This is a genomic window from Sporosarcina sp. SAFN-010, assembly GCF_059415065.1.
On record NZ_JBPFDS010000003.1, the window covers coordinates 288,357 to 342,557 of the forward strand.

Here is a 54,201-nt window from a genome sequence, read left to right on the forward strand (position 1 = left end):
GGAGTAAATATCTTAGCAAATAGTATAGGAGGCGTGTTAATTACAATTATTGGCGCTATTAATATATACTTTTTTGATGCCTTTTTGTTTTTAATAACTATATCTATCTTTTTGCTTTTTAGTTATTCAGAACCTACGGAACTCAAAATGAAATCTGAAAGTGGAACTTTAAAGGGTGTCACCAAAAGATATTTTAATGATTTACTTGACGGATACAAATTTGTTCGGGGATCCATCATATCTAAATTTTTTTACGGCTCAGTAGCTGCAAATTTTTCGTTCGGAATAGCCTTAGCTGTTCTTCCCGCATATTCAAGTTCTAGGGGAGGGGTTGAGCTTTACGGAATATTTATGGGTACATATTCCGCAGGTTACTTGTGTGGAGTCATATTATCATCGTATTTAAAAAGATTTAACTTCGGTAAAATGGTAATCACATCATTCTTTATTAGTTCATTATTTTGGTTTTCCTCGGTTTTTGTCCCATCAAATATATTATCAATCATTATATTTGGGATGGCGTTAATCCCTCTAGGTGCAGCTGAAGTAACAATGGCTGCTGCTGGACAACGAATTATCCCTCAAGAATATTTGGCTAGAACATTCTCACTTATTGCTAGTATTTCGTTTTCTGCAATGCCTTTAGGCTCATTATTTGGAGGTTATATTGGTACCGTCACCAATAGTCATTTAGCATTTGCGATAGGGAGTCTTGGTATGTTGTTTGTATCATTAGCTTGGGTTATCATCCCCCAGTTACGTAAGCTACCAAAAATTGATGAACTTGATCCTAAGAAGTATTTTGCTAACCAAAATGAGACCGTTTAATATTCATTAAGGGTCAATTAAAATTGGATAACAAATAGGGAGATTGTTGCATTATACTAAAGCTACACTTTCGTGCAATACGTGAATCAAATCTGCCACAGCAAAGCATAAATTGACAGGATAAGTTTTTTTAAAGTTGCTAAGATGACGATAAGGAGTTGAAAGCCATGGCATGGGTGGAGTCAATACAAAAGGTGATTGAATACATGGAAAAGAATATAATGGAAGACATTACGATTGACAGTATTGCTAAACAAGCCAATGTGTCACCTTTTCATTTCCAGCGAACATTTGCTGTTTTGACAGAAATTACGGTAGGTGACTATATAAGAAGACGACGATTAACATTGGCTGGAGAGGAACTACTGACAACGGATGCAAAGATTATTGACATTTCCTATAAATATGGCTATGAAACTCCCGAGGCTTTTTCTAAGGCTTTCCGAAGACAGCACAAGATTACTCCGAGTGAAGCGCGAAAGAATAAAGGGAAGCTGCAATCCTATAACCGCCTGATAATCCAGGTAACCTTGAAAGGGGCAGAACCAATGAAATATAGTGTAGTCGAGAAGAATGCGTTTCAAATTGTTGGGGTTAAACGGGAATTTTCTAGTGTGGCAGAGGAAGAAAACATAGTAGGAATTCCGGAACTTTGGGAAGAGGTCAATCAAAACGGGACAAGCGATTTGCTGTTTCAATTGAATGACAGGGTAGTAAAAGGAGTTTTAGGAATTTGTGGGGAAGTCAGCGAAGAGCAAAAAAAGGCTAATGTATTTGATTATTGGGTAGCAACCTCGTGCGCTGGGAAGGTTCCAGAAGGGATGCTAAGCTTAGAAATCCCTGCTTCCAAATGGGCGGTTTTTGAAGTGCATGGACCTATGCCTGCCGCGATGCAAAATGCGTGGAAACGAATTTTCTCCGAATGGTTCCCTTCCACTGGGTATGAGCATGCCGGTACACCAGAATTTGAATTATATACGGATGAAAATCCCAATAATCCAGATTTATACTCGGAGATCTGGATTCCAATTAAGTAAGTTCATTATTTGTATACTGTCATCAGCAAACAGTGTAATTCCATGACAATGGTTTGCACACTATTTCTATATCAAGAATAGGTCCCAGCTCCTTAAATAATTTAGAACTGTTTGCCCACCTAGTACCTTAATAATGATTAAGAAAGAGGAGCCCTCGGCGGTTCCTCTTTCTTTCGTGTAGGATGGTTCATCTAGTGAATAAAAATGATAAACTAGAGAGAGTAGCGCAAAAAGTGAGGTCAATTGGAAATAGTGTATCAAAATGTACATCGGAAGGTGAAAACTATGAAGTCAAAACCAATTTATGTAGAAATTCCAATAGATGTTCCGTTACAGCGGGTGTGGGAAGCTTCGCAAGAACCAGATTTACATGTGCAGTGGGACTTGCGCTTTTCTTCCATTCACTATTTACCTAAGGAAGACAATCAGCCGCAACGGTTTACTTATACACGAACTGTTGGTCCATTTATAACAGTAGAAGGGTGGGGGGAAAGTAGTGGCTCTGCTTATTTGGACGGTGGTTCGCGCAGTTCTTCCTTACACTTCGGCACGGATCAAAAAATCTCGCCGATACGTGAAGGTCGGGGCTATTGGAAGTATGAGCCGATGGAGGAAGGTACCAAGTTTTTGACGCAATATGATTATAAAACAAACTTCGGTAAAGCTGGACAATTGATTGATCAGTTGTTTCGACCGTTAATGGGGTATGCAACCGCACTGAGTTTTGATGTACTTAAACGGTGGATCGAACGCGGAGAAGCCCCGATATCTCAATATCGCCGTTTCTTCACAATGCAACTTCTCACGCTATATTTCGCCTTTCTATGGATGTATCAAGGTCTCGTACCTAAACTCCTTACCATGCATCCACAGGAAAAGGCCATGGTTGCAAGTGGTCTATCGCTTTCGGATGCTACAGCGACGAATGTTGTCTGGGCGATTGGTTTGGCTGAAGTTTTATTCGGAGGTGTTTGGTTGATATATCGCAAGAAACGACATCTCTTAATCTTGCAAATGGGCGCCTTTCCTTTGTTGACTATTGCAGCCTTCGTTGCTGCTCCGGAAACTGCCATTCATCCATTCAATCCCATCACGTTTAATCTATCATTACTTGTGCTGACAGGAATCGGCTTGCTCGGGAGCCGGGATCTTCCAACTGCTACATCTTGTAAAAGAAAGAGGTGAAATGTGAAGTGTCTATTTATCTAAAAGTGTTGGGGGACGATTTTTTTCGTCTTCATCCGATGCTTCAAAAAAGATATGCTTTTGAAGAGCCAGTCTTTCAAGCGGTAGGAACGATGAATCGCATATCGGGTGGCCCAAAATGGCTTTTTCCGCTCTTCCAATTGGGGGCGAGACGAAAATTCGTTTTTCCAGAAAACGGAACGAATATTTCGTTTACGATTGTCAATTCATGCTTTACTAATTCGGCAGGCGACGAACAAATTCACTGGGAACGAAAGTTTAGTTTTCCAAAAAAGATGCGCTATTTCAATGCTTTGATGAGTTTGGATGAACAACGAATGGTTGTGAAAGATTACCTCGGGGAACCGTCGATCTTTTATTCGGATTTGGGGTTTACCGTCGTGGATGGCCACGCATTGAAAATCGAATCATTGAATCAACGATTGATAATCGGGAAGATAGAGATTCCATTGCCGAAATTTCTGCAAGGATTAGCGACAGTTGTAGAGTCGTACGATGAGCTGCATGGTGTCTTTCGAATTCATGTCGATGTCAAGAACCCATTGATAGGTAAGGTATTGTCATATGAAGGAGAGTTTACAGCGGATGCGTAAGTTTGTCATGATTCATATACTGTTGTTTATGGTCGCAATCGTTTTCAGTGATGCGCCGTGGCCGTACGGCTTGTTGGTGGTTGCGCAACTTGTGTACATTCCAGTTCTATTACGAATGGTCTGTACGGAACGCGATTGGTTTTGGAAGTATTATCCGTATGTCGCCATTCCTGCTTATACCGCGGTATTGCTTGTACAAGTAGTCTCTACCAGATGGGATGGATGGATTGCTGCACTGTACTTATTGTTTACGGTATACATAGCTCTTTACGGAATCACCCGGTTTCTTCGTCGAGGATTTACGAATGTCGAGGAGTTTGCGATCGATCTTGGCCTCGTATACTTAGCTATGGGTGGTGGTTGGTATTTCGCTTTTGTTGCGGAAATCGATTTGGGGTTTAGTTCATTGCTTACGTGGTTGACCGCCATCCATTTTCATTATTCCGCTTTTATATTACCGATTTTCATAGGATGGATAGGGCGTTTGCATCAATCGGTTTTGTATCGGTGGGCGGTGGCAGCATTGCTTGCAGCCCCGATGATCGTAGCGGTCGGGATTACGTTTTCACGATGGATTGAAATGTTCTCTGTCCTGCTATATATCTATGGGTTTAGTGTGGTTATTTGGATCGTTTGGAAACTTTCTTTCGCTTCTAGTTTGCAGAAGTGGCTGTTGCGCATAGCGTTTAGCGCACTTGCGGTCACTATTACGTTTTCCATGCTGTATGTACTGAGTAATGGTTTTGGTCTATTTTCCGTTACGGTTGATTTCATGCTTCGTTTTCATGGGATGTGGAATTGCATCATATTTGCTTTAGCCGGCATAATTGGGTGGTCGTTGGATGTGCCACCATCTAGTTTTGTGCCGCTGACATTTCCGAGGAGCGGAATTCGCGGAAGACAAGTTGCGGAAGAAATCGGCCAGGTCGGTGGTCATCGCGGATTGTCTGATGAATTAACTGTTTACGGACTGTCGTCTGGCTCGGTCTCTCCTTTAATCATACGTTTCTACGAACACACGCTAGATTTCAGGCTGTACGCATCGACCCACTGGCATCACTGGTTTAAGCCGTTTGCATTTCTTTATTCGTTCATCAGCAAACGCACGCAGCAAATTAATTTACCGTTACATTCTGAAGTGGTCGAGATGACGGGGGATATCTTTACGTTGGATGAAGGACTCGATGAACGGGAACAAGTGCGCGTGTGGGAACGAAAAGTCGGTGAACAAACGATTTTCACTGCTCTTTATTCGCAGCATAAAACAAATGAACGTATGTACATGAATATTGCGTTGCCCTTACCTTATTCGACAATGACGGGAATTTTGGAGTTGCAGGCAGTTGATGGAGGATTGCAGCTTACAAGTAAACGGACGGATCCAGCTTCAGATACGGGAGTATATTTGTCATTCAACAATAGAGATTTATTCACTTTACCTCTGCAAGAAACATTTTTCATTCAGGAAACAGAGGACGGTAATTTAAAAGCTACACATGAAATGTGGATATTTTCGCTTCCTTTTCTAACGATTGATTATTCGATTGTTTACGAAGGGGCTGAGGAGAAATGAGCTGAAAAAGAGGTACCTTTGTAAAAGCATTCATCCGCAAATACGTAAAATATCCAATAGATATGTTTAAGTCGGTAAACAAAGATCAAAGGGGTGACTGAAATGGAAATTAAAAGTCTTGCAGTATTTTGTGGGTCAAGTACGGGGATAGATAGTGGTTTCATAGAGCATGCAGAAAAGTTTGGAGAAGAATTAGCTAACAATAATAAAACTTTAATTTACGGTGGAGCTCAGGTGGGATGTATGGGCGCATTGGCTGATGCCACCTTACACAGTAGGGGTAAGGTGATAGGTGTGATTCCTCGAAAACTAAAAGCTGTAGAGATTGCTCATGATCAATTAACGGAACTACATGTAGTTAATACAATGCACGAGCGTAAATCAAAAATGGCAGAATTAGCGGACGGATTTGTCGCTTTGCCTGGGGGTGCGGGAACATTAGAAGAGTGGTTTGAAGTATTTACTTGGTCACAGCTAGGTTATCATGCAAAGCCTTGTGGATTACTAAACGTAAATAACTTTTTTGATCCCTTAATTAGCATGATAGATCATACGATTGAACAGGGATTTATGAATAAAAATTATCGAGAAATGATAATTATCTCTTCAGACCCAAAAGAATTATTAGAAAAAATGGATTCTTATAGTCCGAGCTATGCTGTGAAATGGACTTAATTGATTTGTATCATATATCATATTGCAACATAAACAGCTACCTGAGAAAGAAACATTCGTGTTTGTTTAAACATTCACGTTTTCTTCATCCATAAGCGAAGAACTTATTCCTGTGCCCCCAACACGCTACATTGTAGTTTTTAATTGAAGGATTACCGTCTCGTTTATCGAAATGTAGAAAGAGGGAGGGAATGCTCATGACAAATGAAGACGTAAACAAACTATCGGATATGCTGTTACAAAGTCTTTATGACTATCACTTTGCTTATAACGGCGAACACTACACGCTACCAAAGGCAATGCTAAATGCCGACGTAAATAGCAAATTGGCTATTGAATATCTTATCGAAAAGGAATATGCCGCAGACAATGGGGGAGATACGGATAATCTAGTTTTATCCATAACAACAAAAGGATTGGAATATATTAAAAATAAGCACGTCCATTAAGCTGAAAAAAGGAAACGTGTGTAAGATAAGAACAATATTAAAATAGATACTATTAATAAAGGTGTGCATGAAACTTTCGTGTTTGTTTAAACATTCACGTTTGTTTTACGCACACCTTTCTTTACGCTGCCTTAACATAAGCATGTTGACTGAGAATTTCACACGGTTACTGTAACACAAAATAGACATGGAATTATCCATGCCTAACTACGAAATCTTTTATCAAGTAAGCTTAATAATATCTGTACCCAGGTTGGTAATTCTGGTAATACTGTTGATTATTATGCTGAGTCATATTATTTGTACCTCTATTGCAATCCGAGTATGGACCGATATATGTTGAAGGTTTTACAGGTTCTATAGCTTTTCTCCATTGATTTTCATCGAGACAATAGGTATGAGCCATGATATTTGCAGGAGTGAATTTTAAGATGTCTGAACCTAAGATCACCTCGGGAGTTGGTGCATTAAAAATTGCCAAAAGATGAGTGTTATCTGTAGTGGCCACTTCGTAATGCCACCACCCTTGAGGAACATTTGCGACTTTTCCAGGTGTAATAGGGAAATTGAGTAATTCTTTCGTAAATGGATTTAGTATCGAAACAGTAGCTGCACCCGAAATACAGTAGACTAGCTCAGCTGCATTTTGATGATAGTGAGGTTCCACCACATTATTAGTACTTAGGAAAATATCAAGCAGTGAGACATTCTCTAGTGTATTTAACTGTTGAATACCTAAAACATTAATAAAGTTTCTGCCGTCTTTTCTGAACAATGGACTTTCATTTACATCAAAAGTGAACTGGGTGGTTGGTGAAGTGTAATCAATATTTGAATTCATAAGCACATCCTTTTCTGATGATGTCAAATATGCATAGTTAGCACATATACAGGATATGTATGAATTTGTTTAAGTGTGATAAGCCCAGTATTTTTCTTGGGCTAGGATATAGTCATCACATAAAAAGCAGATACAGTATGTGGTGAGTAAGGAAGAATTAATATGTCGACATAAAGAGTAACGAGACGCTCCTTACAAATAAGAGACGCACGAGACAGAGAATATGTAACGAGAAAAGGAGAGAGTGATTATGGATTTAAGAGAAGCGACAGCAATTGTGCTGATGGATGCACTTGAAAATAATAATGGGAATATTGGCTTTGAACAACTTGATGATATGAGTAAAGCAAGAAAGAAGCGTCTTGTACTTCAAATGATGGAATCAGACGAAATGTTAGAAGAAGTTTCTACAGCTTTGGAAGAAGTTGTTGCCGAGCATTTAGATAATTACCCCGAAGAATACGGATTGGATTTTTAATACGCATCCCGAACAAAATACGTCTCTAACTAAAAAACCACTCATAATTTAAATGAGTGGAAAAAGAGAGTGTCTAAAAATTAGAGTCAATTACAAGGTTAGTCTTTAGGATTAATGATCGCCAACATCTGATGATCTTCCCAAGACCCATTAATTTTAACGTTTTTCAAAGCTATTCCTTCTTTATGGAAACCAGCTTTTTCTAATACTCGAATGGAACCTATGTTATTTGGCATTACTCCTGCTTCAATTCTATGTAACTTTAGAATTTCGAAAGCATAATCAACAACCAACTTGGTAGCTTCGGTAGTATAACCTTTACCATTATGTTCTTGGTCTAAGGAATAGCCCAAAAGCGCACTTTCACGAGGTCCACGGAAAACTTGAAACAAGCCGATAGTACCTATAAGAGTTTCCTCGCCAATTTTAAAAATCCCGAATCGATATTCTAATTCTTTTTTTGTATTTTGCTCCCATTTTTCGATTAATTCTTTTTGAGTTTCTAACGTCCAATAATTTTCAGGATGAGCTATGGAATAGCTTTCAAAAAAAGCTCGATTTCTCTTTTCTAAACTAAGTAATTCGACAGCATCCGAGAGGATAAGCGGTCGTATAAATACATTTGCTATTTTGGACATCTAATCTTCCTTTCTCTATGTATAGAACTTAAAAATTATATCATACAGAAGAAGTATATCGATGTCATGCCGATCTAAAAGTCACTCAAAATAGGTGAGAAAATGCTAGCTTTAACAGCACTAGAAAAAGAAGCAATCATTGCAGAAAGTATTTTGCTAGTGATAGTCATTTAGGGGATGGGGCGGCTGATTAAAGCAAAAAAGACGGCTGATCCTAATCGATCAGCCGTCTCTTTACAGTCACCTTTGCCTTTAGGCGAGTTAGGAGTATTTACAGGGATAGGACGAAGTATACATTTTGCAATAAATGGAGTGATGGCATGGCAATTCGATACAAGAAATTGCGGGAAATAGCACACCAGTTACCGTTGGTAGAGCTGATTGAGCAACAAATGATGTTTGCAAGAAATCTCATTAGAAAAAGATACCTACGTAAGAAGCTTCCATTTTCAAGTGAATATTCACGTACTTTTCACACACAGGTACCTTTCACTATTATACATATGGCTTACTAGTTATTAGCAATATGACTTAAAAACATTAAAATTAGTATGGATAGTCTTGCAATTTCGTAAAGATAATAGATTATTGAAATTTTCATGATAAGGTTATTTAATATACATAAATTTTTACTCATCTGGATATGTGGGCAATGAGTGGTTTTGTACGAACATGAATCACATGATGAATCCGTTTTACGTCTTTGCAATCTCGGGACAATTGTAAGACCATTTTCATGATGCAAAACATGAGTTTATAAATATGTATATAAAAATTATCTAAAAGGGGAATTCTTTCATGACAAACTTTAACGCAGTATCAGCAAAAAATACGGAGAATGCACCAAACGGTAACGGCCTATATTCACAAACTGTAGCTTTTTCTCATTACAATAATCTTTCCGCTCAATTACCGATTGAACCTAAAACTGGTAAATTAGTAGATGGTGGTATTAAAGCGCAGGCCGAACAGTGCTTCAAGAATATCGAAGCAATTGTAGACAGCATCGATCATGTAATGAGCGATATTGTTAGAATCTCTGTATTCGTTACGGATATCCAAGATGTTGACGCTGTAGACGAAGTTTATAAAACGTTCTTCCCAACATATGTTCCATCACGGACAACAGTTGCGGTTGCAGCTTTGCCTATGGATGCTTCGGTACAAATTGAAGCACTTGTCTCACACGGTGAAGGTACAATTCCTAACGCTCCACAAGCAGGCGATCTCATCAAGCTTACAAATAACACGGCAAATGCCCCAACAAGTCCTCTATCTACACAGACCGTGTCTTTCTCTCATTACAATAACCTTTCGGCTCAATTGCCGATCGATCCGAAAACTGGCAGATTGGTAGCTGGTGGTGCAAAAGAGCAGGCTGGACAGTGCTTAAAAAATGTCAAGGCAATTTTAGAAAGTATCGACGTTCCTTTTGACGACATCGTTAAGGTTAATGTGTTCCTTAAAGACCTATCGGATACGGAAGCGGTAAATGAAGTGTATAAAACATTCTTCCCAGACTCAGCGATTGCTCGAGCTGTAGCGTATGTACCTGCACGCACAACAGTTGAAGCTGCAGCATTACCTATGGGGGCTTTAGTGCAAATTGAAGTTGTAGTTTCCCACGGTGACGGTACACCTCCGCAAGCTATTGAAGACAGACACGGAATCGTAATCTGGGCAAACAACACGGAGAATGCACCTAAGAATTCTCTTTCTACGCAAACTGTAGCATTCTCTCATTACAACCACCTCTCCGCTCAATTACCGTTGGATCCAAAAACTGGTGAATTGGTAGCTGGTGGTGTAAAAGAGCAGGCTGAACAGTGTTTGAACAATATCAAAGCTATTGTAGAAAGTATCGACCACGTATTGGACGATGTCGTTAAAGTAAATATCTTCGTTAAAAACATTTCAGACATGGATGCAGTGGACGAAGCTTACAAAAAATTCTTCCCAGGTGGAGTACCTGCACGAAGAACAGTTGGCGTCTCTGCTTTACCAAATGATGCTCTAATCCAAATCGACGCAGTTGTGTCGAACGCTGAAGGAACACCACCAAAAGCATAATAATCATTTGTTCGTAAATACAGGAACGATTAAATTTACTTGTTAATGTCGCGGGTGAAAGAGTAAAAAGCAGGCCCTATTTTAAAAAACATTGAGATTTTTGCCGATTTTGGCTGAGATCTCGATGTTTTTTTAGATTCCAAGCTAACTAAATCAACAAATACTGATCAACTTCCAAGTGACAGGAGCCACCGCAAGAAATTTTCGTGTATGTTTCATGACCTGTTACCCCTAATCAGGACAAAAGATGTGCAGATTTCTTTATGTTGAAATTATGTTAAGTATTTTCATCAATCTTTACAAAAGCTTTACATCATAACGTAATACTATAGTCTATAATCTAAATTGACTATGAATAGTGGGAGGCCGAAAGGTATGAGATTGAGCGTCAGAAAAAGAATATGGTTTGGTTTTCTACTTTTACTAACAATTTTAGTGGTTGTCGGTGTATCAGGAATAGTGTCACTTTCAAAATTAAATAACGAATATCGATTTTTAATTGATGACAAAATAAAGAAAGTACTATTATTTGAACAGATTTTATCTGAACAAAACGAAGAAGCAAAAAATATTCGTGGATATATCATCTATAAGGATGAGTCACATGTTGAGCATCGGAAGGAAAACATGAACTCAATTAACGGGAAATTGAAAGAACTGAATAAAATTGTTCGAACACCATCGGCTCGTGAATTATTGAAGGAAGTAATAGAAGCCTCAAAAAGTTATGAGGAAATTAGTGCATTGACTATCCGGGATGTCAGTGAAGGAAATATTGATAGTGCTATGGCTTTAGCCGAGGAAGGTGCTTATTATCAAGATGCCATAACAGCAACTCTAAAAAAACTAATTGAACATCAAAAAAGCCAACAAGTGAAGACGGAACAGTCTTTGCTAGCTGTTTTAAATTGGATTAAAATTCTAATAGCTAGCTTGATGATCGTCGCTTTCATTGCAAGTGTTTTTGTTGCTCAAAGAATCAGTATAAGTATCGCCCGGCCAGTTGAAAAAATGACAGAAGCATTGAAGCAGATTGCTATGGGGGATTTTACTGCAGATGTCTTACTAATTCGAAACAAAGACGAAATCGGAGAAATGGCAAGTGCTTTCAATAAAATGACTAAAGACTTAAAAGGAATTTTATCGATTGTAAGAAACTCAGCCACTCAGCTTGCGGAACAAGCAGAAAACTTATCTGCAGGTTCTGAGGAAAGTCTTGCTTCTTCTAATACTATTTCGGAAATTACGGAAAGAAATAGGTTAGCGAGCAGTTCCCAAGTGACGACAGTCACCGAATCCAATTGTTACATAGAAGAGATGCTACAAGGTATGACTCAAATGAATGAGGACAACAATCAAATGCTACAGGCTTCCGAGTCGGTTTCTCAACTCGTATCGACTGGAAGGAGACAAATGGAAGACTTTACAGAACAAATGGAGAAAATTAGTTATAGCATTTCGCAATCTTCTCTAACAATAAGTGAAATGGCCATGTATTCAGAACGAATCAGGCAAGTGACAACACTGATTACAACAATTGCTGAACAAACAAACTTACTTGCATTGAATGCTGCCATTGAAGCTGCAAGAGCAGGTGATCATGGCAAAGGATTTGCAGTCGTTGCGGAAGAAGTAAGGCATCTTGCAGAACAATCGAAACGTTCCGCGAAAGAAATAGGCAAGATGATTGATGATATGGTTCACAAAGTGGAAAGTGCGGTAGGTAGTGTTGAAGAAGGATCAAACCAAATTACAAAAGGGCAATCGGTCTCAAAAGAGACGGAGAAAGTGTTTTATGGGATCGAAAATGCAACGCATAAGATGAATGATAAACTGTTAACTGTAAGCAGAACAATTGAAAAAGTACGCGCAAAGACAGATAAGGTTTTCGAGGGTTCAAAAAGAGTGGAACACCTTGCTATGAAAGCCTCATACGAATCGAACTCGGTAAGTGCTGCAACTGAAGAACAACTTTCTGTAAATGAAGAGATTTCTTCAAATGCACACAGTCTAGCTCTCGTTGCTGAAGAGCTTCAGAACGAAGTCAGGAAATTCAAAGTTTAAATTAGGTGTTACTGAATAACCCCTAATCAAGGTAATGATTATGCAGTTGTGCAAAATCCTGCTCCTGCTTACTAATTAGTAGGAATTGGCATTATCGTCACATAGAAAGCCCGCAACGCCGAGAAAAGGTATCCATGCAAGAAACTTTCCTGTTTGTTAAACAATTTTGTTTGTTTCATGCACACCTTTCACTAATACCCCTCCACTTGGATTGATCGATTCATTCGCAAGACAATCGAATTTCTGTGCTTCATAAAACTTTCAAACAACCACAAGTTGGATAGTTTTATTGCGCAGAGTTTTTACTAAATGGTAAAGTTGTAGCAGCACTACAGGGTTCCAACATAAATGGTCCCCGTTGCAATCTTATTAGAGCAGAGGATAGGACTCGAAAATAGATACCGGTATATTTAAATTAATTTCAATAACAAAGTGAGGGAAAATCATGAACATTTCGTATAAATTGATGTCTTCATTAAGTTTTGAAGACGCGCATGTCCTATTTAATAAAGGGTTTGAAGGCTATTTAGTACCGATGAATTTATCTTTTGATACGTTCGTTAGTCGTTTTGGTAATGCTGGATTATCTCCGGCATTATCTATCGTTGCATATAATGAAACAGAGCCAATCGGTTTTGTGCTACAAGGAATTAGGGAAGTGGATGGTCATAAGATTTCTTGGAATGGAGGAACAGGTATTATTCCAGAATACAGGGGAAGGAAACTGGGTTATTCCTTGATGGTGGAAGCCGAAAAACTCTTAAGAGGACTTAATGTAACTGTCGCAACTTTAGAGTCTCTTTCTGAAAATAAGGCAGCTATATCTTTATATGAGCGTTGTGGTTACAAAGTAGAGGACGATTTACTCTTTTTAAGTGCAAATGAAGTTTTAGATAGTACCTTACCAAACCTTGACGGTTATGAAGTTACAAGAATACCGGCTGCCCAATCTATTGGATCAGATTTATTTCCAACTCTCGTTCCTTGGCAAACGGATCCTAGTAACACGCCAATAATAGGTGGAGAAGCTGTGATGTTAACAAAAAACGGAGAGGTCCAGGCAGCTTGTCTAATTCGAAAGCAATGTGTGTTTGGCAATGAGACGGAAAGTATTACTTTATATCAGGTGAAGGAAAATGGGAATGAAGATGCTCTCAACAAACTCCTTGCTTACGCATTAGAATATGACCAACCTATCAATCGTACAACTTATAACTTCTTAAAAGGGAATGGTCGTGTAGTATCATCCTTACTGGCAAGTGGTTTTGAAAACACTTCAATATCCCAAGTTTTTATGACAAAAGTTTCCTGAAGTACCCGAATGATAGGACGATAATGCGTCGTTGCAATAACTTCTTTTAAGGGAGGTACCTGTGAGGGTCTTTCGTGTTTGTTCAAACATTTACGTTTATTTCTCAAACTGGTGCCATTCTCTTAAGAAAAACTTTATTATTCCCGTTGAATAGATCAGATATGATAGTTCCACCTAAACACTTCTTCATGTGTAGAAATCGTATGAATGTGGTAATATAAACATATGCTAAAAAAGACCGAGTGCACCAACACCCGGTCAATGTAGCTGGCATCCGCTTGAAGAGCGGTTGACCAGTTCAACGAAGGTGTTAAGAGTAATCACCCTGCTTACTGGTCAGTTAGCGGAGGGTGGTTACTTTTTTCTTTTGGTGTATAGAGCAATCATTGCAACAACAGCTGTTGCCATTGTTATGAGGAACATTCCAAATTGGAATAACAAGCTCATTGCATCGTAAGTCACCATTGTAACACCCCCTTTCTCAAGGGAGTGCCAACTGCCCATCCGCTATATGCTGCTACTTTATAAGTATATCATTCTTGATGGTTAAACGAAGTATTACAGAACACACATTCCCTTCTTTAACACTTTGATCTTTATCGACAATGGCCCAAGTGTGTACTACTAGTTTGAAGCTGATAATTCTTCCTATTTCTTGATCTAAAAAAGGTACCTATTGAAACCTTCATGTTTGTTTCACTCAATGGTACCTTTCACTAAAAAACTACCGTGCTTGACTCCTTCGGACATAGTTTACCGGAGGAGTATTTTTTATTGGTAAAAAACAACACATTTACGGGAATCGGAAAACATTGTATAGTTGTATACATGAGTATCCAACCATACAAATAATCAACTAGTAGCGTTAGTTTAGCAAGAAAGGAGGACTCCTATTGCAACCGATATTAGATGAATCTCAACCCATATTTCGGCAAATTGCACAGATTATTAGTAATGGCGTTGTAGAAGGTATATTCAAGGAAGGAGAAAAAGTACCATCCGAAAATGAATTGTCACGATTTTATAACATAAACCGAGCAACGGTGCGCAAAGGGCTTGAGTCCTTGGTCGACGGAAATATAATCTACAAACAGAGGGGAATTGGAATGTTTGTCAGGGTAGGAGCGAAAGCACAGTTGATAAAAGAAAGGCAAAAGCAGTATCGGGATGAGTACGTCATGCCTTTGCTGGCAGAAGCAAAGCGTTTGGACATAGGAGTGGAAGATGTAATAAAGATGATCAAAGAGGGGGAGATAATATGATACAAGTAGATAATCTCACGTTTACCTACGAGAAAGAGCCTGTACTTCATGAATTGTCTTTAGCGGAACAAAGCCCTGTTATAGCAGGTCTTTGGGGAAGAAACGGTAGCGGTAAAACGACATTGATGAAACTTCTGGCTGGATATGAGAAACCAAATCATGGAAAGGTTGAAATACAAGGGATGAGTCCATACAACAACGCTGAGGCGATTCAGCTTGTCTGTTATATGCAGGAGGAACATCCATTCAGTTCACTCTGGAATGTAGGTGATGCGTTACGATTTGGGGAATACTTTAATCCCAACTGGGATCAAAATATGGCAGAACGACTTTTAGGTACTTTCCGTTTGGATAAGAAGAAAAAAATCACGAAACTTTCAAAAGGGATGAAATCTGCCCTTCAGTTTATCATCGGCATTTGCAGTCATGCGGATGTCACCATATTTGATGAACCGGTTAATGGATTGGACGCTGGAATGAGGAAGAAAATGTATGAAGTTTTACGAGAAAGCCATGAAGACAACCCCCGATTCATATTGCTCTCAACGCATCACATCGAAGAAATTCAGGCAATTTGTGAAACACTTATTGTTATTAAAGACGGGGGAGTACTATTCAACGAACCGATGGATGAGATAAAAGAGAATGGGATTTGGTTATCGGGAAGCAAAAACATTCTGGAAAAAGTAATTTACGGAGAGAGGATAATTGAGAAAAGCGAAATGGATTCGGTGATGAAAGTAATGTTGGATGTTCCTTACTCGAAGGAGTGGAGAGAACTCGCGCATTCCAATGGTCTATCGATCGGGAAGGCAGAACTCCAGGATTATTTATTGAATATGACTGAAGAAGATAAGGAGATGGTCGAATGAGTTCTATGAAAGGTACAGTCCGGCTAGTCTACGAAGGTGCACTTTTTTTCTTAGGGAAATTCCTTTTTCTCTACCTGACAATCCCGTTGACGGTGGGTTGGATTCTAATCGGATTACTTTTTGGTGTACCTGATAATACCGTTGTAGCTATTTCCGGTCCAACTTATTTTTTTATACCTATGTTTGCTGTCACTGGTTTCAGGTCCCTTTTGCCAATAGCTATCGCATTTGGAGGGACGAGAATCCAACTTCTCAAAGTATTTTATGTAACAGGAATTGCTGCAGTATCAATTAGTATCTTGTTTTTAAATATACTTCAATATATTTTAATTACTGTTTACAACCAGTGGTCGAGTTCCGTTAACATTTTGCATCCAGGAGTATACGTGTTAGGGGATTATCATTTTCCCTCTTATTTATGGATAGATTTGATGGTTGGCTTGCTCTTATTCGGGATTGCCTTTTTGCTTTATTGCATTTTATATCGCTTAGGTATTAAAAGGACTATTATCATCACTACGGTACTGTCACTTATTGGAATGTTTCTCTATTATGGCAACATCTTAGACATTAACAGTTTTGAATGGATTTGGAATCATGATTTAAATCCTCTCAAGTTATTTACGTTAGCCGGTTTGCTTGGTCTTGGATCACTCTTTATCACGTATCCGATGATGCGTCATGCACCATTGAATAAATCCATGGTAAACGTTGGTTAAGAACAGAAATTACTGGTGATTCTCCTAGAAATAAGTTGAGTTAATAAAAGGAGGAGGCATATGCCTCCTCCTTTTATTGGCTTATGAAATTATTAACAGGGCACAATTTAGGCACAAAACGCTATATCAGCAGGCTTATCTTTTAATCTAAAAAAGACAGAAAGCCGTGATATAGCGTTTATTCAATACGTCCCAGGCAGGAATCGAACCTGCGACCCACAGCTTAGGAGGCTGTTGCTCTATCCCCTGAGCTACTGAGACATTTAGGATTTAACTATATCAGTATACTGCATATTTTCCATATCGGCAACCAATCTATTGTCTTCCACTAGTAAATCAAATTATTTTAATAGTTAAGCATTAAAGCGTATACTGAGATACGATGGTACGAACATAACTAATGGAGGCGATTTAGTTGAATCGATTAGAAAACAAAGTAGCAGTAATAACAGGTGCTGGTTCTGGACTCGGTCGTGAAATCGCAGAACTGTATGCACGTGAAGGTGCAAAGATTGTCATCGCAGACATGAATATGGAAGGTGCAGAAGAAACCGTTCAGACAATCAAAGCAGCTGGTGGGGAAGCGCTTGCGGTGAAAACGAATGTTACTGCTGAGGAAGATGTTCAGCGCATGATTGATACAGCTGTCGATACATTCGGCACCCTCGATATCCTTGTTAACAACGCAGGAATTATGGACAATATGTATTCCGCTGCAACTATTACTGATGACGTATGGGACAAAGTATTAGCGATTAATACTACCGGTGTCATGCGTGCTACAAGAAAAGCACTTTCCATCTTCGAAGAAAAGAAAGCTGGCGTAATCGTCAATATGGCGTCCATCTCTGCACTAACAGGAGGTCGAGGAGGACTTGCATATACAGCGTCTAAACACGCAGTTGCAGGGATGACAAAAAATGTTGCGTCTCATTATGCACATTTGAACATTCGTTGTAACGCGATTGCACCTGCGCAAGTTCCTACAAATATCACGAACAACTTAGTACAACCAGACAAGCACGGTATGGAGCAAGCTTTGAAAGGTGTTAGCCAATTGAGCCGTCCAGGTACGAAAGAAGAAATTGCGAACATCGCGTTGTTCTTAGCATCTGATGAATCCTCTTATGTTAACGGCGTGATTATGCAAGCAGATAATGGCTGGTCTGCATACTAAGGTTTGAATACCGTTAAAAATCGACTTCCGGCTTTATGGAGGTCGATTTTTTGATGGATTCCTCAAAATTCGCACAATAAAATTGTCAGAAATGGACGGATTGTATACCGTGGAAACAAGGTGGTCTTATGAAACGCTATCGTTTACAAATGAAATTTCAGAGCGTATACTAATATAGTTAGATAGGCTAACTAATCATTTTAACTGTGAAGTGAGGCGAGGAAATGCATTTGGAGCATCAATTTATCAGAAGCTATGTCAAACTGTACCGTCCTTTGGTGAACAAACTCAATAAACTGCTATTGCATTATGACTTGTACAACGCACAATGGACCATTCTCAGTTTACTTTCAAGAGAAGGGGAGATGACCTCTGCTGAAATTGCTGAAGAACAGATGATCGAAAAACCTTCTGTTACGAAAGTAGTGAAACGTCTTCATGAAATCGGATATCTTGATGTCACTCAAGGGCAAGATAAGCGTGAAAAGTTGTTAAAGCTCTCGAGTGAGGGCGAGCGGATCACAGCTGAGATTCAAGCGGAACTGCTTCCGTTTTACGAACATATTTTAGCAGGAATTCCTGAAGAAGATATACAGGCTGCTAAACAGCTGCTCGATCAGGCGTACGAAAATCTTATCAACTAATAGAGAGGGTCATTATATGGAAGACAAGCAAAACTTATGGACAAAAGACTTTATTTTTATCTCAATCATTAACTTCTTTATAATGATTGTCATGTATATGCTCATCGTAACAATTGCTCCATTTGCAGTTGAAGAATATGGAGCATCCGCTAGTATGGCAGGACTTGTTTCAGGAATTTTCATCATCGGAACATTATCTGCCCGAATCGCAACAGGGCGTGTTATTGAAAGCATTGGTAGCCGTCGCATCTTACTGATTGGTATGGTTATATCAGTCGTAGCCATTGCACTATATTTCACTGCGCACTCGCTTCCGGTTCTTTTACTCGTTCGTTTCATCCACGGAATTGGACTCGGTATTGCTTCGACAGCAACCGGTACAATGGTAGCGCAAATTATACCACCATCACGTCGTGGTGAGGGTATTGGATACTTTAGTTTGAGTACTGTACTTGCGACAGCAATCGGACCATTCTTCGGTATTTACTTAAGTCAACATGCCGACTTTACATGGATTTTCGCGTTCAGTTTAGTATTAAGTATTATTGGTCTCGGAATGTTTTTCTTTGTCGATAAACGTCCTGAAGAGGCACCACATGAGATAAGCGAACCAGAAGACGCACCACAAGGACTTGCAAATTACATCGAAAAATCTGCGATACCAATTGCAGTAATTACGTTGTTAGCAGGAATCGCATATTCAGGTGTTTTGTCGTTCTTGTCATTTTACGCAAAAGAAGCAAACCTTGTCGATACTGCAAGTTTCTTCTTCTTAGTGTATGCCGTCGCAATCTTGGTTTCCCGTCCTTTCTCTGGAAAATTGCTTGACCGAAAAGGGGGGACATTTGTTGTAGTTCCTTCATTGATTTTGTTTGCAGGCGGTTTATTACTACTTAGTCAGACACATACTGGAATCATCCTGCTAATTGCAGGTGCTATTATTGGGTTAGGATTCGGGAACTTCCAATCCTGTGCTCAGGCGATAGCACTTATAGGTGTTCCTATTAAACGGATCGGAATTGCAACGTCTACTTTCTATATCTTCCTAGACTTTGGTTTCGGATTGGGTCCTTACTTCTTAGGGAGTGTAGCCACTGCATTTGGCTACCGCGATTTATATATGATTCTTTCAGGATTAATCGTCGTTGCGCTTATCCTATACTTGTTGATTGGCCGTAAAAAGCGTCCGGTTATTCAATAAATAAAAAAACGGTTCTCCAGTAGACGGAGAGCCGTTTTTTTAAGAAAGAACCCGTTCAAATCCAAGAAAACGAGTACCTTGAAAACTTAACTTGCCAATGTCACCTTCGGCTAACATGCCATACTGATTACCTCTCATTTGAAACTCCTGCCGGTCGCCACTTTCATATTCAAAAGTCACATAGTAGTAAGTACTCGCTCCTGTATCACCAGTTCCGCCGGAAGTTTCTGTGCGTTTCGTTTTCACATGTGCAGCAACCGTGAGTTGAGGAGAGTTGTTGTTTTTCCCCCATTCCGCTGCTCCTTTTATGAAGGTAAAAAGAATTATTCCTACTATAATGCAGAAGAAAATTGCAAAAATTATTGGGAATCCGCCAAAGAACGAATCGTTAAAAGGATCCATAGTCAAACCACCTTCCTGTTTTTTCTAGTATATACGAGTTTCAGTGGAAACGGTTTCAAAAAAAGAATCAGTTTTTTCATAGCTAATGCTTTGCATTCTTTGAATTGTGTGCTATTCTATTATTACTTTAACAGACTAAAGCGATGAAGTGGAGGAAAACAATATGAAAATGAAAAAGATGAAGGTTGCGTTAGCCGGATTTGGTATCATTGCACTTTTAGCTGGTTGCGGGAATTCTAAAGAAGCAACAAACGGTGAAAAAGAATTAGTCATCGGGGTTGATGATAAATTCGCACCAATGGGATTCCGAGATGAAGCGAATGAGCTCACTGGTTTTGACATTGACTATGCGAAAGCTGCAGCTGAACACATGGGCATGAAAGCGAAGTTCCAGCCAATCGACTGGAAAGCGAAAGAAACAGAACTGGCTAGTGGACGCATCGATCTTATCTGGAACGGGTATACGATTACAGACGATCGTAAGAAGAAAGTGCTCTTTACAAAACCATATTTAAGCAACGCTCAAGTAGTTGCAGTGCTTAAGAATTCAAACATTCAATCACTTAGTGATCTCGAAGGTAAAACAGTTGGTCTTCAAGCATTGTCTTCAGCAGCTGATGCATTAGAAGCAAATCCAATCGCAGATAAAGTTAAGAACAAAGCGGAATTCTCGGATAATGTTTTAGCACTTTCTGATTTGAAGAGTAAGCGAGTAGAAGCAGTCATTATCGATGAAGTCGTGATCGACTATTACATGTCTAAAGAAGAAGGTAAATATAAAGTACTTGACGAAACGCTTGCTCCTGAAGAATACGGTGTCGGGGTGAAAAAGGGTAACGAGGATTTATTGAAAAAACTTCAAGATGCATTAGATACAATGAACGAGGATGGAACAGCTGCACAAATTTCCGAAACGTGGTTTGGTGAAAACAAAGTACTGAAGTAAGTCACGGTTTCTAGTTAGGTTGGAGGGGTTACAATGTCACCAGATTATTTGTTATCGATTTTAAAACCAATGCTTGAAGGGGCTAAGGCAACGATTCTATTGTTTGTGATCGCAATCGTTGCTTCGATCCCACTCGGATTCTTGCTTACTCTCGCGGTAAACAGCAAGTTTAAACCGCTGTCGTGGTTAGCGAATACGTATATCTATCTCATGCGGGGAACACCGCTCTTACTGCAATTATTGTTCTTCGTGTTTGGATTGCCACTAATTCCGGTAATCGGGGAATACTTAGTTATGGATCGCTTCGCTGCGGCTGCGCTTGCTTTCGTACTGAATTACGCAGCATATTTCGCAGAAATCTTCCGTGGTGGTCTACTATCTATTGATAAAGGACAGTATGAAGCAGCACAAGTACTCGGATTGAACAAGTGGCAGACGACGACACGGATTGTCATTCCTCAAATGATTCGCATTGCGCTTCCTGCTCTTGCGAACGAATCGGTGACACTCGTGAAAGATACGGCGTTGTTGTATGCAGTTGCTGTTCCGGAACTGCTTCACTTTGCGCAAACGGCAGTCAACCGAGACTTTACTATTGTTCCATTTATCATGGCAGGCGTGATCTATCTACTGATTACAGCGGTTTTGACACTCGTGTTCAAGTGGTTGGAACGACGATTCCATTATGTATGAGGAAGGTGAAAAGCAATGGCATTGATTGAAGTAATCGATATGAAAAAATCATTTGGAGATATAGAAGTCTTAAAACAGATCACATTCCAGGTGGAGAAGAACGAAGTGGTAGCGGTCATTGGACCATCAGGCTCAGGGAAAAGTACAATGCTTAGAAGTCTAGCTCACCTTGAAGAAATTGAAGGGGGAACTATCCGAATCGACGGGGAATCGCTCGTTAATGACGGGATCTATGCGAGCACTCCTGAAATCAGAAAGATTGGTAGACGGATCGGTATGGTGTTTCAGCATTTCAATTTGTTCCCACACCTAACTGTGAAACAGAACTTGGCGCTTGCTCCTAAACTTGTTAAGGGTGAGCCAAAAGAGAAACTTACTGGACGGATTACAGAACTTCTAACGAAAGTCGGTCTTGCGGAAAAAGTCGATGCGTATCCTGCTAATTTGTCAGGTGGGCAAAAGCAACGCGTTGCGATTGCTCGCGCGCTTATGATGGAACCTGAGATTCTTTTGTTCGATGAACCGACATCTGCACTCGATCCAGAATTGACTGGGGAAGTACTCGAAGTTATGAAAAAGTTGGCGGAAGAGAATATGACGATGATTGTCGTGACACACGAAATGTCGTTTGCGAAAGATGTCGCAACGAAGGCGTTATTCATGGCAGACGGACAAATTGTCGAAGAAGGCGTACCAACCGCAATGTTAACAAATCCGACACATGATCGAACAAAAGCGTTCTTAGCGCGCACTTTAGGCTAATGTGAAGTGGTTCGACCTTTCCTCATATGGTAAACTGGAAAGGTACGACAATTTACTAGCAATGGAGTGGTAACGTTGAAAAATGCGTCTTCTACAATTGAAACGCCTATAAAAAAGCGGAATTATAAGCCGTTCATCATCATTGTATCGGTCATTCTAATCGGTGCAATCGGGATTCTTTCAGGAATACCTGGAGTTGAAAACTTTGACGCATTTGATATTACAATTCTTCCGATGCTCAATGCAATCTTCAATACCTTTACATTCCTGTTTCTCGTCGGGGCATTAATCGCCATTAAAAAGCGCAATATCAAGGTACATAAAGGATTCATATACGCAGCATTCGTGACAACGTTCTTCTTCTTGATCACCTATGTAATGTATCACTTCTTAGCAGAATCGACATCATTCGGCGGTAGCGGATTCATGAAAGGATTCTACTTTTTCATCCTAATTACGCACATCCTATTAGCCGCAGCAATCGTACCACTTGCACTAACAAGCGTAGCACGTGCATGGAATGGAGAAATCGAACGTCACCGAAAAATCGTCCGCTTCACAATGCCCATCTGGCTCTACGTCAGTTTCACTGGCGTACTAGTCTATATCTTAATTTCTCCTTACTATTAAGAACTGGTGCATTTGAGTATGCTATCGTTAACAATCTCCATTTGAAGTGAGAGTCAACACAGTCTACTATCCCTTATTTAAAAAGCACGGACACCCAGTCAAAAATGGGATGTCCGTGCTTTTTTTGCCTTACAACTCCTGATACGGCTTCATAAACCGTCCGCTATCTTTCACTTCCGCGTGATACAACGCCTTCAACGCAAAAGCCCGTTCCAATTCGTGCTCCTTCATAATCTGAGTCAACCGTGTAGATAGCTCAGGATCCTTTTTCACAAGCTGTGCCATCTTTTGCTGATTATATTGCATATTCCATTCCGCCTCCGTTCTTTCCATGCCATTGCTACAGTATAGCACGCCTCGCACCGTTTTTCGATGTCCACACAAAAACCCCCTTTTCCGATATAACGAAAAAGGGGGGGAGAATCTCTTGATTATAAAAGGGTACGGTTGTATTCATCCAAATCATGATTGGCTCTACGTGGATAATCCCCATCCACAAGAACGAGAATTTTCCCTTCATCGAAGTGCGTATTGTACTGATATGCTTCTTCTTCAGGAATCCCCATACCAATGAGAGCACCAGCTAATCCACCAACACCTGCACCTGCAGCAGCACCCGTAATCCCTGCAACAATTGGGCCAGCAGCGATAATTGGTCCGATACCAGGAATCGCAAGCGCTCCGATACCCGCTAGTACACCACCAAGCCCACCTAAGACACCGCCCGTGGCTGCTCCCGTTGCCGCGCCATCCGTCGCATGTGTTCCAGTTTCTTCAACCACAGCGTTCGCGTGTTCGCGCTCTTTACTGATAACTGAAATTTCATCTGAAGAATAGCCTTGTCGTTTTAAGTCTTCAATTGCAAGAATCGCATCATTTTCACTTTCATAGTAGCCTACTACTTGTCGTTTTACCATTTTGAACCGCCTCCTGGAATTTTTATTACTAGATTTCGTTGCTAGTCTGAGAATACCCGTGCCATCATTTCTGAAACCTCTTAGTCCTTCTCATAACAGTTTTTTAGGTACACATTTAGATGTAGTGATTTACAATTTGTTTTTTTACCGAATAATAGGTTTTAGTTCTGACGAGAAGGGAATAAATCTAAGAAAGATTTTTTAGGGGGAACTTACATATGGATCAGACAGATGCGCATCAGAAGCGCAGAAAGTTAACGAAAACGCTTAAACCATCATGGGTCTTCGCGATTGCGCTAGGATCATCAGTCGGATGGGGAGCTTTTATCCTTCCAGGTGATTGGATTGGAGAATCAGGTCCTCTAGGCGCCATGATTGGCTTGCTAATCGGAGCGCTAGTGATGATGGTTATCGCATCAAGCTATGGGGTTATGATTAAGAAATTCCCAGTATCCGGAGGCGGATTTACATATGCCTTTATCGGAGCGGGTAAAATTTGGGCATTTATATGCGGGTGGTTTCTATCACTTGGATACATATCAATCGTCGCATTAAACGCTTCAGCATTTTCATTACTTCTTAAGTTCTTAGCACCTGGTTTTATGAAGCAATTCTATCTATATAGTGTTGCAGGCTGGGATGTCTATTTGCCGGAAGTCATAATATCTTCAGTAATCATTTTGTTGTTTGCTTTCATTAATACAACAGGGACTAACATTTCAGGACGTATTCAGTTTTACTTTAGCATTCTATTAGTCGCAGGTGTTGTATTGCTCGGGGCCTTTACATTTGGCATAACAGAAGCCCCATTTGAAAACATGAAACCACTTTTCAGCGGCAACCAATCCATTTTAACATCGATTCTTGTCATATTGGCAATTGCACCTTGGGCATATGTCGGATTCGACAATGTTCCACAAGCTGCAGAAGAGTTTAATTTCTCTCCGCGAAAAGCGACCATGCTCATTGTAGCTTCATTATTTGCATCGTTCCTTATTTATGCTGTAATGATTGGTCTTACAGCGTGGACATTCCCTTCAGGTTCATCAATAGGAGATGGTAGCCTTTGGTTGACAGGTGAAGTCGTGAATTCCGCACTCGGATATGGTGGACTCATTGTTATGGCAGTTGCGATTATGATGGGAATCTTTACTGGCTTAAACGGATTCTATATGTCTTCTAGTCGTCTTCTTTTCTCTATGGCGCGTGCACGTGCACTACCTGATATGTTCAGAACGATTTCGAAGAAAAGCCAGACACCTGTATGGGGCATTTGGTTTGTAACGCTAATTACTCTTCCTACTCCTTGGTTCGGACGCCAAGCACTTTCATGGATCGTGGACATGTCTTCTACAGGGGTAACTGTAGCGTACTTATTCACATGCATCGCTGCGTACAAAGTACTTGCTTGGGGAGCGGAAGAAGCCAATCGTGAAATCGCTCCGATTAAAAAAGGACTCGCCTTATTCGGAATTGTAGCTAGTATCGCGTTCTTACTATTATTGCTCGTTCCATTTTCTCCAGCTTCCCTGACAACACCATCTTATATTTTGTTAGTCTGTTGGGCAGTACTTGGAGGTGTTTTCTATAGTGTCATCCAGAAGCGCTATAATAGTCTAACTCAGGAAGAAACGGAATATTATATGCTCGGGAAGACGATCGAGTCTGAAGTGGATACCACTATTGAAGTGAAAACGGAACGACCAGAGCCTAAAAGTACGGATACAACAGGAACAGGTCTACCTACGTAATTCGGCATATAAGTTTTAAATGACAGCATGTCCCTAAAAGTACCATGGGCATGCTGTTATTTTCAGTTTATTATAGGCATTTCGTAGTCTGATGCTTGCCATAGCTAGGAGTAATCGATTACAATTAATAATAAATTGGGTGGATCGAAATGCGGACTAGGACGGAGGGTTTGAATTGACTTGCAAAACGGCATGTATAATTACCGACTTACAAATAGAAGTTAAGGTTGATGACCTAACACAACGCAGAATGCTAACAGAACACATGGAACGACTACATGTTCTAGGCGTTATTGACGGAGAGGACAGCTCTGTATTTACTGTTAATGAAGCTGGTCTCCGAGATTTAACTGACTTTGCTCGGGATTTTTTAGATATGAAAAAGTTATACTTTCGAATATCTGGAGAGGCACCGTGGAGGTCCCTCTTAGAAGTGGATGAAGTGTTCACCTCTCAGTGGATTGATGACCTCATCCAACAAGAACGCGTGATTTCCTTTTATCAGCCTATTGTGGACGCAGAATGCTCTGTTTTCGGCTACGAGCTATTAGCTCGGTTCCATTCGCCTGAAGGTCGGATGATTTATCCAGATGAAGCATTTACCGCGGCTAGAGCTCGTGGAAGACTTTATGCACTCGATCGGTTATGTCGGATTACTGCAGTTCGTCATGCAGCACCTCTTATCAATAAAAAAGCCTTTATTAACTTTGTACCTACATCCATTTATTCACCTGAATTTTGTTTGCAATCGACCGTTGCAGTAGCAGAACAGTTCAATATCGACCCATTCCAACTTGTCTTTGAAGTTGTAGAGACTGACAAAGTAGATGATGTAGAGCACTTAAAAACAATATTAAGATATTATCGCGACAAAGGATTCAATTATGCACTTGATGATGTAGGGGAAGGCTATAGTACAGTAGAATTATTATCAGATTTAAAACCTCATTATATGAAGCTGGATCGATCATTTGTAGACGGTGTCTCATTGGACGTAAAAAAACAAGAGAATGCAGAGATGTTCTTGACGAAAGCTAAAGAGTGCGGTTCTGTTCCACTTGCTGAAGGAATCGAACGGGAAGAAGATTTCGAATGGTTAAAGGAGAAAGGCTACCAGCTGTTTCAAGGTTACTTTTTTGGAAAACCAGCGCTATCACCGCTATAATAGGAATAATTCAAGGACCGCCATAGTGTGCGGTCCTTTTTCAGGAGGGTTTTTTTGAAAACAATTGTCTGGTTCAGAAATGATTTGCGCCTGCATGATCATCCTGCTTTAAAAGAAGCGTCCGAGTGTGGTCACGTGCTCCCCGTATTCGTTCTACCGGATCATACGTCCCCGACAGCTGCTGATTGGTGGGTGTATGAATCTCTTAAGCACCTTGAGCAACAGCTCTTTGAGTTGGGGAGCGCATTGACAATTTTAAAAGGCCCCGCCTCAAAAGTCCTATCAAAACTCGCAAAAGAAACACAAGCAGATGCCTTATTCTTCAATAGTCAAGTGGATCCTGTTTCCCGAAAAGAAGAAGTCGACTTGCTTGAATTGGAAGCGTTATCGGAAGTGGACATTCAACGTTTCCCACCAAATATGTTGCTGGATCCTTCCAGTTTAAAAACAGGAGCTGGACAGCCGTATAAAGTGTTTGGCGCGTTTTGGAAATCTTTGCAACAACAAACGATCCCTTGGCCGATCGCAGCTCCCACTACATTGAAGAGCTGGTTTCAAGTGTATCCAGCAACTATACCTTTGGAACAATCAGGTTTACGATCTTCGATTGACTGGGATGCTTCACTTCAAGAAGAATGGACGCCAGGTGAAACTGGTTCTTTTGAAAAATGGATCAACTTTCGTGATAAAAGGCTAAAATATTATGACGCTAAGCGTGATTTCCCTGCATTGAACGGCACCTCCAGACTGTCCGGGTTTTTAGCATCCGGGAATATGAGCATCCGAGCTCTTTGGCATTCCGTCAGAAATGCACAAGAAGAGGGGATTGCCCCACAACCAGAAGCGTTTCTCAGGCAGCTTGCGTGGAGAGAGTTTTCATACTACCAACTGTTTCATTTTCCAGACATCACCGAACGACCGTTACGTTCAGAATTTCTCCAATTCCCTTGGCTTGATGATTCAGAAGGACTGAGTGCATGGAAGAAGGGGATGACCGGTTACCCGCTCGTTGATGCAGGAATGCGTGAATTATGGGAGACAGGTACCATTCATAATCGTGTGAGAATGGTTGTCGCATCCTTCCTCATCAAACACTTACTCATTGATTGGCGTATCGGGGCGCAGTGGTTCAGTGAAACGCTCGTCGACTTTGATGTCGCGAACAATACATTAGGTTGGCAGTGGGTAGCAGGCTCTGGATTTGATGCGGCTCCATATTTTAGAATATTTAATCCGACAATGCAAAGTAAGAAATTCGATAAACAGGGAGCTTATATTAGAAGGTGGATTCCTGAATTAGCTGCACTTCCAGATGTATTTCTCCATGAACCGCATATTGCACCTGAAGAGGTCTTAGTTGAAGCAGGGGTTGTTCTCGGTGAGACTTATCCGTACCAAATTGTTGACCATTCTGCCGCTCGATCACGTGCTCTTGATGCATATGCGCTCATAAAAGGAAGGAAAGAGGGGCAAGCATGAAACGGACTCTTTGGGCAGCTGGATACGGTCTAATTGGAGGACTCATCCTGACGTTCCTGTTTAAATGGATTGAGTCTGCAACAGGTGAAAAAGTATACACGTTCTTGCTCAATGTCGATTACATACCTGTTGTAGGAGATATCACTTTCCAGGAATGGATAGAAGTGTTCTTTCACCTTGTAGTCTCGGTTTCGGTTGCACTCGGGTTTTATTTGCTGTACCGGTTGCGTCCATCGTGGAAAAAAAGAGCAATTACGATTTGTGCGGTAGGTAGCGTCATCATCGGGATTGCTTTATTTCCAACTACAGCATTATCCGATCGCACACCAGAGATTACGGATGGTCTATCGTTTCTATATTGGATACTAGGTCATGCACTTTTTGGGGCAGTATTAGGCATCTTCTTCAGATTTGAAAAGTAGACATTTGTTCATACAAAAAGCACTTCAGCTGTCATAGCGACAGGACTGAAGTGCTTTTTTAGTTAATGGAAAATCCCAGCTTCTTTCGATTTTTTCAAGAGTTGGTTCGTGCCTTTATTAATGCGCTCTTTGAGCAGTGCACCGAACAGGATAAATGCAATTGAACAGCAAGCAAGGAAAGATAAGTCTTTTGCAACTCGTTCCCAAACGATACCGCCAACTGCCTCACGCATGACATCAATTGCATACGTAAACGGTAAGAACGGATTGATCATCCCGAAGAAGTCGGGTAGCAATACAACTGGATACGTTCCACCAGAGCCTGCAATTTGCAAAACGAGCATGACAATCGCCATGGCTTTACCAACATCACCAAATACAGAAACGAGCGTGTAGACAATCGACATGAAGACCACGCTAATAATCACTCCGAAGACGACAAACCAAAATGGTTCACGTATATGAACATCGAGCAACAATAAGTCTCCCGCAACTACAATGAACATTTGCAGTAAGCCTATTAAGCCAAATGTCAGGAAACGTCCGAAATAGACTTGTCGTGTTGTGAACCCCTCTCCATGCACATCTGTGGAAAGTAAGGAAATGAGAAGGAGACAACCGACCCAGAGGGAAAGTACCGTATAGAACGGTGTCATGCCAGTTCCGTAATTTTCAATGGAGTACAATCGATTTTCTTTCAATTGAATTGGTTCTTCAAAGAATGTTTTTTCAGCATTCGGATCATTTTTTAGCAACTGAATGATTTTGTTAATATCCGTTTCACCTTGAATATTACGGATTTTCTCCGCTAATTGATTTACTTTTTCAGAAACGTATGGATACTCAGCTACAGCTTTTTCGATCGTTTCTTTTCCTTCAGCCAATTCCCGATCTGAGTTGCCAAGAATTGTTTGCACTTTTGGAAGGGTGGATTGAATTTCCGTAAGAAGTCCTTTTGCCTGTCCAAGCGTGCCTTTTGCTGTAGAGACTTCTTTTTTCACAGTCGGTTCAATCGTATTCACATATTCTTTCATGAATGCATCTAATTCAACAGATGTATTTCCGGCAATTTTTTGTAAATCATCGACTGCCTGGTCCAATTCCTCAGCTTTACCTGTAACGACACTGTTCACTGTACGAGCATTCGTTTGTGCTTCTTGTAACAACTTCTTCAGATTGTCTGTTTTTGTAATCGCATCATCCAGTTTTCCTGACAGGTCGGGGGATGATAATGAGGGAGTTGTTTGTTCTTCACTATCAGGGTTTTCATCCTGTGTGGGTAACTGTTGTACTAATTCCTGCAAACGAACAAGATCTTGCTTGACGCTTTCGACCCGTCCAATACTTGCTGACATCCGGTCGTCCAAGGATTTTTTCGCTTTATCGAGTTCCGTAAAATCCATCTGAACGCCTTGTAACTGTTTCAAAAAATCGTTCGCTTCGTTAGAAATATCACTTACTTTTTTCAAATCAGCTTTAATTTTTGGAGACATTTCATTTAACTTCTGTTCAGCTTCGTTTAAATAGCCAATGGTTCGATTGATTTGGCCAAGCCCATCATCTGTGATTTGTTTCGCTTCCGGCAACTTGCCTTGCGCTTTGTGGATGATGGCTTGGGCATCTGTCGCATCGCCTAATCCTCGATTGAGAAGGTCATAGATTTCTGGCAAACTTTTTTCGGCTTCAAACACATAGTTTTCGAATTTTTGAACGTCCGGTAAGTCTTGTTCTAATTGAAGGCCAAGTTTGTTTAGCATTTCAAAGATGACACCGTTCACAGTGGAAACGAATTGACTACTAACCTGGTCAACAATCACCGTTGCACCTTTTTCAGTAATTTTCGGTGCGATGGAGTTTAATTTTTCATTCACAAAGTAGTCGATTTCGGCTTTTTGAGGATTGCCGGATACAACTGACGCAAGTTGTTCTGACAAGTTCTCTGGTAACACCATGACAGCAAAATAGTCGCCGTACTCAACTCCATCCATCGCTTCTTTTCGAGATACAAAGTGCCACTCCATGGATGGATTTTTCTTGAGAGTCGAAACGATTTCTTTACCTGTGTCAATGTGCTTCTCTTGCACATCCGCTCCTTTATCTTCATTAACAACAGCGATGGGCAATTTATCGGTTCTGCCATATGGATCTGAAGAGGCATATATATTGAGCCATGCGTACAAAGAAGGCAGGAATATTAAGCCGCCAATCAGCACTGCGGCCACCCAGTTTGTTGAGATGTTGCGCACATCCCGCTTAAAAATCGTGAAGATATTGCGCATTGTTTTGCCTCCTATTCCTTCTGATAATGGTGTCCATACTACCAGATTTATGTCGAAGTGAGTATGAATCTGCTGGGTTGATGCCCTCACTTCTATTCTACCCAAAAACCCCTTGTCCTGAACGTCAGGCAAAGGGGTTTGCTCAATTATTCAATCAAGCCATCTTTCATCGTAACAATACGGTCCGCATACGGTAACATTTCTTCATCGTGAGTGACCATAAGGGTAGTGATTTTCAACGTTTTCGTTAAATTCCGGATGATTTCCATTACCTCTTTGGAACGTTTAGAGTCGAGACTCGCTGTTGGTTCATCCGCAAATAGCATTTTCGGTTGATGAATGATCGCTCGTGCAATTGCGACACGTTGTTTTTCGCCACCTGAGAGGGAAGAAGGGTAGGCATCTTTCCTATGTGACATGCCGACAAGATCCAGCACTTTCGACACTTCTTGCTTTTGCTGTTTTTTGTTCAACTTTGTTTCTGCTACATCGAGCATGAGCAACAACTGATCCTCCACCGTCAAAAAGGGGACAAGATGCGAAGACTGGAACACAAATCCGAATTCACTTGAACGGATTTTACGGATCTCTTCTTGGCTCATCTGGGTCATGTCTTTACCTGCAAAAAGCACTTGCCCACCAGTTGCTTTCTGCAGTCCAGCGGCAATCGTCAAGATCGTCGACTTACCAGATCCTGAAGGACCAACGAGTGCCGTGATTTCGCCTTCGTTCAAGTCAAGATCGACACCTTTTAAGATTTTCTCACTGACATCACCACTTTTGAATGTTTTTTCGACATCGTCAATTGTGAAAATCGCCATCTTACATCTCTCCTTGTTGGATTGCCTGCAACGGCTCCACTTTTTTGATTTGGAATCCTGAAATAGTTGCTCCGAGGAATCCAATCACTAAAAATACACCAGACAATAATAATGACGTCTCAAGTGGTAAGCTGAACGGCATACCAGCGGGAGCTATCATACTAAACACTTGGCTGAGTGCAACGGATAATACGAGCGCAACAGCTGTAATCAGTAACATTTGGTACCACATCATGCTAAACAGTGAAATGGTCTTCACACCAATCGCTTTCAATATGCCATACAATCCGATTTTCTGGACGTTCATCATATAGAAGAAAATCGCAAACAGCATACCACTGATCACAACGAGGAACCAAATGATCATGTTGAGGGACATTTGTTCTGCGCCATAGCTCGGAATCGTATTCAAGAATTCTTTGTTATTGAATGATTCAAGTCCCTTGATGGAATCAGGACTATCCGATCCTGGGATGAATACCGTCTGCATTTCCATCACACGGTAAATTTCTTGATAGTTTTTCATGCTGATGAACGCAACAGGTGCGTGGCTATACGTTTGCTTCTCTGCGAATCCAACGACTTTAAACTCTCCGCTGAATTGGTTATTCGTCAGTATGTCACCGACTTTGATCCCGTCATCTTTCAAGGAAGCATCTAATACGACTTCATTGTCTTTGACATTGGGGAATAATTCACTGTCAGTGGAAGTCACAAACGCAACACTATGCTGTTTGTCTTCCGCGTCGTTGACGAATCCCATTTGAATGGACATCGCAGTTGCCCCATTGTAGTCTGCGAGCAATTTGTCTTGCTGATCGACATCGATTTTAGAAAGATTGTATGTTTGGTTTGCATCTTCATTTAAGTAGAACTGCCCATTGGGGACATTTTTAATGAGGGCAGCGTTGTCTTCAGACAATCCGTTCGCAAGCCCCGAGATAATGAAGGTCAAGAAACTAACCAAAAAGATGATCGAACCGAGTATCAGGAATTTCATTTTACTTTTTTTAACTTCTTTCCACGCCATTTGCATGGTGAACACCTCCGTGATTGATTACCTTCAGTGTACTCCCGCAACATGAACGCTACATAAACACAGCATTACAATTGAATCGCTGCGAAACTTTTTCATTCAGTGTATTGAGAAGAACGATTTAGTTGGGAACCAATACTCAGAATTTTCCATTGTTCATGCGACGCTACTTAGAGATATGGTATAATTATCCGGAAACAAAAGAGTTAACATTCGGAAAATAGTTTCTAGTCTCGTTATACATAATCCACAGTAACTGAGTAAGTTATTAAATAGGAAGGAGGCATTCTTATGGAAAATATGATTTCAATACTCCCAATCCTTTCACTACTTTTTTGGTTTGTACCATTTGTGTTCATCATTTGGTTTCTAATCACTTTCATTAAATTACAGAAAGAAAAAAATCAAATCTTGCGTACCATTGCTGATAAGATGAAAAAATAGTAACGAAAGGAGTACAGAAAATGAAGCGATTAAAACAAGGGGATACAATCGGAATCTTCTCCCCATCATCACCTGCAACCGTGAATGCAGAGCCTCGCTATAAACGGGCAAAAGCGTTTTTGGAATCGAAAGGATTCATCGTGAAAGAGGGGAATTTAACAGGGAAAGCGGAGGGGTACCGATCAGGCGCACCTAAAGAGCGAGCAGATGAACTGAATGAGTTGCTTAGGAATCCCGATATCACGATGATCATGTCGACAATTGGTGGTACCAACTCAAATAGTATGTTGCCCTATATTGACTACGAAGCATTTAAACAAAACCCAAAACTTGTAGTTGGGTATTCGGATACAACAGCGATACTACTCGCGCTTTATGCAAAAATAGGTATCCCGACATTTTATGGACCCGCTTTGGTTCCATCATTCGGTGAGTTTGAGCCACTAGTCACTGTTACGTATCGCTATTTCGAGCAGTATTTTATGCAAGAAAGTAACATTCCTTATGAAGTACCTATGCCTGACTATTGGTCCGACGAACCGGTCAACTGGTTGGAGAAGACGACAGAGAAAAAGTTGTATCCAAATGAATGGGTGACGGGGAACGGAGGAGTTGCAGAAGGACGGCTGATTGGAGGGAACTTGAATACGATGTACGGCTTTATCGGGTCACCGTATTTCCCTAAGATTAAGCAAGGGGATATTTTACTAATCGAAGACTGTACGAAATCGCCATCTGTTGTGGAAAAGAATCTAGCTATGCTGAAAGTACATGGCGTCTTCGACAATGTCGCGGGCATCATTTTGGGGAAACATGAATTATATGATGATTTAGGGACAGGCAAACAACCTTTGGATTTATTGCTAGAACAGCTGGATGGACTGCCAATTCCAATTCTAGCTGAATTTGACACGTGCCACACCCATCCCATGCATCCATTAGCCATTGGGAAAAAGGTCAAGTTAGATGCAGATGCAAAAACTGTATCTTGTACTGAGTGTTGGCTTGACGTTTAAGTATAGGAATGTTGGTGCCGTTTTAAAGGAGTAGCAGAGGAGGAACAATTATGCAAAACTCTCATTTATCCAGGAGTTTTATGAACTTCGCAAACATGGAATGTAAGGGCTCCAGTGAACTCTATGAATTTCTGTCATTGAAAATAGCAGAAGACGCTGAAGTACTCAATTTGTGCCTGGCAGTTCCAAAAGGGCAGCCGGTACCTAACCTATTATTCGGGGCTGTTCATTATCTTCTATTAAAAGGATATGTACATCCATTAAAAGACTATTATAGCAGTGTTACAAATCCACCAAGGAAAATAGACAACGAGACATTCATCAATTTTAAAGATTTCTGTGAGCGATATCGAGAGGAAATCATTTCAATAGTAGAGAGCAAGTTAGTTCAAACAAATGAGGTTAGGCGATGCGGCTATCTCTATCCAGTATTTTCGTGGATTTACAACAAAGTTGAAAGACCATTGTCTCTTATTGAAATTGGAACCAGTGCGGGTCTTCAGCTCTTATGGGATCACTATAGCTATTCATATGGTACTGGTGAAACGTTTGGAAAAGAAGGTGCTCGTGTTCATATAACCTCGGAAGTTAAAGGGGATCACTTTCCAATGATGCTTTCTGAAAGCCCTCCAATTGCATCTAAAATTGGATTAGATCTCAATATAAGCTATCTATCTGATCCTGAAGACTATTTGTGGTTAAAGTCACTCATTTGGCCCGAGCATCAGGAACGATTGGAGTTATTCGACAGGGCTGCTGAGTCTTTGGAAGAAAACCCAGTAAAACTGGTTGAGGGCGATGGAGTATTTTTACTTCCAGACGTAGTGGATACACTTCCTACAGACTCCACGATTTGTATCTTCCACACTCATGTGGCAAACCAAATCCCAACTGAAACTAAACACGAGCTATTAGAAAAGATTGCTAAGATCGGGAGTAAGAGAGATGTCTTTCATATTTACAATAATATGTGGGATCGGCAACTCCACCTCGATTACTATGTGAATGGTGTGGAATATAAAAACACGATCGGTGACACGGATGGTCATGGAAGATGGTTCGAATGGAATTTGTAACTTAGCTGATTGTATCTTTCATAGAAAGAAATACCACTGGAGTGGGGAGGCTGCTTGAATGACTGGATTTTTAGATGGTGAGAGAATTACCTTGAGAGAGATGGAAGAAAGAGATTGGATCGATGTACATAGCTATGCCTCTCAACCCAGTGTCTGCCAATATCAACCTTGGGGGCCGAATACCGAAGAAGAGTCACAGATATTTGTGCGACAAGTACTGTCAGATGCTATAAGTAATCCAAGAAGTAGATTTGTTTTTGCGGTCATAGAAAATAACTTACTAATTGGTGCAGGCGAGCTGAATATACGAAGCTTAACCAATAGAGAAGGGGAAATAGGTTATATTGTGCATCCAGATTATTGGGGAAAGGGATACGCTACAGAAGTAGCAACTCTTTTAATAAACTTTGGATTTGATACCTTAAGTCTACATCGTATCTTCGCTACATGTGATCCAAGAAACGTAGGCTCTTCAAAGGTTTTAGGGAAAGTTGGAATGACTCAAGAAGGAAGAATGCGAGAAAATATGTTATTGGAAGAGGGTTGGCGAGATTCCATTCTCTATAGTGTTTTGGATAGTGAATGGAGAAAAAAGGGGGAGTAACTTTGATGCAGAAAAAGGCGAAAATTCTTGTACTTGGAACTTTTCATATGTTTGAACATGAAGGCCTAAACTCCGAAACAAGACAAACTGAAATCGAGGAATTAGTTTCTAAACTAGCAATTTATAAACCAACGAAGATTGCAGTTGAAATGGTAGCAGAAGAGAATGAGGAGTTTAACGAAAAATATATCCAATACAGATCGGGCTCGAACAACTTAGAAATGAATGAAATCGACCAAGTAGGGTTTCGTTTAGGTCTAAAGCTTGGCCATGAACAGATACACGCAATCGATTGGATGGGCAAGTATGACATGCATTATGGAGAAGTCGAGAGTTGGGGGAGAGAAAACCAACCAGAACTTTTAAATGAAATATACAAGGAACTTCATGTGCCCGAATTAACAGAAAATAAAAGTATAGTAGATTATTATAAAGAGCTAAATGATCCAGTTCCCATTAATATGTTCCATAAGATATATGTAAATATAGCACGTATCGGTGACTTCAATAACTATGTCGGTATGAACTGGTTAAGCTGGTGGTACAAAAGGAATTTAATTATGTTCTCTAATCTGACCCGTCTAATTGAGTCACAGGAAGAACGTATTTTGTTTATAGTAGGTAGCTCCCATTCATCAATCGTTACCAAATTCCTTGAAGAAAGTGAAGTTTGCGAAGTTGTTCAACCACTTAGCGTTCTATCATAACTTAAAGGTTGCTTTGTCTCTTTTATGAGATTCATTAAGTCGATAGATGGTGTAAACACTTTCTTTTTCACCAAAAGCATTCAATAAGTCTGTGCTGCATCAGGGCTACTGTCTTTGGCGACTCTTGCTTTCCGCTTCAGAAGGCACGCTTTCCGAGGGGCGTGGCTTGCCTCCTCGGTCGCGAAAAGCATGCGTCCTGTGGGGTCTCAAGACGCACGCTGATCCCTTCGGAGTCGGCCTTCTTCCGCTACAATCAACAGAGCATATTACTATAAATCGCTTCTTCTTCAAAATGGCCAAATAGTTCAATAACAGGATTGATGATTTGGGGGATTGGATGAAAAGCTGGTTGGGTTCAGCAGGGATATGTTTCAACGAAAAAAATGAACTACTAATGGTGAAATGTCACGGATCAGAAGAATGGGCGGTTCCTTCTGGCGGAATCGAAGAAGGTGAAAGTCCCGAGGAATGTTGTCTAAGGGAAGTTAAAGAAGAAACAGGATATGATGTAAATATCATCGAACAATTGCTAGTTAAAGAAACTTCGGTTAAAGGGATTGAAGTGAAAACCTATTATTTTATAGTAGAAAAAGTTGGCACGAGCACTGGTATCCAGGATCCTGATGGGATTATTGTAGCTGCTGCTTGGAAGTCATTACCTGAAGTGAAAACAATGTCTCACACATACCCAGAGGATTTAGATTTCTTACTGAAACAATTTAACCGTCGTTGACAAAATGTTTGTGTTTTTAATTATGCAATCCCCTTATGAATCGTGCCAAATTCCAAAGCACACATGCAAATAAATTTTAATCTTAAAAAGAACGGAGTATCGATATGAGGACGTCATTAGAACTACTTCGCATACTTATAATTCTTATATTTTTTGGCGGTTTGGGATGGGCTGTATTAAACAATATTTATACCATGTATGAAGTACCTATTAAATACATGTGGGTAGGTGCAACAGCAATTTTTATAATCATTTTTGTATTATATAGAAACAAGTTACAGTTTTCAGGATGGTACAAAGGAAAAAGTAAAGAAAAACTCCCAAAAAAAGTGTCATTTTTGCTAATTCTCATTTCATTTTTATTATTGATAACACCGCTAGTGGCTAGTTCTTTTTGAAGTTAGAAAAAGTAATAATGCTAGATGAATTCCATCATATCATTTTAAAAACCTACAGAGGTTCAACTTGTTATCTTCGCCTGCTTTAAATGCACTTGATCATTCATACTAATTTCGCTCTACTATGGGAGGTATTTAATGATAAAGGGTTTATATGAAGCGCATATACCTGTTAGTAACTTACAACAATCAATTGATTTTTACACAAAGCTTGGTCTTACTTTATATAAAAGATATGATAAAGTAGCATTTTTTTGGATTGAGAAAGGTAAAAGTTGGATCGGGTTATGGGTAGGTTCAGAAGCAAAGATACCATATCACGTTTCATTAAGACACATAGCATTTTATGTTGATTTGGAAGATATAAAGAAAGCGAAGGCATGGTTAAAAGAAAGAGGAATCGAAGTACGGGATGAATTTGGCATAGGAACAGAAGAACCCATCGTTATTCCTAGCCAAGCGCACGCAATGATTTATTTCGATGATCCGGATGGAAATAGTTTGGAACTGATAACTCGATTACCTAAAGAAGTTGAACAATCGGAAAAAATGTATTTAAGTGAATGGGAAAAGCAATATTTATAACTTAATCCATTATCTGGCGTAGTTGTTGAGTAATTGTTGCGGATTAATATGGCCATTTCGTTAAAGATAGGGGTGAGAAAAATTAAACACGTAAACATTGGTCTAACATTGTTAATTGTAAGTGCTATTCTTTACGGTTCAACTTTAATCTCTGCATCTGTCTATACTCAGGTTTTGAATAGTCCTGGTGGAGGGGGGTGGGATTCAAGGTATGGTGTTTTTAAAACTGCTCTACTACAAGTAGGAACCTTACCATTAATAATAGCCACCTTAGTAGCAGTAGTAGGCATGATTTTTATTGTTCAATCGGTTAGAAAGCCATAATAGGTAAATGATTTTTCTCTGTTTAGCAAAAGGGAGATATTCTTTTATTAAGGATTTGCATCTATTCAGGAACAAGAGCCTATGGAAGATGAAGAAAGGACAGTAATAATATGGAGAACGTAACAAATGAAGATAAAGCGCAATCATTAAAATCTTTACAATCGACAATTAGTAAACTTGAAAATGCTTTTTCTCAGATGACTCAGAAAGGTACAAACACAACATTAGTAAAGAAGCGACTCAAAGCTGTTTGCATAGGATTATCTATGTTGGAATACGCTTGGGATCAAAAACCTTATCATTACACACCGGCAGATTTAGTGGAAGCTCGTAGTGTTCTTAATGGTCTATTCCCATCAATCGAGAACAGTTATGCTAAGTCAAAGGCTGGTAGCCCGCAGAAAACTCTTTTAGAGAGAAGGATGAAAGCATTAGGATTAGCTGTTAAAGCGATTGATGAGTTATCTAATTAACTGACGGCGGTACTTCATAAATGATGTGCTTTTGCCTAGCAAAAATATTATAAAAAAATATAATGTATCTTAATTAGGGGGAAAGTGTTTGAGGGAGCGCCATATCAAATTTTTAACATACTTCTCGGTTCTTTTCGTTATTAATATAATGGTTAATTTCATTTTCAAAGATGGTATCAACGTATTAACGGCATTTTCAGTGGCAGTTGGAGTTAGTTTAGGAATCGTGTACTTAAGTCCATACTTGGTCAGGCGGTAAAAGGTTGAGGTGCACTTCTCTCAAAAGGATTCAGTTGTCGAAGAAGCGTTGTACCTGAAATAGAACGGATAAACCTGTCACCATTAAAAAAGCATTAAGTGAAAACATTAGATTTTTTTACTATTTTTGTGTCATCTTGGAGGAAAGCAAATTGCGCGTTGTTAAATACATCTTCTTTACCTTAATAGGCTTAATTTTCACAGCTATATTGTTGGTTGGCGTCTTTCTATTATCAAGTAAACTATGGGGGACTATTGTTTTGATTCTGGGATTGATCGCCTTGTTTACAGCTTTTATTTTTACACTAATCAGCTTTATTAAATCTCAGTCTAATTTTTATAATTGGAACGGACTAATAAAACTTTCCTTAAAATCTTTGTACTTGGCTATAACCGGGATTCTCTTGGTAGTACTATGGATTTTTAACTTTGCAATAATTGATGAATTCGGGGAGTTTACTCCGCTTGATAAAATGAATATCTTCTTGGGTAAGACCGACATTAACGAAAAAGCAATTCAACAACTCATAAAAGACTATCCTGAATTAAAGAGCCAAAATATTACGTTTAAATACCCTCCGAATGCGGAGGTCAAAGTTCATGAGATGATCAGCAAAATGGATGATATTGAACAGCTCGAACTGGAAATCTTCGGATATCAAATACCTAAAACGAAGAATCTAGAAGTAATTATTTTGCCTAACTATGATGAGTACATACAAGCAAGAACATCTGCAGGGGAAAGGGAGGGCGGCTCGTATACTAGAATGGATAATAGAGCTATCTTATATGAGCAACCAATAGATGAGAATGGTGAGGAACCTTCTTTGTCTGAAATTTTTAGCCATGAGTATGGTCACTATTTGATGGACATGTTTTTAGTCGACAAGGAAATGAAGTTTGACGATGTCCCTGCTTGGTATCATGAAGGCGTGAGCGAATACATGGGGAATCAGATAAGTGAGGAGTTAAAATTCCCTGGAAACATTAGCCCTAAATTAACGTTTGAAAACTTACAAAGTTTTCAAGATTGGAAGAATGCTACTAAGCAATCGGATGTCTATTACTTTGCAGGAAAAGCAATTGATTATGTACTAGGAAGCGTTGACAATTCCATTATTTTATCAGACATTGTTTTGAATATAAAAGAAGCTGGTACGTTTGATGATTCATTTATACAACTCACTGGGTTAGATCCAAAGACACTTACTATTACAAGTATTAATTCATTGGAAAAAGATTTAGATGCAGCCTACAAGCTTTGGCAAGAGGATGATTTCAAAAACGCTGAAAAAGACTATAAAAGAATTCTTAAAAAGCATCCACGCGAAGCGTTAGCATGGCACCAGTACGCATTAATGCTGGAAAAGCAAAAAAGATGGGATGATGCCCTCAGTGCTAGAAGAAAAGTCGTTAGTATTGAACCCAGAAATTCGAATAGTTACATGTATCTCTCCTATTTATTAACCGTTATTGACTCTCAAGAGGCTGTAAACAATGCTCAAAAAGCATTAGAGATAGTTAAGAAAGATAATATTGAGGACTGGGGTTTCCATCAAAAATGGGTAGATGAGGTTTCTCACTATCATGAATTGAAGAATGAAAAGAAATATACAGAAGCTTATCAATTCATTTCACAAAGTGAGCAATTGTCTACTTCTCCTGAACTAATTGAAGAGCTTAGCTTCATTATGAAATAGTTGTTTCTATCTTATTTCAATTTACAAGATGGATTTTGAAAGGGGATGATGTGACATGAAAAAACATGTTCTTCTAATGCTTTTGGCAACTATTTTTTTACTTGCGGCTTGTTCCAAAGGGGAAAATGATGAAGTACAAGGTTACTCAGGGGTTATTGGCTACGGGGCAGTCATGGGATATCAATACATTGTGGTTAAGGAACAAGATACATTTTCTTGGGATATTAGTTATAAAGGAAATAACTTACTCATTGAAGAGAATGCAGATAATGTAAAGAATCTAGAGAATTTTAGGATTAGTGTCAACGAGAGCAAATTAGAATTAGGTACATTAATAATATCGTTCCCTTACTTTGTACTTGTTGGTATAATCGCCCTGATCCTTTACAAGAAAAAGAGTGAGATGCTTAAAGGTAACGGCGCGTTAATATCTATTCTAGCAGGCACACTTGCACTATACTTTACTCTTGTGTCAGCAGTTGATTTAAGCAGTTTATTACATGAAGTGAAATACTATTATATGATACTGGCCAATTAAATAAGATTTTCCAAATTTTATATGCCCATTAAAAAACAGAACTTTCCACCAGTTCAAACGTCTTACAATAATGGAAAGGTTAGCGAAAGAAGTATCGACGGTGTAGGAGGAGAGTTTTATCAGTAGTCTTATTTTGTTGTTTGTTATATTTCTAATTTTTGTTTTCATTGTAGTTGGCGTTTCTTTATACTTCAGAAAAAGAAATACTCAAGAAAAACCATCTTTATTGGGAATTAGTTCACTTTTACTACAATTATCACTACTTGTATTTTTCTTCACTGGAATTTTAGAAAACCTCAATGAAACAATGTTTGATGTTCTGTGGTGGAGTACAGTCATTTTTGGTTTGTTGTTCGGAATAAGGGAATTCAAAAACAATATAATTGTATCCTTATTAAATATTCTTTTAAGTATTTTGCTAGCAATACTCATGCTGTTATTGTTGTTTATTACCTCAATGTAGTTGGCATTCTCAGGTACAGTCAGGAACAGTTACTTAAGAAGCACTTCGCTTCTATACGACCAAGTATAAAATGAACAGGCTTAAAGGGAAATGAGGATGATCCTTTGTCAAAGTATTTGGGCTTTATTTCATTAGTGTTGATAATCACTTTTATCACTTTAATTTTTATTATTCCACAAGTATTGACTCTCTTACCTGAATCTTTGGATTTATTGCTATTACTATTCCTTCTACTGGGGTCTTTTGTCACTGCACTTTTCAGTGTAAAAGGACGTTTGAAACTAGTTACTTTAGCTATTTCCTCTATTGGTATGTTAGTTCTACTAGTCGTAATTCTGTTCGTCATTAGTATGATGATGTTTGGTAACTTTGGGACATAGACAATAGGATCCAAATTAAAGAATATAGGAGGGCAAAATGGTAAACAGTTATCCAAAACATATTATTGCTGTCTCTGCATATATCACTAATGAAAACGATGAAACTTTATTAGTTAAGACTCATTGGCGTTCAGATACTTGGGAACTTCCAGGAGGACAAGTTGAAGAAGGTGAATCTTTGGAAAGTGCAGTACGTCGAGAGGTTTTAGAGGAAACCAATATTATTATAAAACCACTTGGAATTACTGGAGTCTATTATAATGCTTCAAGTGAAATTTTATCTGTGGTTTTTAAAGTAAGATATGTCAGTGGCGAATTAAAAATACAACCAGAAGAAATTAGAGAAGCCAAGTTTATCGCTCTAGATGATAATACCATTGGCACCTACATAACTCGTCCCCATATGAAGTCTCGCGTTATTGATGCTATTAATTCACAGTCGTTCATTCCTTATGAAACTTGGGAAACAAAGCCATACAAATTATTAAAGAGATTGGACAATGAGGATGCAAACTTATCTTAACCAGTCCGGCGCAATAACTGTATAATTGATGTGCCAAATCTTGACTATCTTGGATAGCGATTGTTTTCAGACTGACTAAAGGTTTAAAAAGGAAGTGCTAAAGTGGTATGTGGAAGAAAACTTTTGTTGAAACCGAGCGAGGAGAATTTGAAGTTTTTGTTTCAGGAACCGGAGAACCTTTATGTGTAACTCATTTATATAGTGCTTTTGACGAAAGAGGAAACACCTTTGCAAATCCATTCACCTTACATTATCAAGTGTATTTAATTAATCTCCGTGACTGTGGTAATTCTGTTAAAGCGAAAGACAGAAGCCAATATAGTATGGAAGAGTCCATAAAAGACTTGGAATCTATACGTAAAACATTAGGATATGAACAATGGGGATTCGCTGGACATTCAACAGGTGGAATGCTCGCTCTAAAATATACAGTTTTAGCCCCACACTCCTTAACAAAAATCATCGCTGGGGGAGCTGCCGCTAGTAAAGAATATTGTACTGATCCAGATTCTATATATTGTCGTAAGAATCCCATGTTCCCTCGGATAATAGAGATTATGAATCAATTAAATGACCCATCCACCGTGCCGGAAATTCGCAAACAACTAGGGAATGAGTGGGCGGAGATGTCATTTTATTCAAGAGAAAAACTATTGTCAGCCTTGAGAATCCCTAATAGCGGAAAAACAGTTGGACCACGTTTAGATTATTTTAGAGAAGTAGAGGTTTCCACATACGATTTGAGAGAAGCCTTGGTAAACATAGCTGTCCCAAGTCATATTTACGCAGGTAGATTTGACGCACAATGTCCGTATAAATACGGCGTAGAAATTGCTGAATTAATGCCCAATGCCAAGTTGACAACCTTCGAGCATAGTAATCATAATCCTTTTGTAGAAGAGGAAGCTAAGTTTCATCAGTTAGTAAATTCAACCTTATAGATACCTCTTTTAAAATTAACAGAAGAAGTTACTGAAGAACCATCGCACTTAAATTGCACCAGAGTTTCCGCAATCGGTTATTTTCAACCTATATAGTTTAAAAATTCACAATGCAATTAACAACAAAAACATGTTTAAGGGGGCGTTCATTATGGCTAACGAGAGTACTTTTTTAGTTAAGAACTTAAAGGGAATAACGTCTAATTAACAATTGTGGCTTAGCGTTCCCTCTAAAATCGAAAGGGGAAAATGTATGCGAGCAGGTAATGTGAAAATTGAAGAATTGAACGAAGATAACTGGTATGACTGTTGTGAATTAGAATTATCAGAGAAGCAAGCCACGTATATAGAAATGAATGCTGTTTCAATTGCCCAATCAAAGTTTGAGCCATCTTTAAAACCCTTTGCAATTTATTTCAAAGAGAAAGTAGTTGGTTTTCTAATGTTTAATACTTTGAAAGAGGAACTTGATGGTTATTGGATATTTAGAATAATGGTTGATAAGAACTTCCAAGGGCGAGGTATAGGAAAAGCTGCAACTCAGTTAATGATTTCAGAGATGGGCAAGCTACCAAATGCAGAAAAAATCGTTGTGGGTTACCACCCGGATAACAAGGAAGCCCACCAATTATATGCCAGTTTAGGATTTATTGATAATGGTGATCGCTTTGGCAAGGAAATGGCTGTGATCAAACATATAAACGAGTTAAGTTAAATGAGGGAGTACCTATTATAGGTTCTCCTTTATTAAGCACATCGGTGGTATTCACGTTTACTGCATCTTTATTCGTTAAACAATTTCATTCAAAAACTCGCCTTAAAATCGATGGCGTTAGACAAAAATAGGGTAGGAGGAACTCACTTGCAAAAAAGCACCAAAAAGGAAGTATACTCTTGGATAAAATCAATTGTATTTGCTGCATTTATTGTGTTTGTTTGCCGTCAATTTATCTTTACACCAGTGACCGTTCAGGGCGTATCTATGGAACCCACTTTCGAAGATAATAATAGAATCGTTGTAAGTAAAACAAGCAAGATGGATAGATTTGATACAATTGTTTTCAAAGCTCCAGATGCTGACAAACAATATATAAAGAGAATAATCGGTCTACCTGGGGATAGTATAGAAATGCAAGATGATGTGCTATACGTTAACGGAACGCCGTATGATGAAACTTATGTGAAAAGAAACAATGGTATTGAATTGCGTAGAATTACTGGTGATTTCACATTGCAAGAACTTACTGGAAAGACAACCGTTCCTAAAGGTTATCTTTTTGTTCTGGGGGATAATCGATTGAAAAGCAGCGATAGTAGAGAATATGGTCTAATTTCGACCGACTCCGTTATTGGAGAAGTGAAATTCAGGTTTTATCCAATTCAAAAAACCGGTGTCCCTAAATAATAGGAGTTTATAAAGCGATAGAGTTGTAGTAGCTAAATACACAGTCAATAATTTGTTATCTAAATCCGCCTAGTGTAGGAACAATGCTTGCCCTTTACATAGGCAGGTAATGATTCGATACCTGTAACTTACTAAAAAGAAGGTAATCCTGTTGGAGATTATTACTCAAAAACTCATATATATAGCGTTGTTCATTTTTATCATTCATTCTATTGAAACGCTTGCTTACGCCGTAAGACTATCAGGAGCACGAGTACGGATGATTGCATCGGCCTTATCTCTTTTTAATATAATGGTGATGTTTTCAAGATTGGCAAATATGATGCAACAGCCTTTTACAGGAAGTCTAATAGACACTGCGCCAACTCATAATGCGCAAGAATTCGTAGAGACACAATTTCGTTTTCTCATAGGTGCCTCAACAGTTGGTACTGTGTTTGGAATGCTTTTACTCCCTACTTTTGTAGCTCTATTTTCAAGGGCAATCATTCATTTATCTGAAGAAAAGGGTTCTGTTCCATCGTTATTTAAAAGACTGTTTTCCTCGCAGTACATCAAACGAGGCATTACACATTTCAGTTTACCTAAATTTTCATATCTGAAAGATACTAAGATCAAAGATATTCCAGTAAGGTTATTCTTAATAAATATGATAATAACTGCAATATACACTATTGGTGTGTTAGCTGCTTTATATGCAGCACTGCTCACCCCAGAACGTGCATCAACAGCAATTATGGCATCCGGCTTAATCAATGGTATGGCTACAATTCTATTAGTTATTTTCGTCGATCCAAAAGTCTCCGTGGTTGCGGATGATGTCGTGAATCAGAGAGGTAATTATCAAACACTTAAAAATATCTCATTGATGATGGTTACGTCCAGGCTTTTAGGAACTTTGTTGGCACAATTATTTTTTATACCAGGAGCAAAATACATTGCTTGGTTTACACAATTCATAGTTTGAATTTCTCATCAAAGTTGCTGAATAATCGCTTCACCTCAAATGGTCCAAACTATGATGGAAAAGGCCACCAAGACTGCGAAATCCCAAATTCAGCTGCTCAATAACGTTAATGTGTTTGTAATTAGAAATGATTTGAGTATAAAAATAGTACTGGAGGGGTTTTATTGTGAGTTCAAAAGTTAGAGATCTATTTCAATTTATTGAATCAGGTGATGGTGATGGTGATGCCTTAGAGAAGGCTCTTATTCTTTCCCCCAATTTAGCAAATGCAGAAAATGAGCAAGGACTAACTCCTCTAGGTTTTTCATCTCATTTAGGTGATAAAAACGCTGTTCTTATCCTTTTAAATCATCATACGGATATAGATGCCCTTTCTCATTCTAAGATCGAGTATATCCCTTCGAATACTGCACTTCATGCAGCAATTGCAGGAACACGAAATCTAGAAGTTATTGAGCTTCTTTTAAATAATGGAGCTAAAACAAATATTTTTGATAGCAACGGGCATACAGCTTTACATACAGCTGCGTTTCACGACGATAATACGGAACTGATTAGTCTTCTTATTACACATGGAGCTTCTGCACATGCAAGGTTAGATAATGGGGTAACTGCAATGGAATTGGCGATAGAACAAGGGAACAATAAAGTGGCTGAACAATTGCGATCCTATGCTGGACAGCTCTAATCCCTTAATGAGTGTTTTCATCATTCCACAACACGGCTCGTTTTGAAATGTTCAAGAAGCTGCATCATTAAAAAGTATGCTTGAGAGAGTGTGTCAGAAGGGCATTCCAAATGATAGAGGTTACAGATCCAATTTGTAGCAATAACACAAATAATTAATCAGAGACTATGTATTTCCTCATCCCCCTTTATGAACCTCCCTGCATAGCGGCACAGTGCTAAGAATAAGGTTAAGAATTATTGGAAAATTAAATTGCGTTGTTGAGCCTCTTTGGATAGAATTGTCTAAAGAGGTTCTTTTTTGTTAACTGTACGGTATAACTTAAATGGGCAGCAACTTCTGAAATAGGAACAATCTATAATGGACAGATTGTAAAATGGGAGGATGAAATGAATAATAAAGAAAGCATACTACCCACTATAAAAATCAGGAATTTACGTGAAGACGATTATGAAACTGTTGTAAAGTGGAGTAGAGATGATACTTTTTGTGAAGCGAATGGTTGGGAGAAAAATAGAAATGAAAAAGAAGTATATAGATGGTGGCTTAACTGTGTAAATCTCGAGTCTAAAGATCTTGTCCGTATGGGAATCTTGCTTGAAAACAAATTAGTTGGATATGTGGATTTGGCTCATATTGAAAATAATACTGCTGAAATAGGCATTGCAATTGGAGAAAGAAGTGTATGGGGGAAAGGAATCGGGACTAGTTCCATTCTCTGTATGATGGAGTATGCTTCTGAAAAATTTAGGATTTCCATTTTTGATGCTGAAACACATGAAGGAAATATTCGCTCAAGAAAAATGCTTAAAAAGGTAGGATTCAAAGAGATAAGTAGAATTGGTAAGGAAGATTACTTAGGAATCGATAACCAATTAATACAACTTCGGTTTTATAAGTAGGCACACTACCGGTAATACTAGCTGTCTTATGAGTGAGTTCGTTCTCATTGTGAAATCAACTAAGGAAGCATGATAACGTCATCCTTCGGATTTGCCAAAATGAAAATGGTATGAAAGAATTAAAATTCTTTTTTATTAGGTTTTCAGTGCCACTCTGTGTATTAGGAGCAATTTTTAATAAGCTCTTTTTCTCAAGGAAACAGAAGGAGGACTTTTTAGCTCAATATGAACTTTATGTGCTTTTCTTGATACTTTTCGTTTCATTAATTTTCTCCTTTAAACAAAAGAAAACTACTTATACCTTTTGAATTGATTAGAAGTATTTAAAGAGGGGGCATCATATTGAAACCTCACGTACTTGTTGTAGGAGGAACTGGGATGCTTAAAGAGGTCTGCTTATGGCTTGTCGATCAAGGATACAATGTTTCAGTTATTGGGAGAACCAAAAAACGATTAGACGACGTAGTAAATGAGGCTAGCGATTCTTCTAGTGTTTTCCCAATAAGTGTTGATTATCGAAACGAAGAACGATTTCTTAAAGAAATTATGGAAATTCAACAAAAACGTGGACCACTCACTTTAGCCCTTAGCTGGATTCATTCAGATGCTCCAAACACGCTACATATTTTGGCAGAACAGCTTTCAAATCTACCAATTAATCCTTGGAGGCTATTTCATGTCAAGGGAAGTACCGCCCATTTGTCTATAGATCCAATTCCTTTACCAGAAGGATGTCTTTATCGTCAAATAGTGCTTGGTTTTATTCTGAGCGATTCCTCCTCTCGTTGGCTTACAAACAAGGAGATTGCCGCGGGTATAATTAAAGCAATTCGATGGGATCGAGAAGAGAGCATAGTTGGAACTCTAGAACCTTGGGAAAAACGACCTTGATTCAACCTGTTGCCAGTTTGCACAACTATACAAGAAGAACAAGAGTTCATTACTTTATCGTAAAACAAAGAAAAAATCATGTCTATAATTGTGAGGGAATCTATGATGATCAGACGTTTAGTTCCACAAGATGCAGAAAGTTATCTAACTCTAAGATTAAAAGCTTTACAAAACAGTCCTGAGGCATTTGGTTCTACTTACGAAGAGGAAAAAGATTATCCTGTTGACAAGTACAAAATTAGATTCCAATCCGAAGACTCCTTTACTTTTGGTGCTTTTGAAAATGGCGAACTTGTTGGGATGATCACTTTAGTCAAAGAGCAGCGAATCAAATTATGCCATAAAGCAAATATTGTAGCCATGTACGTTTCTCCAGAAAAACGCGGTTCGGGATTTGGAAAAGCTTTGCTGAAAGAAGCCATTAGAATGTCAAAAGAATTGCTAGGTATTGAGCAGGTTTATTTAACAGTACTTACAACAAATGAGGTAGCCAAAATATTGTATTCTTCGCTCGGATTCGAGATTTTCGCTACAGAGAAACGCGCATTAAAGCTAGATGGAATCTATTTTGATGAAGACCTAATGGTTTTGTTTCTTTAAAAAGGATGGGAGACGAACATAAGGTCCTTGTTAGTGTCCACATTTATACCCTGTCAGATTAAGACGGTGCTCTCTAAACAAAAACCTAATGATAACACGATGAAATCAAATGAAATTCACAACATTATTTTATTAGGAATGGTATATATGACGTTTCCGTTTGACTGTATAACTGATTTTATATTTGTAGAGTCTGAAATTTCTCATGCAGATGTGATTTTAATACCAGGATCTAATCATCCACCCTTAATGGAGGAAGCTGCAAAATTATATAAAAATGGATTTTCCCCATACATACTCCCATCCGGGGGTTATAAGACTCAACTTAGAACTACGGAATGGGAGTATTTAACAAATATAGGTTTATCAAAGGGAATTCCAAAAGAAGTATTTCTAAAAGAAGATTACGCGCAGCACACTCTAGAAAATGCCCGATTTTCGTTGGAGGTTCTAAAGAACAATCGAATTAAATTTGATAAGGTTATTATTGTTTGTAAAGCGGGTCATTCCCGCAGAGCATTGTTGAGCTATCAAGTTACTTTTCCTATTTCGACTGAATTTATGGTATTCCCTGTAGTGGATCGATATGAAATAACCAAAGATAATTGGTATTTATCCGAAGTCGGGAGAAAACGCATAATGTCTGAGGTCCAGAAAATAGGTAAGTACTTTGGAGATTTTATATGAATAAGGGGATGAGTATATGACACCACCAAAACATATTGTTTCAGCAGCCACAATTGTGATAAATAACAAGAATGAGCTTTTGTTAATAAAAGGCCCCCGTAGAGGTTGGGAGATGCCCGGTGGACAGGTTGAAGAGGGGGAATCTCTAAAAGAAGCTGCAATCAGGGAAACGAAAGAGGAATCTGGTATTGATATAGAGATTATCAAGTTTTGTGGAATCTTTCAGAATGTAGAACGATCTATTTGTAACACACTATTCTTGGGGAGAGTTGTCGGTGGTAAGCCTACTACGAGTCCGGAAAGTTTAGAAGTAGGATTTTTCCCAATAAAGAAAGCATTGGAAATGGTAACAATTACGAACTTTAGACAGAGAATTGAATATTGTTTAGACGAAAATACCCATCCTTTTTTTGTGGATTTTTAAAATATATTAGAGTGAAGAGTACCTGCGCGAGAAACAAACATGATTGTTTTAACATCCATGAAAGTTTGAACACAGGTACTTTTATAAATCGCTCACTGGAACGGAATTTAATGCGTAATTGCTGGATGGGTAGAGGTCTTTTTTTGTGAAAACCCACCAAGGAGGAGCTTTCCGTACGGTAGAAATTTTTGTATGATGATCGAAAAAATGATTGGAACGACCAAACCGAATGCGGTGAAACCAACAATGCCATATGTGAAATAATCGTTTAGCAAAATATCTGTAAAGATGTGCAAGTACATAATCGTTAAGGAGTGCTTCTCGATTTTTTCCAACCATTTTACTGACAGCTGAGCAGCAATCAGCTGGAATACGCCAACTAATACGAGTGTAAATGAAAGTGGAATGATTAAATCTAAAATGAAATGTTCATAACGTAAAAATTTCATACTTAAATGATAGTCAGTTACATGAATCATATCGAGAGAAATGGCTGTTACACTTCCTATTAATCCAACGATTAACCATCTTCTCGAAACGTCCATCCAAATACTCTTCATATAATAACCTAACGCAAAATAGACGACTGCCATAAGTACAACATCGATGTTCCAAATCATTGGGACTGTTTGAGACGCAATGTCTGGTTTTCCGCCAATGACGCTCATCGCAAAAAAACTTTCATAATGAGCAATACTATAAGAGATTGCCAAAATAATGATTTGTTTCGTGCGGCTAAAGTATTTAGTCATCCATAAGAAAAACAAATACGTAAAGAAAAGCGTAGTGACAAACCAGAAAACACCGTACGCACCTCGGGCAAAGCGTCCGCCGACAACAAGTGTCCAAAAATCATTTACATACCATGATAAATCTATATTGCCCGAACTAAACTCAATCCCGTAACGGATGAGCGTAATGCTTCCTAGAAAAAACAAATAAGGGACTATCAATTGCATAAATCGTTTATGAATCATGTGTTTCATTAAGCCTTTTTCAATAACAGGTTTAAAAAATAAACCACTTAAAATAAAGAAAGCCGGCATGTGAAACCAATAGATATACTTAACGAGTGGGAAATCAAGCTGTCCGGGATAATGACCAATGACGACAAGGATCATTAAAAATCCTTTTGCTCCATCCACCCAGGATAAGCGTTTCTTACTCATAATTAGACACCTCAAGGAAATTGACGTATCTCCAATGTACATCCTTTCTGCAATTTCGAGTGTAATGTTACAGAATTGACTCACGGATGTTAGTAAGTTGGTAATACATAGGAGTGTTTTCTTGATTTATTACGGATGACTGACTAAATTGAATAGTTGGTACTACCAATTGCATGAGAATTATATATATCCTTCAAATTTTTCTCATGAGAGGGATAAAGCATAGTTGAAAATATGGGTGCATGATTGGGAGGATTGAAATGAGAGAAGGAATCATACGGCCATTGGTTATTTGTGTTTTCCAACAGGAGGATACCATCCTTGTTGCAGAAGGTTATGATCCAGTGAAAGAGGACCACTTTTACCGGCCAATCGGTGGGGGAATCGAATTCGGTGAAAGCAGTGAAGAAGCACTCGTCCGGGAAATCAAAGAAGAAATCGATACGGCTATTACGGGTCTTGCATACTTAGGAACGCTAGAAAATATATTCAGCTTCAACGGAAATATAGGTCACGAGATTGTAAGGGTCTATGATGCATCTTTCACCGATAACTCTTTCAACAAAGCGAGTACGTTTGAAGGGATAGAAGATAACGGGGAACTATTTAAAGTGATGCGTCTGCCTATACAGACGTTTCGATCTGGAGAGCTTCGTCTTGTTCCAGACAACCTATTGGACCTGCTTGAAGTGAACGGCATAGCTCTTAAATGATTCAACATGACCAAATTTACTTACATAACCCATCAGTTAAATCATATGTTGCACACCAGAAAATTTAAGAAAGGGGAAATTCATAGTGAAAAGGAAATTCCCAATTATTGAAACGGATCGATTAATTTTAAGAGAAGTAATAAAAGAGGATTCAAATGACATGTTCGCGTATTTATCTGATAAAGATGTTGTAAAACATATGGGTTTGGACCCTTTTCAAACAGAGAAAGATGTACTAGAAGAAATTGAGTGGTACCAAAAGATTTTTAAAGATAGCACTGGAATTAGGTGGGGAATAGCTCACAAGGACAATGGCAGGGTTATTGGAAGTTGTGGTTTTCTTAATATGCAACCCAAGCATTCTCGAACTGAAATCGGTTATGAATTAAGCAAAGAATATTGGGGGAAAGGTATCGCCAGCGAAGCATTGGAAGCGGTAGTTAAGTATGGATTTCAACACTTACAGTTAGAACGAATTGAAGCATTAATTGAACCTGCTAATTTTGCATCACTGAAATTGTTGGAAAAAAAAGGCTTTGAAAAGGAAGGATTATTAAGACATTATGAATTTACTTGTGGTAAGTTCGATGATTTATATATGTATTCAATTTTAAAAGGTGACGTACTCACTACTTAAAGAATATTGATGATTATTGCATTAGCAGCGGATCCTCTCTTTCGCAATAGCTCGCGGTAGGGATTAGTGCATAGTAGGAGGTGAATGAAAATATCTATTCACGATGGTGTGATAACCGGGTACACAGTGAACTTCTTAGAACATGAATTACGAATAAATATCGAAACGGTGACAGGTGATATTGACACTGTTACATTCGATTCTTATTTAGCTCATTATTTCGATCATGTAATGGCAGGTAGTATATTGCTTGATATTGAAGAAGCAGATTTGAAAACATTCTTCCCAGAAAACAGAGAAGAATTTGAGTCCCATAAACTATATGCTTGGCCGATTTGGTACGATGATGTGAATGAGCTCGAACAGTACTTACAAGTTAATAATTATAAATGTTACATTATTTTTGCTTCACTAGGATTGTCAGGTTATGTATTTGCTAAAACATTTAAAATCAAAAAGAAATGAAACCTTAGACAGACTACTTAAAGTTTGTGAAGAAGCGTTAACATGCGCTGGTATTGAAGATGTAATGTGCCTGTATCAGTCCTAAGATCGTGTAGGCATAGCTTATCGAAATAAATAATTGGAGGTACTATCCAATGTTATGGGGAAGTATTTTACTATGGATTGTTGGCTTATTAATTTTGTACGTAGTAATCTTTACAGCAGTAAAAGATGGGATTGATAAATCAGAGGTGGGTCAATTGATAAAAAAGAATTTTGGGACTAAAGATAACATTGTTACGGTGAGTGATGATGAAATTGAAAAGGAATTAGAAGACGAATTTAAGAATTAGAAACAGTGGTTACAACGATTTACGTTCAACTATACGTAGATGTTAATGCTTGGCGCACTAGTCACAACGCAACAGATAAAGCAGAAGAGAATATAGGGTTAATCCATCGAGGATCTAATAATGTATCAGACCTGCATATTGTATAGGCTACACTTACTTGGACAATAAAGTTAGGGTCTTGTAGAATACAACCAAAGAGATGAGGAGAATCTACAT

Annotated in this window: 59 protein-coding genes and 1 tRNA gene (1 of these 60 cut by a window edge); 49 read left to right on the forward strand and 11 right to left on the reverse strand. The window is 39.0% G+C overall.

Annotated elements, in window-relative coordinates:
- From ACR65F_RS06070 to ACR65F_RS06100, 7 genes are all read left to right on the forward strand, one after another.
- On the forward strand, positions 1-828 hold the 3' portion of the coding sequence (locus ACR65F_RS06070; protein WP_440503642.1) for an MFS transporter. Its footprint begins 438 nt before the window's first position; the window shows 828 of its 1,266 coding nt (coding positions 439-1,266); the start codon falls outside the window, past its left edge; the stop codon is at positions 826-828.
- Positions 829-995: 167 nt separating this feature from the next.
- Entirely contained in the window at positions 996-1,865 is an 870-nt protein-coding gene (locus ACR65F_RS06075; protein ID WP_440503643.1) for an AraC family transcriptional regulator, read from the forward strand.
- Positions 1,866-2,150: 285 nt separating this feature from the next.
- The gene (locus ACR65F_RS06080; protein ID WP_440503644.1) at positions 2,151-3,050 is read left to right on the forward strand and encodes a DoxX-like family protein; all 900 of its coding nucleotides are present in this window, start codon (positions 2,151-2,153) and stop codon (positions 3,048-3,050) included.
- Positions 3,051-3,058: 8 nt separating this feature from the next.
- A complete protein-coding gene (locus tag ACR65F_RS06085; RefSeq protein WP_440503645.1) occupies positions 3,059-3,664 on the forward strand; it encodes a DUF4166 domain-containing protein in 606 nt (201 codons plus the stop codon).
- Entirely contained in the window at positions 3,657-5,237 is a 1,581-nt protein-coding gene (locus ACR65F_RS06090; RefSeq protein WP_440503646.1) for a YndJ family protein, read from the forward strand. The genes ACR65F_RS06085 and ACR65F_RS06090 overlap by 8 nt, the downstream gene beginning before the upstream one ends.
- 102 nt (positions 5,238-5,339) lie before the next feature.
- Entirely contained in the window at positions 5,340-5,912 is a 573-nt protein-coding gene (locus ACR65F_RS06095) for an LOG family protein (RefSeq protein ID WP_440503647.1), read from the forward strand.
- Between the two features lie 197 nt (positions 5,913-6,109).
- Positions 6,110-6,361, forward strand: a complete 252-nt coding sequence (locus tag ACR65F_RS06100) for a hypothetical protein (protein ID WP_440503648.1) — start codon at positions 6,110-6,112, stop codon at positions 6,359-6,361.
- A 232-nt stretch (positions 6,362-6,593) separates the two neighbouring features.
- Here ACR65F_RS06100 and ACR65F_RS06105 read toward each other — a convergent pair whose 3' ends face one another.
- Positions 6,594-7,202: a cupin domain-containing protein gene (locus ACR65F_RS06105; protein ID WP_039044363.1), complete on the reverse strand. Its 609-nt coding sequence runs from the start codon at positions 7,200-7,202 to the stop codon at positions 6,594-6,596.
- A 250-nt stretch (positions 7,203-7,452) separates the two neighbouring features.
- Between ACR65F_RS06105 and ACR65F_RS06110 the strand changes: the two genes are divergently transcribed.
- On the forward strand, positions 7,453-7,680 hold the full coding sequence (locus ACR65F_RS06110) for a hypothetical protein (protein ID WP_440503649.1): 228 nt from the start codon (positions 7,453-7,455) through the stop codon (positions 7,678-7,680).
- A 98-nt stretch (positions 7,681-7,778) separates the two neighbouring features.
- On the opposite strand, the gene ACR65F_RS06115 is transcribed toward ACR65F_RS06110, so the two are convergent.
- Entirely contained in the window at positions 7,779-8,318 is a 540-nt protein-coding gene (locus ACR65F_RS06115; protein WP_440503650.1) for a GNAT family N-acetyltransferase, read from the reverse strand.
- Between the two features lie 798 nt (positions 8,319-9,116).
- Here ACR65F_RS06115 and ACR65F_RS06120 point away from each other — a divergent pair.
- The 3 genes from ACR65F_RS06120 to ACR65F_RS06130 all read left to right on the forward strand — a co-directional run bounded on the left by ACR65F_RS06120 (position 9,117) and on the right by ACR65F_RS06130 (position 13,764).
- A complete protein-coding gene (locus ACR65F_RS06120) occupies positions 9,117-10,388 on the forward strand; it encodes a RidA family protein (RefSeq protein WP_440503651.1) in 1,272 nt (423 codons plus the stop codon).
- 375 nt (positions 10,389-10,763) lie between these two features.
- Positions 10,764-12,452, forward strand: coding sequence for a methyl-accepting chemotaxis protein (locus ACR65F_RS06125; RefSeq protein ID WP_440503652.1), 1,689 nt, complete (start codon positions 10,764-10,766; stop codon positions 12,450-12,452).
- 445 nt (positions 12,453-12,897) lie between these two features.
- Positions 12,898-13,764 (forward strand): GNAT family N-acetyltransferase, encoded by an 867-nt coding sequence (locus ACR65F_RS06130; protein WP_440503653.1) that lies wholly within the window; start codon positions 12,898-12,900, stop codon positions 13,762-13,764.
- Between the two features lie 354 nt (positions 13,765-14,118).
- Here ACR65F_RS06130 and ACR65F_RS06135 read toward each other — a convergent pair whose 3' ends face one another.
- Positions 14,119-14,229, reverse strand: a complete 111-nt coding sequence (locus ACR65F_RS06135) for a putative holin-like toxin (protein ID WP_231567236.1) — start codon at positions 14,227-14,229, stop codon at positions 14,119-14,121.
- Positions 14,230-14,657: 428 nt separating this feature from the next.
- Here ACR65F_RS06135 and ACR65F_RS06140 point away from each other — a divergent pair, with 428 nt between their 5' ends.
- From ACR65F_RS06140 to ACR65F_RS06150, 3 genes are read left to right on the forward strand one after another with little or no spacing between them, the layout of a single operon-like run.
- The gene (locus ACR65F_RS06140) at positions 14,658-15,026 is read left to right on the forward strand and encodes a GntR family transcriptional regulator (RefSeq protein ID WP_039042351.1); all 369 of its coding nucleotides are present in this window, start codon (positions 14,658-14,660) and stop codon (positions 15,024-15,026) included.
- Positions 15,023-15,898: an ATP-binding cassette domain-containing protein gene (locus tag ACR65F_RS06145; RefSeq protein ID WP_039042350.1), complete on the forward strand. Its 876-nt coding sequence runs from the start codon at positions 15,023-15,025 to the stop codon at positions 15,896-15,898. Before ACR65F_RS06140 ends, ACR65F_RS06145 begins: the two co-directional genes overlap by 4 nt.
- Positions 15,895-16,617: a hypothetical protein gene (locus tag ACR65F_RS06150; protein WP_440503654.1), complete on the forward strand. Its 723-nt coding sequence runs from the start codon at positions 15,895-15,897 to the stop codon at positions 16,615-16,617. Before ACR65F_RS06145 ends, ACR65F_RS06150 begins: the two co-directional genes overlap by 4 nt.
- A 188-nt stretch (positions 16,618-16,805) precedes the next feature.
- Here ACR65F_RS06150 and ACR65F_RS06155 read toward each other — a convergent pair.
- A tRNA-Arg gene (locus ACR65F_RS06155) sits at positions 16,806-16,878 on the reverse strand.
- 154 nt (positions 16,879-17,032) lie between these two features.
- Here ACR65F_RS06155 and ACR65F_RS06160 point away from each other — a divergent pair.
- From ACR65F_RS06160 to ACR65F_RS06170, 3 genes are all read left to right on the forward strand, one after another.
- Complete coding sequence (locus ACR65F_RS06160; RefSeq protein ID WP_440503655.1) at positions 17,033-17,794, forward strand: glucose 1-dehydrogenase; 762 nt, start codon at positions 17,033-17,035, stop codon at positions 17,792-17,794.
- 224 nt (positions 17,795-18,018) lie between these two features.
- The gene (locus ACR65F_RS06165; RefSeq protein WP_039042347.1) at positions 18,019-18,438 is read left to right on the forward strand and encodes a MarR family winged helix-turn-helix transcriptional regulator; all 420 of its coding nucleotides are present in this window, start codon (positions 18,019-18,021) and stop codon (positions 18,436-18,438) included.
- Positions 18,439-18,454: 16 nt separating this feature from the next.
- Positions 18,455-19,639, forward strand: a complete 1,185-nt coding sequence (locus ACR65F_RS06170) for an MFS transporter (protein ID WP_440503656.1) — start codon at positions 18,455-18,457, stop codon at positions 19,637-19,639.
- A gap of 39 nt (positions 19,640-19,678) precedes the next feature.
- Here ACR65F_RS06170 and ACR65F_RS06175 read toward each other — a convergent pair whose 3' ends face one another.
- Positions 19,679-20,041 (reverse strand): DUF2500 domain-containing protein, encoded by a 363-nt coding sequence (locus ACR65F_RS06175; protein ID WP_156137907.1) that lies wholly within the window; start codon positions 20,039-20,041, stop codon positions 19,679-19,681.
- Positions 20,042-20,210: 169 nt separating this feature from the next.
- Between ACR65F_RS06175 and ACR65F_RS06180 the strand changes: the two genes are divergently transcribed.
- The 4 genes from ACR65F_RS06180 (at position 20,211) to ACR65F_RS06195 (ending at position 23,072) form a co-directional block, all read left to right on the forward strand.
- Positions 20,211-20,987: an amino acid ABC transporter substrate-binding protein gene (locus ACR65F_RS06180; protein ID WP_440503694.1), complete on the forward strand. Its 777-nt coding sequence runs from the start codon at positions 20,211-20,213 to the stop codon at positions 20,985-20,987.
- Positions 20,988-21,020: 33 nt separating this feature from the next.
- The gene (locus ACR65F_RS06185; RefSeq protein WP_440503657.1) at positions 21,021-21,680 is read left to right on the forward strand and encodes an amino acid ABC transporter permease; all 660 of its coding nucleotides are present in this window, start codon (positions 21,021-21,023) and stop codon (positions 21,678-21,680) included.
- A 15-nt stretch (positions 21,681-21,695) separates the two neighbouring features.
- Positions 21,696-22,442: an amino acid ABC transporter ATP-binding protein gene (locus ACR65F_RS06190; protein WP_440503658.1), complete on the forward strand. Its 747-nt coding sequence runs from the start codon at positions 21,696-21,698 to the stop codon at positions 22,440-22,442.
- 75 nt (positions 22,443-22,517) lie between these two features.
- Entirely contained in the window at positions 22,518-23,072 is a 555-nt protein-coding gene (locus ACR65F_RS06195; RefSeq protein WP_440503659.1) for a DUF420 domain-containing protein, read from the forward strand.
- A 129-nt stretch (positions 23,073-23,201) separates the two neighbouring features.
- On the opposite strand, the gene ACR65F_RS06200 is transcribed toward ACR65F_RS06195, so the two are convergent.
- Together ACR65F_RS06200 and ACR65F_RS06205 are read right to left on the reverse strand one after the other, a co-directional pair.
- A complete protein-coding gene (locus tag ACR65F_RS06200; protein WP_440503660.1) occupies positions 23,202-23,378 on the reverse strand; it encodes a hypothetical protein in 177 nt (58 codons plus the stop codon).
- Between the two features lie 125 nt (positions 23,379-23,503).
- Positions 23,504-23,989: a general stress protein gene (locus tag ACR65F_RS06205; RefSeq protein ID WP_052245788.1), complete on the reverse strand. Its 486-nt coding sequence runs from the start codon at positions 23,987-23,989 to the stop codon at positions 23,504-23,506.
- 218 nt (positions 23,990-24,207) lie between these two features.
- On the opposite strand from ACR65F_RS06205, the gene ACR65F_RS06210 reads away from it, so the two are divergent.
- From ACR65F_RS06210 to ACR65F_RS06225, 4 genes are all read left to right on the forward strand, one after another.
- Complete coding sequence (locus ACR65F_RS06210; RefSeq protein WP_125101637.1) at positions 24,208-25,740, forward strand: APC family permease; 1,533 nt, start codon at positions 24,208-24,210, stop codon at positions 25,738-25,740.
- 175 nt (positions 25,741-25,915) lie between these two features.
- Positions 25,916-26,905, forward strand: coding sequence for an EAL domain-containing protein (locus ACR65F_RS06215; protein WP_440503661.1), 990 nt, complete (start codon positions 25,916-25,918; stop codon positions 26,903-26,905).
- Between the two features lie 54 nt (positions 26,906-26,959).
- Positions 26,960-28,384: a cryptochrome/photolyase family protein gene (locus tag ACR65F_RS06220; RefSeq protein ID WP_440503662.1), complete on the forward strand. Its 1,425-nt coding sequence runs from the start codon at positions 26,960-26,962 to the stop codon at positions 28,382-28,384.
- Positions 28,381-28,806 carry a hypothetical protein gene (locus ACR65F_RS06225; RefSeq protein ID WP_039042339.1) on the forward strand — a complete coding sequence of 142 codons (426 nt, stop codon included), beginning with the start codon at positions 28,381-28,383 and terminating at the stop codon, positions 28,804-28,806. Before ACR65F_RS06220 ends, ACR65F_RS06225 begins: the two co-directional genes overlap by 4 nt.
- Before the next feature lie 62 nt (positions 28,807-28,868).
- Here the strand turns inward: ACR65F_RS06225 and ACR65F_RS06230 are convergent, their stop codons facing one another.
- The 3 genes from ACR65F_RS06230 to ACR65F_RS06240 form a co-directional block, all read right to left on the reverse strand.
- Positions 28,869-31,085, reverse strand: coding sequence for a YhgE/Pip domain-containing protein (locus ACR65F_RS06230; protein WP_440503663.1), 2,217 nt, complete (start codon positions 31,083-31,085; stop codon positions 28,869-28,871).
- Positions 31,086-31,231: 146 nt separating this feature from the next.
- Positions 31,232-31,906, reverse strand: coding sequence for an ABC transporter ATP-binding protein (locus ACR65F_RS06235; RefSeq protein WP_440503664.1), 675 nt, complete (start codon positions 31,904-31,906; stop codon positions 31,232-31,234).
- 1 nt (position 31,907) lies between these two features.
- Entirely contained in the window at positions 31,908-32,942 is a 1,035-nt protein-coding gene (locus tag ACR65F_RS06240; protein WP_440503665.1) for an ABC transporter permease, read from the reverse strand.
- Positions 32,943-33,406: 464 nt separating this feature from the next.
- Here ACR65F_RS06240 and ACR65F_RS06245 point away from each other — a divergent pair, with 464 nt between their 5' ends.
- The 20 genes from ACR65F_RS06245 (at position 33,407) to ACR65F_RS06340 (ending at position 50,669) form a co-directional block, all read left to right on the forward strand.
- Positions 33,407-34,402, forward strand: coding sequence for a S66 family peptidase (locus ACR65F_RS06245; protein WP_440503666.1), 996 nt, complete (start codon positions 33,407-33,409; stop codon positions 34,400-34,402).
- Between the two features lie 47 nt (positions 34,403-34,449).
- Positions 34,450-35,478 (forward strand): DUF2332 domain-containing protein, encoded by a 1,029-nt coding sequence (locus ACR65F_RS06250; protein ID WP_440503695.1) that lies wholly within the window; start codon positions 34,450-34,452, stop codon positions 35,476-35,478.
- Between the two features lie 58 nt (positions 35,479-35,536).
- A complete protein-coding gene (locus ACR65F_RS06255) occupies positions 35,537-36,082 on the forward strand; it encodes a GNAT family N-acetyltransferase (RefSeq protein WP_440503667.1) in 546 nt (181 codons plus the stop codon).
- Between the two features lie 5 nt (positions 36,083-36,087).
- On the forward strand, positions 36,088-36,789 hold the full coding sequence (locus ACR65F_RS06260; RefSeq protein ID WP_440503696.1) for a DUF5694 domain-containing protein: 702 nt from the start codon (positions 36,088-36,090) through the stop codon (positions 36,787-36,789).
- A 337-nt stretch (positions 36,790-37,126) separates the two neighbouring features.
- On the forward strand, positions 37,127-37,522 hold the full coding sequence (locus tag ACR65F_RS06265; protein ID WP_440503668.1) for an NUDIX hydrolase: 396 nt from the start codon (positions 37,127-37,129) through the stop codon (positions 37,520-37,522).
- 536 nt (positions 37,523-38,058) lie between these two features.
- Positions 38,059-38,505 (forward strand): VOC family protein, encoded by a 447-nt coding sequence (locus ACR65F_RS06270; RefSeq protein ID WP_440503669.1) that lies wholly within the window; start codon positions 38,059-38,061, stop codon positions 38,503-38,505.
- Between the two features lie 434 nt (positions 38,506-38,939).
- A complete protein-coding gene (locus ACR65F_RS06275) occupies positions 38,940-39,302 on the forward strand; it encodes a hypothetical protein (protein ID WP_440503670.1) in 363 nt (120 codons plus the stop codon).
- A 410-nt stretch (positions 39,303-39,712) separates the two neighbouring features.
- On the forward strand, positions 39,713-41,260 hold the full coding sequence (locus ACR65F_RS06280) for a hypothetical protein (protein ID WP_440503671.1): 1,548 nt from the start codon (positions 39,713-39,715) through the stop codon (positions 41,258-41,260).
- 55 nt (positions 41,261-41,315) lie between these two features.
- Complete coding sequence (locus ACR65F_RS06285) at positions 41,316-41,798, forward strand: hypothetical protein (RefSeq protein ID WP_440503672.1); 483 nt, start codon at positions 41,316-41,318, stop codon at positions 41,796-41,798.
- 880 nt (positions 41,799-42,678) lie between these two features.
- Positions 42,679-43,164 (forward strand): NUDIX hydrolase, encoded by a 486-nt coding sequence (locus ACR65F_RS06290; protein WP_440503673.1) that lies wholly within the window; start codon positions 42,679-42,681, stop codon positions 43,162-43,164.
- 107 nt (positions 43,165-43,271) lie between these two features.
- The gene (locus tag ACR65F_RS06295) at positions 43,272-44,105 is read left to right on the forward strand and encodes an alpha/beta fold hydrolase (protein WP_440503674.1); all 834 of its coding nucleotides are present in this window, start codon (positions 43,272-43,274) and stop codon (positions 44,103-44,105) included.
- Positions 44,106-44,358: 253 nt separating this feature from the next.
- The gene (locus ACR65F_RS06300) at positions 44,359-44,820 is read left to right on the forward strand and encodes a GNAT family N-acetyltransferase (protein WP_440503675.1); all 462 of its coding nucleotides are present in this window, start codon (positions 44,359-44,361) and stop codon (positions 44,818-44,820) included.
- 147 nt (positions 44,821-44,967) lie between these two features.
- Positions 44,968-45,510, forward strand: a complete 543-nt coding sequence (gene lepB / locus ACR65F_RS06305; protein WP_440503676.1) for a signal peptidase I — start codon at positions 44,968-44,970, stop codon at positions 45,508-45,510.
- A gap of 151 nt (positions 45,511-45,661) precedes the next feature.
- Positions 45,662-46,477, forward strand: a complete 816-nt coding sequence (locus ACR65F_RS06310) for a lipid II flippase Amj family protein (RefSeq protein WP_440503677.1) — start codon at positions 45,662-45,664, stop codon at positions 46,475-46,477.
- A 166-nt stretch (positions 46,478-46,643) separates the two neighbouring features.
- On the forward strand, positions 46,644-47,165 hold the full coding sequence (locus ACR65F_RS06315) for an ankyrin repeat domain-containing protein (RefSeq protein ID WP_440503678.1): 522 nt from the start codon (positions 46,644-46,646) through the stop codon (positions 47,163-47,165).
- A 389-nt stretch (positions 47,166-47,554) separates the two neighbouring features.
- Entirely contained in the window at positions 47,555-48,067 is a 513-nt protein-coding gene (locus ACR65F_RS06320) for a GNAT family N-acetyltransferase (RefSeq protein ID WP_440503679.1), read from the forward strand.
- Positions 48,068-48,409: 342 nt separating this feature from the next.
- Positions 48,410-48,958 carry a short-chain dehydrogenase gene (locus tag ACR65F_RS06325; protein WP_039042323.1) on the forward strand — a complete coding sequence of 183 codons (549 nt, stop codon included), beginning with the start codon at positions 48,410-48,412 and terminating at the stop codon, positions 48,956-48,958.
- A gap of 102 nt (positions 48,959-49,060) precedes the next feature.
- Entirely contained in the window at positions 49,061-49,558 is a 498-nt protein-coding gene (locus ACR65F_RS06330) for a GNAT family N-acetyltransferase (RefSeq protein WP_440503680.1), read from the forward strand.
- A gap of 99 nt (positions 49,559-49,657) precedes the next feature.
- Positions 49,658-50,245: a YdcF family protein gene (locus ACR65F_RS06335; protein ID WP_440503681.1), complete on the forward strand. Its 588-nt coding sequence runs from the start codon at positions 49,658-49,660 to the stop codon at positions 50,243-50,245.
- A 16-nt stretch (positions 50,246-50,261) separates the two neighbouring features.
- Positions 50,262-50,669, forward strand: coding sequence for an NUDIX hydrolase (locus tag ACR65F_RS06340; protein WP_039042319.1), 408 nt, complete (start codon positions 50,262-50,264; stop codon positions 50,667-50,669).
- Positions 50,670-50,776: 107 nt separating this feature from the next.
- Here ACR65F_RS06340 and ACR65F_RS06345 read toward each other — a convergent pair whose 3' ends face one another.
- On the reverse strand, positions 50,777-51,838 hold the full coding sequence (locus ACR65F_RS06345) for an acyltransferase family protein (protein WP_440503682.1): 1,062 nt from the start codon (positions 51,836-51,838) through the stop codon (positions 50,777-50,779).
- Between the two features lie 260 nt (positions 51,839-52,098).
- Here ACR65F_RS06345 and ACR65F_RS06350 point away from each other — a divergent pair, with 260 nt between their 5' ends.
- From ACR65F_RS06350 to ACR65F_RS06365, 4 genes are all read left to right on the forward strand, one after another.
- Positions 52,099-52,551 (forward strand): NUDIX hydrolase, encoded by a 453-nt coding sequence (locus ACR65F_RS06350; protein WP_440503683.1) that lies wholly within the window; start codon positions 52,099-52,101, stop codon positions 52,549-52,551.
- 85 nt (positions 52,552-52,636) lie between these two features.
- A complete protein-coding gene (locus ACR65F_RS06355; RefSeq protein WP_440503684.1) occupies positions 52,637-53,188 on the forward strand; it encodes a GNAT family N-acetyltransferase in 552 nt (183 codons plus the stop codon).
- A gap of 84 nt (positions 53,189-53,272) precedes the next feature.
- Positions 53,273-53,653, forward strand: coding sequence for a hypothetical protein (locus ACR65F_RS06360; RefSeq protein ID WP_440503685.1), 381 nt, complete (start codon positions 53,273-53,275; stop codon positions 53,651-53,653).
- 134 nt (positions 53,654-53,787) lie between these two features.
- Positions 53,788-53,985 carry a hypothetical protein gene (locus tag ACR65F_RS06365; RefSeq protein WP_039042314.1) on the forward strand — a complete coding sequence of 66 codons (198 nt, stop codon included), beginning with the start codon at positions 53,788-53,790 and terminating at the stop codon, positions 53,983-53,985.
- The last annotated feature ends 216 nt before the right edge of the window (positions 53,986-54,201 follow it).

What these genes read in the sequence shown, in the direction of transcription:
- ACR65F_RS06190 (WP_440503658.1), top strand. Translation starts at nt 21,696, where the DNA reads ATGGCATTGATTGAAGTAATCGATATGAAAAAATCATTTGGAGATATA.
- ACR65F_RS06205 (WP_052245788.1), bottom strand. Translation starts at nt 23,989, where the DNA reads ATGGTAAAACGACAAGTAGTAGGCTACTATGAAAGTGAAAATGATGCG.
- ACR65F_RS06350 (WP_440503683.1), top strand. Translation starts at nt 52,099, where the DNA reads ATGAGAGAAGGAATCATACGGCCATTGGTTATTTGTGTTTTCCAACAG.
- ACR65F_RS06235 (WP_440503664.1), bottom strand. Translation starts at nt 31,906, where the DNA reads ATGGCGATTTTCACAATTGACGATGTCGAAAAAACATTCAAAAGTGGT.
- ACR65F_RS06180 (WP_440503694.1), top strand. Translation starts at nt 20,211, where the DNA reads ATGAAAAAGATGAAGGTTGCGTTAGCCGGATTTGGTATCATTGCACTT.
- ACR65F_RS06345 (WP_440503682.1), bottom strand. Translation starts at nt 51,838, where the DNA reads ATGAGTAAGAAACGCTTATCCTGGGTGGATGGAGCAAAAGGATTTTTA.
- ACR65F_RS06270 (WP_440503669.1), top strand. Translation starts at nt 38,059, where the DNA reads ATGATAAAGGGTTTATATGAAGCGCATATACCTGTTAGTAACTTACAA.
- ACR65F_RS06170 (WP_440503656.1), top strand. Translation starts at nt 18,455, where the DNA reads ATGGAAGACAAGCAAAACTTATGGACAAAAGACTTTATTTTTATCTCA.
- ACR65F_RS06230 (WP_440503663.1), bottom strand. Translation starts at nt 31,085, where the DNA reads ATGCGCAATATCTTCACGATTTTTAAGCGGGATGTGCGCAACATCTCA.
- ACR65F_RS06245 (WP_440503666.1), top strand. Translation starts at nt 33,407, where the DNA reads ATGAAGCGATTAAAACAAGGGGATACAATCGGAATCTTCTCCCCATCA.
- ACR65F_RS06145 (WP_039042350.1), top strand. Translation starts at nt 15,023, where the DNA reads ATGATACAAGTAGATAATCTCACGTTTACCTACGAGAAAGAGCCTGTA.
- ACR65F_RS06165 (WP_039042347.1), top strand. Translation starts at nt 18,019, where the DNA reads ATGCATTTGGAGCATCAATTTATCAGAAGCTATGTCAAACTGTACCGT.
- ACR65F_RS06210 (WP_125101637.1), top strand. Translation starts at nt 24,208, where the DNA reads ATGGATCAGACAGATGCGCATCAGAAGCGCAGAAAGTTAACGAAAACG.
- ACR65F_RS06265 (WP_440503668.1), top strand. Translation starts at nt 37,127, where the DNA reads ATGAAAAGCTGGTTGGGTTCAGCAGGGATATGTTTCAACGAAAAAAAT.
- ACR65F_RS06365 (WP_039042314.1), top strand. Translation starts at nt 53,788, where the DNA reads ATGTTATGGGGAAGTATTTTACTATGGATTGTTGGCTTATTAATTTTG.
- ACR65F_RS06200 (WP_440503660.1), bottom strand. Translation starts at nt 23,378, where the DNA reads ATGCAATATAATCAGCAAAAGATGGCACAGCTTGTGAAAAAGGATCCT.
- ACR65F_RS06300 (WP_440503675.1), top strand. Translation starts at nt 44,359, where the DNA reads ATGCGAGCAGGTAATGTGAAAATTGAAGAATTGAACGAAGATAACTGG.
- ACR65F_RS06150 (WP_440503654.1), top strand. Translation starts at nt 15,895, where the DNA reads ATGAGTTCTATGAAAGGTACAGTCCGGCTAGTCTACGAAGGTGCACTT.
- ACR65F_RS06185 (WP_440503657.1), top strand. Translation starts at nt 21,021, where the DNA reads ATGTCACCAGATTATTTGTTATCGATTTTAAAACCAATGCTTGAAGGG.
- ACR65F_RS06095 (WP_440503647.1), top strand. Translation starts at nt 5,340, where the DNA reads ATGGAAATTAAAAGTCTTGCAGTATTTTGTGGGTCAAGTACGGGGATA.
- ACR65F_RS06175 (WP_156137907.1), bottom strand. Translation starts at nt 20,041, where the DNA reads ATGGATCCTTTTAACGATTCGTTCTTTGGCGGATTCCCAATAATTTTT.
- ACR65F_RS06330 (WP_440503680.1), top strand. Translation starts at nt 49,061, where the DNA reads ATGATGATCAGACGTTTAGTTCCACAAGATGCAGAAAGTTATCTAACT.
- ACR65F_RS06290 (WP_440503673.1), top strand. Translation starts at nt 42,679, where the DNA reads ATGGTAAACAGTTATCCAAAACATATTATTGCTGTCTCTGCATATATC.
- ACR65F_RS06080 (WP_440503644.1), top strand. Translation starts at nt 2,151, where the DNA reads ATGAAGTCAAAACCAATTTATGTAGAAATTCCAATAGATGTTCCGTTA.
- ACR65F_RS06115 (WP_440503650.1), bottom strand. Translation starts at nt 8,318, where the DNA reads ATGTCCAAAATAGCAAATGTATTTATACGACCGCTTATCCTCTCGGAT.
- ACR65F_RS06340 (WP_039042319.1), top strand. Translation starts at nt 50,262, where the DNA reads ATGACACCACCAAAACATATTGTTTCAGCAGCCACAATTGTGATAAAT.
- ACR65F_RS06335 (WP_440503681.1), top strand. Translation starts at nt 49,658, where the DNA reads ATGAAATCAAATGAAATTCACAACATTATTTTATTAGGAATGGTATAT.
- ACR65F_RS06105 (WP_039044363.1), bottom strand. Translation starts at nt 7,202, where the DNA reads ATGAATTCAAATATTGATTACACTTCACCAACCACCCAGTTCACTTTT.
- ACR65F_RS06295 (WP_440503674.1), top strand. Translation starts at nt 43,272, where the DNA reads ATGTGGAAGAAAACTTTTGTTGAAACCGAGCGAGGAGAATTTGAAGTT.
- ACR65F_RS06135 (WP_231567236.1), bottom strand. Translation starts at nt 14,229, where the DNA reads ATGGTGACTTACGATGCAATGAGCTTGTTATTCCAATTTGGAATGTTC.
- ACR65F_RS06285 (WP_440503672.1), top strand. Translation starts at nt 41,316, where the DNA reads ATGAAAAAACATGTTCTTCTAATGCTTTTGGCAACTATTTTTTTACTT.
- ACR65F_RS06320 (WP_440503679.1), top strand. Translation starts at nt 47,555, where the DNA reads ATGAATAATAAAGAAAGCATACTACCCACTATAAAAATCAGGAATTTA.
- ACR65F_RS06275 (WP_440503670.1), top strand. Translation starts at nt 38,940, where the DNA reads ATGGAGAACGTAACAAATGAAGATAAAGCGCAATCATTAAAATCTTTA.
- ACR65F_RS06100 (WP_440503648.1), top strand. Translation starts at nt 6,110, where the DNA reads ATGACAAATGAAGACGTAAACAAACTATCGGATATGCTGTTACAAAGT.
- ACR65F_RS06360 (WP_440503685.1), top strand. Translation starts at nt 53,273, where the DNA reads ATGAAAATATCTATTCACGATGGTGTGATAACCGGGTACACAGTGAAC.
- ACR65F_RS06130 (WP_440503653.1), top strand. Translation starts at nt 12,898, where the DNA reads ATGAACATTTCGTATAAATTGATGTCTTCATTAAGTTTTGAAGACGCG.
- ACR65F_RS06225 (WP_039042339.1), top strand. Translation starts at nt 28,381, where the DNA reads ATGAAACGGACTCTTTGGGCAGCTGGATACGGTCTAATTGGAGGACTC.
- ACR65F_RS06260 (WP_440503696.1), top strand. Translation starts at nt 36,088, where the DNA reads ATGCAGAAAAAGGCGAAAATTCTTGTACTTGGAACTTTTCATATGTTT.
- ACR65F_RS06075 (WP_440503643.1), top strand. Translation starts at nt 996, where the DNA reads ATGGCATGGGTGGAGTCAATACAAAAGGTGATTGAATACATGGAAAAG.
- ACR65F_RS06120 (WP_440503651.1), top strand. Translation starts at nt 9,117, where the DNA reads ATGACAAACTTTAACGCAGTATCAGCAAAAAATACGGAGAATGCACCA.
- ACR65F_RS06090 (WP_440503646.1), top strand. Translation starts at nt 3,657, where the DNA reads ATGCGTAAGTTTGTCATGATTCATATACTGTTGTTTATGGTCGCAATC.
- ACR65F_RS06125 (WP_440503652.1), top strand. Translation starts at nt 10,764, where the DNA reads ATGAGATTGAGCGTCAGAAAAAGAATATGGTTTGGTTTTCTACTTTTA.
- ACR65F_RS06255 (WP_440503667.1), top strand. Translation starts at nt 35,537, where the DNA reads ATGACTGGATTTTTAGATGGTGAGAGAATTACCTTGAGAGAGATGGAA.
- ACR65F_RS06240 (WP_440503665.1), bottom strand. Translation starts at nt 32,942, where the DNA reads ATGCAAATGGCGTGGAAAGAAGTTAAAAAAAGTAAAATGAAATTCCTG.
- ACR65F_RS06110 (WP_440503649.1), top strand. Translation starts at nt 7,453, where the DNA reads ATGGATTTAAGAGAAGCGACAGCAATTGTGCTGATGGATGCACTTGAA.